The 56,213-nt window shown below is 59.1% G+C and carries 57 protein-coding genes and 1 tRNA gene (2 of these 58 cut by a window edge); 28 read left to right on the top strand and 30 right to left on the bottom strand.

The genetic code is table 11. The features are described from left to right. Positions 1 to 1,904, bottom strand: the 5' portion of a protein-coding gene (locus JNJ66_04335) for an ATP-dependent helicase (GenBank protein ID MBL8159660.1). It extends 1,465 nt beyond the left edge of the window; the window shows 1,904 of its 3,369 coding nt (coding positions 1–1,904); its start codon is at positions 1,902 to 1,904; the stop codon falls past the left edge of the window. A 139-nt stretch (positions 1,905 to 2,043) separates the two neighbouring features. Between JNJ66_04335 and JNJ66_04330 the strand changes: the two genes are divergently transcribed. From JNJ66_04330 to JNJ66_04310, 5 genes are all read left to right on the top strand, one after another. Then, positions 2,044 to 2,646 (top strand): hypothetical protein, encoded by a 603-nt coding sequence (locus JNJ66_04330; GenBank protein MBL8159659.1) that lies wholly within the window; start codon positions 2,044 to 2,046, stop codon positions 2,644 to 2,646. A gap of 95 nt (positions 2,647 to 2,741) precedes the next feature. Further along, on the top strand, positions 2,742 to 3,404 hold the full coding sequence (locus tag JNJ66_04325; protein ID MBL8159658.1) for a hypothetical protein: 663 nt from the start codon (positions 2,742 to 2,744) through the stop codon (positions 3,402 to 3,404). A gap of 112 nt (positions 3,405 to 3,516) precedes the next feature. Beyond that, positions 3,517 to 4,278 carry a TetR/AcrR family transcriptional regulator gene (locus tag JNJ66_04320; GenBank protein ID MBL8159657.1) on the top strand — a complete coding sequence of 254 codons (762 nt, stop codon included), beginning with the start codon at positions 3,517 to 3,519 and terminating at the stop codon, positions 4,276 to 4,278. 174 nt (positions 4,279 to 4,452) lie between these two features. Further along, positions 4,453 to 5,049 carry a hypothetical protein gene (locus JNJ66_04315; GenBank protein MBL8159656.1) on the top strand — a complete coding sequence of 199 codons (597 nt, stop codon included), beginning with the start codon at positions 4,453 to 4,455 and terminating at the stop codon, positions 5,047 to 5,049. Positions 5,050 to 5,159: 110 nt separating this feature from the next. Continuing rightward, a complete protein-coding gene (locus JNJ66_04310; GenBank protein MBL8159655.1) occupies positions 5,160 to 5,678 on the top strand; it encodes a type II secretion system protein in 519 nt (172 codons plus the stop codon). Positions 5,679 to 5,728: 50 nt separating this feature from the next. Here the strand turns inward: JNJ66_04310 and JNJ66_04305 are convergent, their stop codons facing one another. The 4 genes from JNJ66_04305 to sucC are packed head-to-tail and all read right to left on the bottom strand — an operon-like array spanning position 5,729 to position 9,493. After that, positions 5,729 to 7,045 carry a class I SAM-dependent RNA methyltransferase gene (locus tag JNJ66_04305; GenBank protein ID MBL8159654.1) on the bottom strand — a complete coding sequence of 439 codons (1,317 nt, stop codon included), beginning with the start codon at positions 7,043 to 7,045 and terminating at the stop codon, positions 5,729 to 5,731. A 47-nt stretch (positions 7,046 to 7,092) separates the two neighbouring features. Continuing rightward, entirely contained in the window at positions 7,093 to 7,551 is a 459-nt protein-coding gene (locus JNJ66_04300) for an NUDIX hydrolase (protein ID MBL8159653.1), read from the bottom strand. A 3-nt stretch (positions 7,552 to 7,554) separates the two neighbouring features. Beyond that, complete coding sequence (gene sucD / locus JNJ66_04295; GenBank protein MBL8159652.1) at positions 7,555 to 8,418, bottom strand: succinate--CoA ligase subunit alpha; 864 nt, start codon at positions 8,416 to 8,418, stop codon at positions 7,555 to 7,557. After that, on the bottom strand, positions 8,411 to 9,493 hold the full coding sequence (gene sucC / locus JNJ66_04290; GenBank protein MBL8159651.1) for a succinate--CoA ligase subunit beta: 1,083 nt from the start codon (positions 9,491 to 9,493) through the stop codon (positions 8,411 to 8,413). The genes sucD and sucC overlap by 8 nt, the downstream gene beginning before the upstream one ends. Positions 9,494 to 9,535: 42 nt before the next feature. On the opposite strand from sucC, the gene JNJ66_04285 reads away from it, so the two are divergent. The 4 genes from JNJ66_04285 (at position 9,536) to JNJ66_04270 (ending at position 11,811) form a co-directional block, all read left to right on the top strand. Continuing rightward, complete coding sequence (locus tag JNJ66_04285; protein ID MBL8159650.1) at positions 9,536 to 10,096, top strand: hypothetical protein; 561 nt, start codon at positions 9,536 to 9,538, stop codon at positions 10,094 to 10,096. Positions 10,097 to 10,189: 93 nt separating this feature from the next. Continuing rightward, positions 10,190 to 10,264, top strand: a tRNA-Gln gene (locus JNJ66_04280). 287 nt (positions 10,265 to 10,551) lie between these two features. Beyond that, entirely contained in the window at positions 10,552 to 11,475 is a 924-nt protein-coding gene (locus tag JNJ66_04275; GenBank protein MBL8159649.1) for an aminotransferase class IV, read from the top strand. A gap of 3 nt (positions 11,476 to 11,478) precedes the next feature. Further along, positions 11,479 to 11,811, top strand: coding sequence for a TfoX/Sxy family protein (locus JNJ66_04270; GenBank protein ID MBL8159648.1), 333 nt, complete (start codon positions 11,479 to 11,481; stop codon positions 11,809 to 11,811). A gap of 19 nt (positions 11,812 to 11,830) precedes the next feature. On the opposite strand, the gene JNJ66_04265 is transcribed toward JNJ66_04270, so the two are convergent. Further along, positions 11,831 to 12,253, bottom strand: coding sequence for a DUF1801 domain-containing protein (locus JNJ66_04265; protein MBL8159647.1), 423 nt, complete (start codon positions 12,251 to 12,253; stop codon positions 11,831 to 11,833). 24 nt (positions 12,254 to 12,277) lie between these two features. Further along, positions 12,278 to 12,688, bottom strand: a complete 411-nt coding sequence (locus JNJ66_04260; protein ID MBL8159646.1) for a hypothetical protein — start codon at positions 12,686 to 12,688, stop codon at positions 12,278 to 12,280. A gap of 321 nt (positions 12,689 to 13,009) precedes the next feature. Between JNJ66_04260 and JNJ66_04255 the strand changes: the two genes are divergently transcribed. Further along, positions 13,010 to 14,158 carry a hypothetical protein gene (locus tag JNJ66_04255; GenBank protein ID MBL8159645.1) on the top strand — a complete coding sequence of 383 codons (1,149 nt, stop codon included), beginning with the start codon at positions 13,010 to 13,012 and terminating at the stop codon, positions 14,156 to 14,158. Between the two features lie 3 nt (positions 14,159 to 14,161). Here JNJ66_04255 and JNJ66_04250 read toward each other — a convergent pair whose 3' ends face one another. Beyond that, a complete protein-coding gene (locus JNJ66_04250) occupies positions 14,162 to 14,599 on the bottom strand; it encodes a VOC family protein (protein ID MBL8159644.1) in 438 nt (145 codons plus the stop codon). A gap of 191 nt (positions 14,600 to 14,790) precedes the next feature. Here JNJ66_04250 and JNJ66_04245 point away from each other — a divergent pair, with 191 nt between their 5' ends. The 5 genes from JNJ66_04245 (at position 14,791) to JNJ66_04225 (ending at position 20,637) form a co-directional block, all read left to right on the top strand. Next, a complete protein-coding gene (locus tag JNJ66_04245) occupies positions 14,791 to 15,231 on the top strand; it encodes an SRPBCC domain-containing protein (protein MBL8159643.1) in 441 nt (146 codons plus the stop codon). 116 nt (positions 15,232 to 15,347) lie between these two features. Then, entirely contained in the window at positions 15,348 to 17,681 is a 2,334-nt protein-coding gene (locus JNJ66_04240) for an ATP-dependent RNA helicase (GenBank protein MBL8159642.1), read from the top strand. 18 nt (positions 17,682 to 17,699) lie between these two features. Beyond that, positions 17,700 to 18,944, top strand: coding sequence for an amino acid permease (locus tag JNJ66_04235; GenBank protein MBL8159641.1), 1,245 nt, complete (start codon positions 17,700 to 17,702; stop codon positions 18,942 to 18,944). Positions 18,945 to 18,948: 4 nt separating this feature from the next. Beyond that, a complete protein-coding gene (locus JNJ66_04230) occupies positions 18,949 to 19,371 on the top strand; it encodes an NUDIX hydrolase (protein ID MBL8159640.1) in 423 nt (140 codons plus the stop codon). A gap of 42 nt (positions 19,372 to 19,413) precedes the next feature. Continuing rightward, complete coding sequence (locus tag JNJ66_04225) at positions 19,414 to 20,637, top strand: MarP family serine protease (protein MBL8159639.1); 1,224 nt, start codon at positions 19,414 to 19,416, stop codon at positions 20,635 to 20,637. On the opposite strand, the gene JNJ66_04220 is transcribed toward JNJ66_04225, so the two are convergent. Continuing rightward, on the bottom strand, positions 20,632 to 21,216 hold the full coding sequence (locus JNJ66_04220) for a DNA-3-methyladenine glycosylase (GenBank protein MBL8159638.1): 585 nt from the start codon (positions 21,214 to 21,216) through the stop codon (positions 20,632 to 20,634). The genes JNJ66_04225 and JNJ66_04220 overlap by 6 nt on opposite strands. 68 nt (positions 21,217 to 21,284) lie before the next feature. Here JNJ66_04220 and chaB point away from each other — a divergent pair, with 68 nt between their 5' ends. The 5 genes from chaB to JNJ66_04195 all read left to right on the top strand — a co-directional run bounded on the left by chaB (position 21,285) and on the right by JNJ66_04195 (position 24,538). Beyond that, entirely contained in the window at positions 21,285 to 21,524 is a 240-nt protein-coding gene (chaB, locus tag JNJ66_04215; protein ID MBL8159637.1) for a putative cation transport regulator ChaB, read from the top strand. Between the two features lie 27 nt (positions 21,525 to 21,551). After that, entirely contained in the window at positions 21,552 to 22,451 is a 900-nt protein-coding gene (locus tag JNJ66_04210; protein ID MBL8159636.1) for an SDR family oxidoreductase, read from the top strand. Positions 22,452 to 22,610: 159 nt separating this feature from the next. Then, positions 22,611 to 22,934: a helix-turn-helix transcriptional regulator gene (locus tag JNJ66_04205; GenBank protein MBL8159635.1), complete on the top strand. Its 324-nt coding sequence runs from the start codon at positions 22,611 to 22,613 to the stop codon at positions 22,932 to 22,934. 51 nt (positions 22,935 to 22,985) lie between these two features. Beyond that, positions 22,986 to 23,573 (top strand): NAD(P)H-dependent oxidoreductase, encoded by a 588-nt coding sequence (locus JNJ66_04200; GenBank protein ID MBL8159634.1) that lies wholly within the window; start codon positions 22,986 to 22,988, stop codon positions 23,571 to 23,573. Positions 23,574 to 23,692: 119 nt separating this feature from the next. Beyond that, positions 23,693 to 24,538: a matrixin family metalloprotease gene (locus JNJ66_04195; GenBank protein MBL8159633.1), complete on the top strand. Its 846-nt coding sequence runs from the start codon at positions 23,693 to 23,695 to the stop codon at positions 24,536 to 24,538. Positions 24,539 to 24,618: 80 nt separating this feature from the next. On the opposite strand, the gene JNJ66_04190 is transcribed toward JNJ66_04195, so the two are convergent. Both JNJ66_04190 and JNJ66_04185 read right to left on the bottom strand, forming a co-directional pair. Further along, entirely contained in the window at positions 24,619 to 25,008 is a 390-nt protein-coding gene (locus tag JNJ66_04190) for a hypothetical protein (protein ID MBL8159632.1), read from the bottom strand. 151 nt (positions 25,009 to 25,159) lie between these two features. Then, positions 25,160 to 25,417 (bottom strand): hypothetical protein, encoded by a 258-nt coding sequence (locus JNJ66_04185; GenBank protein MBL8159631.1) that lies wholly within the window; start codon positions 25,415 to 25,417, stop codon positions 25,160 to 25,162. 402 nt (positions 25,418 to 25,819) lie between these two features. Here JNJ66_04185 and JNJ66_04180 point away from each other — a divergent pair, with 402 nt between their 5' ends. The 3 genes from JNJ66_04180 (at position 25,820) to JNJ66_04170 (ending at position 28,924) form a co-directional block, all read left to right on the top strand. Continuing rightward, a complete protein-coding gene (locus tag JNJ66_04180) occupies positions 25,820 to 27,409 on the top strand; it encodes a hypothetical protein (GenBank protein ID MBL8159630.1) in 1,590 nt (529 codons plus the stop codon). Between the two features lie 167 nt (positions 27,410 to 27,576). Then, complete coding sequence (locus JNJ66_04175) at positions 27,577 to 28,218, top strand: prepilin-type N-terminal cleavage/methylation domain-containing protein (protein ID MBL8159629.1); 642 nt, start codon at positions 27,577 to 27,579, stop codon at positions 28,216 to 28,218. Positions 28,219 to 28,270: 52 nt separating this feature from the next. Beyond that, entirely contained in the window at positions 28,271 to 28,924 is a 654-nt protein-coding gene (locus JNJ66_04170; GenBank protein MBL8159628.1) for a prepilin-type N-terminal cleavage/methylation domain-containing protein, read from the top strand. A gap of 64 nt (positions 28,925 to 28,988) precedes the next feature. On the opposite strand, the gene JNJ66_04165 is transcribed toward JNJ66_04170, so the two are convergent. From JNJ66_04165 to JNJ66_04155, 3 genes are all read right to left on the bottom strand, one after another. Then, entirely contained in the window at positions 28,989 to 31,511 is a 2,523-nt protein-coding gene (locus JNJ66_04165) for a hypothetical protein (GenBank protein ID MBL8159627.1), read from the bottom strand. Between the two features lie 252 nt (positions 31,512 to 31,763). Next, entirely contained in the window at positions 31,764 to 32,222 is a 459-nt protein-coding gene (locus JNJ66_04160; GenBank protein ID MBL8159626.1) for a hypothetical protein, read from the bottom strand. A 272-nt stretch (positions 32,223 to 32,494) separates the two neighbouring features. Further along, positions 32,495 to 34,138, bottom strand: a complete 1,644-nt coding sequence (locus tag JNJ66_04155) for an FAD-binding oxidoreductase (GenBank protein MBL8159625.1) — start codon at positions 34,136 to 34,138, stop codon at positions 32,495 to 32,497. A gap of 96 nt (positions 34,139 to 34,234) precedes the next feature. Between JNJ66_04155 and JNJ66_04150 the strand changes: the two genes are divergently transcribed. Beyond that, on the top strand, positions 34,235 to 35,362 hold the full coding sequence (locus JNJ66_04150; protein ID MBL8159624.1) for an AI-2E family transporter: 1,128 nt from the start codon (positions 34,235 to 34,237) through the stop codon (positions 35,360 to 35,362). Between the two features lie 154 nt (positions 35,363 to 35,516). Here JNJ66_04150 and JNJ66_04145 read toward each other — a convergent pair whose 3' ends face one another. From JNJ66_04145 to JNJ66_04135, 3 genes are all read right to left on the bottom strand, one after another. Then, positions 35,517 to 36,371, bottom strand: coding sequence for a DMT family transporter (locus JNJ66_04145; protein ID MBL8159623.1), 855 nt, complete (start codon positions 36,369 to 36,371; stop codon positions 35,517 to 35,519). Positions 36,372 to 36,598: 227 nt separating this feature from the next. Next, a complete protein-coding gene (locus JNJ66_04140) occupies positions 36,599 to 37,234 on the bottom strand; it encodes a hypothetical protein (protein ID MBL8159622.1) in 636 nt (211 codons plus the stop codon). Between the two features lie 27 nt (positions 37,235 to 37,261). Next, positions 37,262 to 39,895: a DUF1929 domain-containing protein gene (locus JNJ66_04135; GenBank protein MBL8159621.1), complete on the bottom strand. Its 2,634-nt coding sequence runs from the start codon at positions 39,893 to 39,895 to the stop codon at positions 37,262 to 37,264. 198 nt (positions 39,896 to 40,093) lie between these two features. Here JNJ66_04135 and JNJ66_04130 point away from each other — a divergent pair, with 198 nt between their 5' ends. Beyond that, on the top strand, positions 40,094 to 40,537 hold the full coding sequence (locus JNJ66_04130) for a hypothetical protein (GenBank protein ID MBL8159620.1): 444 nt from the start codon (positions 40,094 to 40,096) through the stop codon (positions 40,535 to 40,537). 98 nt (positions 40,538 to 40,635) lie between these two features. Here JNJ66_04130 and JNJ66_04125 read toward each other — a convergent pair whose 3' ends face one another. Continuing rightward, the gene (locus tag JNJ66_04125) at positions 40,636 to 41,160 is read right to left on the bottom strand and encodes a hypothetical protein (GenBank protein ID MBL8159619.1); all 525 of its coding nucleotides are present in this window, start codon (positions 41,158 to 41,160) and stop codon (positions 40,636 to 40,638) included. A 268-nt stretch (positions 41,161 to 41,428) separates the two neighbouring features. Here JNJ66_04125 and JNJ66_04120 point away from each other — a divergent pair, with 268 nt between their 5' ends. Next, positions 41,429 to 42,010, top strand: a complete 582-nt coding sequence (locus JNJ66_04120; GenBank protein MBL8159618.1) for a hypothetical protein — start codon at positions 41,429 to 41,431, stop codon at positions 42,008 to 42,010. A gap of 59 nt (positions 42,011 to 42,069) precedes the next feature. On the opposite strand, the gene JNJ66_04115 is transcribed toward JNJ66_04120, so the two are convergent. Continuing rightward, positions 42,070 to 43,533: a cysteine--tRNA ligase gene (locus JNJ66_04115; GenBank protein MBL8159617.1), complete on the bottom strand. Its 1,464-nt coding sequence runs from the start codon at positions 43,531 to 43,533 to the stop codon at positions 42,070 to 42,072. A gap of 76 nt (positions 43,534 to 43,609) precedes the next feature. Continuing rightward, complete coding sequence (locus JNJ66_04110) at positions 43,610 to 44,650, bottom strand: DHH family phosphoesterase (protein MBL8159616.1); 1,041 nt, start codon at positions 44,648 to 44,650, stop codon at positions 43,610 to 43,612. A 422-nt stretch (positions 44,651 to 45,072) separates the two neighbouring features. Here JNJ66_04110 and JNJ66_04105 point away from each other — a divergent pair, with 422 nt between their 5' ends. Next, positions 45,073 to 46,038, top strand: a complete 966-nt coding sequence (locus tag JNJ66_04105) for a hypothetical protein (GenBank protein ID MBL8159615.1) — start codon at positions 45,073 to 45,075, stop codon at positions 46,036 to 46,038. Positions 46,039 to 46,129: 91 nt separating this feature from the next. Continuing rightward, positions 46,130 to 46,744, top strand: a complete 615-nt coding sequence (locus JNJ66_04100; protein MBL8159614.1) for a hypothetical protein — start codon at positions 46,130 to 46,132, stop codon at positions 46,742 to 46,744. On the opposite strand, the gene JNJ66_04095 is transcribed toward JNJ66_04100, so the two are convergent. The 10 genes from JNJ66_04095 to JNJ66_04050 all read right to left on the bottom strand — a co-directional run. Next, on the bottom strand, positions 46,741 to 47,820 hold the full coding sequence (locus tag JNJ66_04095; GenBank protein ID MBL8159613.1) for a glycosyltransferase: 1,080 nt from the start codon (positions 47,818 to 47,820) through the stop codon (positions 46,741 to 46,743). The genes JNJ66_04100 and JNJ66_04095 overlap by 4 nt on opposite strands. Positions 47,821 to 47,829: 9 nt before the next feature. Continuing rightward, positions 47,830 to 48,750, bottom strand: coding sequence for a polysaccharide deacetylase family protein (locus JNJ66_04090; GenBank protein MBL8159612.1), 921 nt, complete (start codon positions 48,748 to 48,750; stop codon positions 47,830 to 47,832). A 39-nt stretch (positions 48,751 to 48,789) separates the two neighbouring features. Continuing rightward, positions 48,790 to 48,969: an LPXTG cell wall anchor domain-containing protein gene (locus JNJ66_04085; protein ID MBL8159611.1), complete on the bottom strand. Its 180-nt coding sequence runs from the start codon at positions 48,967 to 48,969 to the stop codon at positions 48,790 to 48,792. 192 nt (positions 48,970 to 49,161) lie between these two features. Then, positions 49,162 to 49,779, bottom strand: coding sequence for a recombination protein RecR (recR, locus tag JNJ66_04080; GenBank protein ID MBL8159610.1), 618 nt, complete (start codon positions 49,777 to 49,779; stop codon positions 49,162 to 49,164). Between the two features lie 25 nt (positions 49,780 to 49,804). Beyond that, positions 49,805 to 50,092, bottom strand: a complete 288-nt coding sequence (locus tag JNJ66_04075; protein ID MBL8159609.1) for a YbaB/EbfC family nucleoid-associated protein — start codon at positions 50,090 to 50,092, stop codon at positions 49,805 to 49,807. A 66-nt stretch (positions 50,093 to 50,158) separates the two neighbouring features. After that, entirely contained in the window at positions 50,159 to 51,625 is a 1,467-nt protein-coding gene (locus JNJ66_04070) for a glycosyltransferase family 39 protein (protein ID MBL8159608.1), read from the bottom strand. 61 nt (positions 51,626 to 51,686) lie between these two features. Next, a complete protein-coding gene (dnaB, locus tag JNJ66_04065; protein ID MBL8159607.1) occupies positions 51,687 to 53,087 on the bottom strand; it encodes a replicative DNA helicase in 1,401 nt (466 codons plus the stop codon). A 10-nt stretch (positions 53,088 to 53,097) separates the two neighbouring features. After that, complete coding sequence (dnaX, locus tag JNJ66_04060) at positions 53,098 to 54,657, bottom strand: DNA polymerase III subunit gamma/tau (GenBank protein MBL8159606.1); 1,560 nt, start codon at positions 54,655 to 54,657, stop codon at positions 53,098 to 53,100. Between the two features lie 135 nt (positions 54,658 to 54,792). Further along, a complete protein-coding gene (locus JNJ66_04055; protein ID MBL8159605.1) occupies positions 54,793 to 55,302 on the bottom strand; it encodes a hypothetical protein in 510 nt (169 codons plus the stop codon). A gap of 71 nt (positions 55,303 to 55,373) precedes the next feature. Continuing rightward, positions 55,374 to 56,213: the 3' portion of a M20/M25/M40 family metallo-hydrolase gene (locus JNJ66_04050; GenBank protein MBL8159604.1), read on the bottom strand. 294 nt of this gene lie beyond the right edge of the window; 840 of the gene's 1,134 nt are visible here — the last part of the coding sequence; the start codon falls outside the window, past its right edge; it ends in the stop codon at positions 55,374 to 55,376.

Genomic DNA, 56,213 nt, shown 5'->3' with positions numbered 1-56,213 from the left:
AGGTCAGGGCTGAGCAGATAATCGCGTAGCGGTGACGAGGCGGTCGGGAGACGCTCGTCATTGGTGATGAGTTCGGCGGTGCCGCTGAGGTAATCGAGCATCATTTCCAGCGATAGTTCGTCTGCCTGGGCGGCCAGTGTCAGTAGTAGCAACGCGGGCTGCTGGAAGCGTGCTTGCTCCAATAGCTCCTGGCTCCAGCTGAGGCTGCCGCGGCTATCGCTGACCTTCCAGCTGATCTCCCAGATGTCGCGGACGGGTATCTGCCAAAAGTCATAGCTCAATACTTCGGGCCAAAGACTGTTGGCTATCTGGGTATTGTTGTCACGCAGTGCCAGTACCAGCCGGCTCATACCGACAAGTTGCCGGATGACCGGTGCCTGCAAAATGTTCTCGCGCTTCTCGTACGAGACCGGGATGGTGCGTTCATTCAGGTGTGCCACCAGCGGCTCCAGGTATTTGTGCTTTGGTGCCAGCACGGCGATTTCGGCCGGCCTGGTCCCCTGGCGGATAAGCTGCTCAATCTGTTCGGCAATCCAATCGTACTGGGCGATGTCACTGACGAACTCATCGCGGGAGATAAGCGCCTGGCCGCCAAACTTGGGGTTGCTGGCCACCAGCTCTTTCTCCAGGCCCGGGAAATGGTGGTGCAGCCGGGCGTCGATCTGGGTGGCGACCGCATGCGCCGTCTGCAGGACTTCGCCGTGCGAACGGTAGTTCTCTTTGAGGTTGATGACTTGCACGCCACGATAGGCATTGAAGAAATCGAGCATATTGGAGTAATTGGCGCCCTGAAAGGCATAGATGGCCTGGTCGTCATCACCTACCGCCATGACGTTGGGGCGTCCTTCGTGGACGGGGTTGTCGGTCAGCAGTTCCACCAGGCGGAACTGGGCGGCGTTCGTATCCTGGAACTCATCCAGCAAGAGGTACTGGTAGCGCTCCTGCAGGGTGAGGCGCAGGTCATCGTTGGTTTCGAGAGCATGGATGGCGCGGAGGATCATGTCATCGAAATCGTAATAGCCGGACTTTTCGAGCGCGTCCTGATACTGTTCCATGACGTCGGCCAGCGCATGTAGCCGCCGGTTGGTCAACTCGCCGGTGATGACGAACTGGTTTTCGTTGTTCTTGGCCAGCCAGTCATTCTTCCATTTGGTCAGCGGTGTGGTCTTGCCGATGGCCTCGGCTTCGCGCATGGCCTCGTCCAATGCCTGGCAGGCCAGTGTGGCCAGCGGTGCGAAATGCCGGTTGACCGGCTCGTCCGGCACAAGGGTGTTCAGCCGGGAGGCTAGCTCTGAAAATAGCGGCATGGCCTTGTCCAGTTTGCCGGGCATCCGTGAGAAATCGGCGAACAGCTCGCCGGTCATGGTGCTGCCCATGACGATGAAGGCATGGTTCTCGGCGGCAATGGCGCGCAGGTCGTCGCCTGAGAGCAGCGCCCGTTTGATCTCGCTGATGGTGGATATAAGGTCGGAGAGATGGTATTCGGTCTGCTTGAGCGGATTGAGGTAGCTCATGCCGGCAACTATCGTCTCGACGATCTGATGCTTCCCCAGTTCGTCGACAGGCCGCTCCAGACGGCTCTCGGTGAAATACTCGCTAAAACGCTTGATGAGCCCGCCGCCGAACTCATGGTAGGTGCCGATCTGGACGTCATATGCCGCTTGGCCGATGAAACGCGTCAGACGCTCGCGCATATTGGAAGCGCCGCTCTCGGTAAAGGTCAGGCACAGGATATTTTCTGGCAACGTATCGGTCTTGAGCAGGATGTTCGCCACGCGCATGCCCAGCAGCTGGGTCTTGCCCGTGCCCGGCCCGGCCAGGACCAGCAATGGTCCGTCGATGGCGCGCACCGCTGCCTGCTGTGCCTGGTTGAGCTGTTTGAATGATTGGTCGAAGCTGTTCATCGTTTCCTAGTGTAGCATCGGCTTATGAAATCGGGATGAAACGGAGAGGCAGACTATTTACAAATTTTCACTATCAGACCATACTACTCTCGTCCATGCCAGTCCACCCTAGGACAGCATCTGCAAAAGGAAATGTGCAATGACGCGCAAACCGCATGACACCGTCCGCCTGTACGACAGTGCAAGTGGCTACTCGCTGCGACAGCATGCCTTGATGGAGGCCGCCCGTGTGCTATACGAGCGCTCCGGACAGCTGACCGTCGAAACCGTTTCCGACCTGGCCGACTATAGTCAGGCCAGTGTCAGGACAGATTTTGCCAGTCTGGATGTCCTGCTGGCGGCCGCCTACCTGCGCGATGTCAACGATCTTGAGCGGGCGTTCAGGATGGTGGAGATCTACGCACCCGATGAAGCGCCGCGGGCCTTCTGGTTCGGTCTCAGCCATCCCTCCCGGCGGCGAATGGTCAAGGCGGTCATCAGCTTGGGTGAGCGGGTGGCGCCACCGGGCAACCATCCACTGCTGCTGCGGCTGTGGGTGGTCATGCAGGACGCCATCCAGCGGGGTTGCTTCGGGTCCGTCAACCTGCTGCGGATCAACGCGGCGGACATCGCCCGGACCCACACGATCCAGGCCCTGCACCACCTGGACGCCTGCGGCCCGCTGACTGGTGAGCGTCGTGAACAAGCGGTTGGGCATGTGCTTGAGCTGTTCCGCCTGGCACTGGCGCCACCTGAAGCGTGAGGGCAATGACGCCACCCGGCTGCCCCAGCGCGACGTATCGCTGGCAGCCGGGTGGCGTGTTTCATGCCTGTATAATTGCAAAAAAGTACTGATGAGTGTATAGTATGCACGTCCAGCCCATCGACACCCTGCAACTTCGACACGAAGGACCGCATATGGATTCCTACGCAGCCGCCTACGGGCTGCCCGACGACTTCACCATCCGTCAGATCGCAATCATCCAGGCCGTCCGCCGCATTTATGAACGCGGCGAGATGCCGACGGACGAGGCCGTGGCTGACGAGGCCGATTGCGGCCGCAGGTCGATCCGTGCCAGCTTCCCGGACCTCAGGATGGCCGTGACGCTGGCCTACCAGCTCGATGTCCTGGACATCGAGCGGGCCATCGGGCTCATGCTGGAAGTGGAGCCTGAGCGGGCTCTGCGCGTGCTGGTGCGGACGCTCGGCCGCAACGACCGGCTGGGACTGGTGCGGGCCGTGTTGGCCGCTGGCTACTCGCCCTTGCCCGATGGCGCACCGCCACTGCAACTGCAATTGCAGCGGCTGCTGGAGCGCTGCATCAAGGAGAGCAACCTCGGCAACCCCGAGTGCCTGGAGGTTGACCCGGTCGAGCTCGCCGAGCGCCACCTGAGAATCATCCTGGTGGGCTTTCGCGGGGCACGAGGAGATCGCCTCATCAAGTCCCGCAACGAGGAGGTCCGCAAGTTTCTCGCCAACATCAAGCGCGAGATCACGCAGCCCGCGGCCGCCAGCACCTAGCCGCGCATCCGCCCGGCATCACGCCGTCACGCTTGGCAACTGGAATACGTTGCCGGTCGTGGCGGCGTATTTCAGTTTGGAAACACCTTATATTGACTTTTTTAACGAAATGGTGTATAATAATATAGATAGACACGGCACCCAGCCGCGTCATCGTACTGTCCGGCTACACCCGAGCAAAGGAAACGTCATGACCGGCGAAAAGCCCGCCACGCCCCACGCCCGCAGTGCCCGCACCCGTCGCGACCGATCGCGGGCCGCCATCATCCAGGCGGCCCGCGAGATATTCGCTGTCGAGGGCTTCGAGCTCCGTGTCAGCGAGGTCGCCCGGCGTGCCGGTGTCGCGGACCAGACCGTTTACGGCCACTTCACCTCCAAGGACCTGCTCATCGTCGAGGCCTTCGAGAAGGAGCTCGACCTGTTCGAGGAGGAGGTGGAAGAGACGCTCCAGGGTGACGGGGCGATGGCAGCCCTGCAGGCCTTCCTGCGGCTGCTCTGCAACTCCGTGTACCGCCCGCTCGTCCAAATCGCTTTCCAGCAGGAGCACAACGTCGTGCCCTTCGAGGCCGGCTCGCTCCTGCGTCAGCTGGAGCTGCTGCTCGACACGATCCTGCAGGCCGCAGTGAGAGAGCGGCTCGTCCAGGACCAGCAGGTCGAGACGGGTGAGGTGGCCGAGGTCTTCGCCTACGCGGCCCTGCGCCGCATCGGCCGTGACCGGCCGCGGACCACCGACGAGGCCGATCCCATCGTCAGCCTCATGCTCCACCTGATCACCAGCGCGATGGGCATCGATTCCGCCGTGCTCGACATCAGTGAACGGGAGGACGACCTCGACCTCGACCTCGACGTCGAGGTCGACGCGCACAACGACTAGCCGACAGCACCACCACACCACCCCACCGACCCCGCGATAGGAAATACACCATCGCCAGTCGGCGGCGGTGGTGTATTTCTTTTGTTTACTTTTCATACTTTGGGGAGTAAGGTTATGGGCAGGTCTGACAAAGAGTGCCGCGCCCGTGGCGCCGCCTGTCCCTGGAGGATAAGCGTGTCTACACCAGCGTTGCTGCAAGGCTCCGAATTCGTGGAGATTTTCCATGCCACCAGGCGGCTCTTTGCCGATGGTGGCACCGTCCGGCTGTCGGATGTCGCCAACGAGGTCGGCCTGTCGTACGGCCGGGTGCGTGGGTTGTTCGGAACGGTCGAGGGACTCCTGGCCTCTGCCTACTACGATCAGGTGGTCGGGCTCTGTGAGGAGCTTGGCTGGTGCCTGTGTGACGTCGGCCCTCAGTCCGCACTGACGCTGCTGGTAAAGCGGCTGTGCAGCGAGCGGCACCGCCCGCTGGTGAGGGCCATGGTCCGCTGCGGCGACCTGCAGCTGAAAGGCCAGTCGGAAAGCATGGCGTCCAGACTGTACGCTCTGATCGAAGGGTGCATACTGCAGGGCAGGAACGACGGATCCATAGCGCCTGGCATCGATCCCGACTTGCTGATCCGCTACTTCATGGCGGGCGCCCTCCAGGCGATACTCAGCTGGAGCCCCTCCGACTCCGAGGGGCTGGAGGATTTCCTTCTGGATCAGATGCCCGCGGTCTTCGGGCTGCGGCCGCCGGAGCCGCATGCCGCACCCATGACTGGAGCCTGACCTGTTGCCGCCGGCGACCCGCGCATCTGCGTGCGGGTCGCCGGCGGCGTCTCTAATTGTGCTATACTGCAAAGTAAGCAATAGCATAAAATGAATACTTCAAGCACAGTATGAAACGTCTTCTTCGCACACAGCAAACCCGGGGCTTCACCATCGCCGAAATGGTTATTGTCATCACTATCATCGGCGTATTGCTGACGGTCGGGTTTACCGTCTTCCCGACTGCCCAGCGCGATGCCCGTGATCATCAGCGCGAAACCAACATGAAGTTGCTGGCCGCGCAACTCGACCTGTACTTTACAGAGAACGGCCACTACCCCATCGACCAAAGCATGAAGACCAGCGCCGGCTATACCTGGGTCAAGAACAACCTGCCCGGCTTCCCTATCACCGGGCTGATTGCGCCCAACGCGCCCCCAGGCACCACTAATTCAATCGCTACCTCTGGCCCCGCCACCCGCACGAACTACCGATACTATGCCTACCAGGCGGATGGCAGCGGCTGTTTTTACACCGCCGAGCCGCCGGCTCCAGGCGACCCGGAGCCAGAGGATTGCGTCAGTTTCCAGATAGATTACTACTCCGAAGCCAAGGGCCAGGTGCTCAACGTCAAGAGCCGCCGCAGGTAGCCGTCATCAGAAAACGCAGCAAAGAGCCGCCCTGTGTCCGGACGGTTCTTTTATGCCAGGGTGCTTAGTACGATAAGGCTTTCGATGTGCGGCGTCCGTGGGAAAAAGTTGAAGCCGTGGCTGGTTTCGATGCGATAGCCAGCCTGCAGCAGGGCTACGTCCCGCGCTTGGGTGCTGGGGTTGCAGCTGAGATAGATGATACTTGGCGGGCGCTGATCCAGCAGGCGCGCCGTCACGTCGGCGTGCAGCCCGGCGCGCGGCGGGTCGACGATGACAGTCTGGCCGGCGGTGATATGGTCCAGTGCATCTTCCGAAGCGGCATGGACGATGGTGGCTGCCGTCTTGCTGCTCGCCTGGACATTGCGCTCCATTTCCAACACGCAGGCCCGGTTCAGTTCGACCATCGTCGGGGCGCTGCCGCCGATGGTCAGGCCGATGCTGCCGACGCCGCTGTACATATCGAGCACCGGCGTGTCCGGCAAGATCCACTGCCGCATGGCCAGCAGGGCCTGTTCGTAAACCGGTAGATTGACCTGAAAGAAGCCCTCGGTGGCGTAACGGAAGGTCGTGCCAAGCAGGCTATCTTCGAGATACTCGCTTCCCCAGTGCCCGAGCACTTTGGTGATGACCGAGGCGGGGCTTTTGGGATTGGAAAAGATGACGCTGAAACCGTGGAGGCCCAGGTCCTTTGCGTCCGTTTCGGTGATGGCTGCAAAATCGTCATCCTTGACATAGAGTTGCGCGGTCACGGCATCCTGTTGGTTGCAGCGGATAAGCAGTGTCTTGAGTGCACGGGCCGTGACGCCTTTTGCGCGCAGCAGATCGCGGATCTGGCGGGCAGCCTGGTTGATACTCTCACGGGCCAGGCTGGTGCCTTCTACGGGCAGCTTACCCTTGCTGCCTCGTCTGAAGAACGCCAGGTCGAGCTGCTCGCGGCCAGCATCATCGGTCTGGCCATACCAGGAAAACTCCACCTTGTTGCGATACCCGTACCAGCTGTCGCCATTGGTGAACCGTTCGTCTTCCAGAGTGATACCCTGTTGTGCGAAAGCGTCGCGGATAAGCTGTTGCTTCCAGTGCAGCTCGGCGGACTCGTCAAGTATCTGCCAGGGCGAGGTCGAAAGGTAGCCTTCGCCGTCACGCGGGGCGATGCGCTCCGGGCTGGGCTGCACGACTGTTGCGGCCGCGCCCTCGGCCCAGTCGCGCTTAGAGCGGGCGAGGCGCACCATGACTGTCTCGCCGGGCAAGGCACCCCATACGAATACCTTCTTGCCATCAGGCAACCGGCCAAGGGCTTGTCCGCCGTTGACCAGCTTTTCCAAAATGACCGGGCCGACCGGCTCGGCGGGCAGTTTTGCTCGTTTCATTCCCATGAGTATAGCGGAGTGGCGGCGTGGTGCAAGCGGAATGGCTTCTAGTGATGCGGCAGGGACGGAGTTTGCAAGGCCTGCCCTATCAATGTGGAGCGCGGCGAAGGTAGGGTGCCGGTATCATGCCAGTCGCAGGTAAGTAATTCTGGCGAACGGGAGCTGGCTACCAGCCGGTGCTCCAGCCGTACCGTGAACAGGTCGACGACGAACGGCCGGCTGCCTTCATCGCAGCTGAAACGCCCAATATGCTGCAGTGCATCAACCGGCGCGACGATACCGGTTTCTTCGCGCAGTTCGCGGATGGCGGCTGCCGCCGGGGTCTCGTTGCGCTTGCAGGCACCGCCCGGCAGGCTCCAGAGTTGCTGTCCGAACCAGTTTTGGACAAGCAGGATGTGCGACTCGTGGTCAAGGACGGCCACGCGGACGCGCCGGCGCCTGTCGAACCGCTGGATTGGGATGGTGCGGGCAGCCAGACGGCCCAGGAAACGATGGAGCCGGCGCATGGGTCAGCTCTCTGCCAATCGCGCGATAAGGGCCGGCAGGCTGTCGGCGGTAATAGCGCCCGCATCGGCCAGGGCGGCAGTCTTGGCAGCGGCCGACTCGTCCTGACTGCCCATGATGGCCCCGGCATGACCCAGGCGGGTTTCTGGCGGGGCGCTATGGCCGACCACATAGGCATAGACCGGCTTGCTGACATGACGGGCGATGTAGTCGGCGGCGCGCAGTTCATCCTGGCCGCCGATCTCACCGATCAGCACGATACGGCGCACGGCCGCATCCGCCTCAAAAGCCGCCAGGCAGTCAACGAAGGAGACGCCGCGCATCCGGTCGCCACCAATGCCGACGATGCTGTACTGGCCGATACCGGCCGCACCAAGGCTGGCAGCCGCCTCGTACGTCAGGGTGCCGGAGCGGCTGACGATGGCCGTGTCGCCCGGCCTGCCGACGCTGGCAGGAATGATGCCCAGTTTGATGATGTCAGGAATAAGGATGCCGGGACAGTTGGGGCCCAGGATGGTCACGCCCTGGCGGCGGGCCGCCCGCATGACGGCCAGCATGTCGTGAACAGGAATATGTTCCGTGATGACCACGATGAAGGTAATGCCGGCCTCGATGGCCTCAAGCAGGGCTTCCTTGGCAAACGGCGCCGGTACGAAAACGACACTGATCTGCGGCTGGTGGGCAGCGACTGCCGCCTTAACGGAGTTGTACACCGGAACGCCAGCGGCTTCCTGTCCGCCCTTGCCCGGCGTGACACCGCAGACTACATTGGTGCCGGCAGCCAGCATGCCTTTGGTGTGGAACAGGCCATGCGAGCCGGTAATGCCCTGCACGAGGACCGGCGGCCTGCTGAGAAGCCGCTCAAACATGGAGTGCTCCCTCGATACATTCCTGGAGTGATGTATAGAGCGGTATGCCGGCCTCGGCCAGCAGTGCGCGTCCCGCCTCCTCGTTGGTGCCAGTCAGGCGGATGAAGAGCGGCGGCAGGCCCGCGACTTCCCGGCGGGCGCTCAGGATGGCGCGGGCCACATCGTCGCAGCGCGTGATGCCGCCGAAGATATTGACGATGATGGCCGAGACCTGCGGCAGGCTGCTTATCTGCTGAAATGCGGCCAGCATCTTGTCGCTGCTGGTGCCGCCGCCGATATCAAGGAAATTGGCCGGCCGGGCGCCGGCAGCGGTGATGGCATCAACGGTGGCCATGGCCAGGCCGGCGCCATTGGCCATCGATCCCCAGACCGGGCCGCCCCCTCCATCCACGGGCAGGCTGACAAACTGGCTGCTTTGCGGCGGGCGGGGCCAGTGCTGGCTGTGGCGGTAGCCGGCATCGTCGTCGAGTTCAATCTTGGCGTCGGCGCAGACCAGTTGGTTCTGCTTGGTCAATACAAGCGGATTGATCTCGAGCAGCAGCATATCCTCGCTGACGAACGCATCGTACAACTGGCCAAGCAGGCGCTGCAACTGGTCAGCCGCGCCGGCTGGCAAGTCGAAGTACGCCAGCAGCTCATCGGATAACGCGCTGTCTGGTGCCGCTTCCAGCACGAAACGACGCAGCGGCTCCTCGGCCGTGGCCGCCTGTTCGATATCGACGCCACCCTGCTTGTGTGCCAGGAGCACGATGGTCGCCTCGGCCGTGTCGACCATCAGCGACAGATAATATTCTTTTTTGATATCCAGCAAGGCTTCGGCAAGGAGACCTTCGGTGCCGTAGCCGGATATTTCACGCGTGAAAAGTTCCTGGCCGAGCTGTGCCGCCTCTGCCAAGGTGGTGGCGACCCTGATGCCTCCGGCCTTGCCGCGGCCGCCCACGGGGACCTGCATCTTCAGGACTACCGGCAACGGCAGTTCCAGTGGTGCCACTGGCGATTCCAACAGTTGGCTCACCGGCAAGCTGACCCCTTGCATGGCCAGTAGATTCTTTGCCTGGTACTCCAACAATTTCATACACTTGCCATTGTACCCCACTCTTCAGGTAGAATAAAAAGTATGAAGAAGCTTACTGCAAAGACAGAAATCAGCAAAAAGATATTAGTACCGGTCATCGTGCTGCTGGCGATGGCGTTGGTGGTCATCATTTTCAGTGTCATCGTCAACGAGACCTACGGAGAGCAAGGCGGGCTGGCTGATGCCGGCGATGCCAGTCTGCCATCTTCGCGCACCATCTGCTCCGACGACGAGACGATGCGACTGTGCGCCGTCATCCCCCAAACAGTGTCGCTCTATAAGGATGCTGCTGATCCCACGGTCATCCGCAGCGCAGCCAACATTAAGACGACCGTCACTAACCTGACCGACAGGCCTCAGACTTTCCAGTTCAGCTCTACCTGTACCGGCCCGCAGCCGCGTATGAATGACATCGCCGCCAGCACTATGTGCGGCATGGCGCTGACCGACGATTCCTATGCGCCCAACGAATCGAAAGTTGCCGACATCGCCCTCGATAGGCAGTTCCTGGGAGCCGATGTCCTGAAGCCGAGCGGCAATGTCCTTAGCTTTGAATGGAAAGGGCTGACGGTGTCGCGCCCCGTGAAGGTCACTTCCCGCTAGGCCGCTTCCGGCCTTGGTTCTCGTGCCCCTGTGGCCGCCGTTTGGCCTCCCCCGTTCAAAATGGTATAATCCCTTTGCTGCAGACCCAGCTGATGGGACGTGGCCAAGTGGTAAGGCAACGGGTTTTGGTCCCGTCATACGTAGGTTCGATCCCTACCGTCCCAGCCAAGAAAAATACCAGAACTCATGTTCTGGTATTTTTCTTAGTCTGGGAGCGGTAGGGATCGAACCGGAGGTCGGAACGTCCAGTGGACGTTCCGTTAGCCTTGCTTGGCCGCTGATTTTGCTTGCAAAATCATATGCCGACCCGAGCAGACGAAGGCTGCCCGGCGAGAGGCATAAACGGGTGAGTCGTAGCGCCAGCGAAGACGAACGTAGAGCGAGCAAAATGATACGATCCCTACCCCCCGCCAAGCCAATGCACTACTTCAATGTGATATATAATTAGCATTACCATGCCCCACATCTACCCCCAAACCTACTTCGCCAACACCATCCGCCCCCTCGCCGACGCCCACCTCAACATCACCACCTCCGCCATCCTTTACGGCCTCAGCGTCTACACCGTCTTCCCTGTCCATACCAATGCCGATGGCAAGCTGGTCGCCTTCCGCCTCAAGGAGCACTTTGAGCGCCTGGTCAACTCGGCGCGCATCATCGGCATTGACACCTTCGAGGCCGAATGGGACGAGCCACGGTTTCTGACCGCCGTCAAGGAACTTATCGCCGCCAACGATGTAAAGGACAAAGCCTTCGTCCGCGTCACCATCCACGTCGATGAGATGGTGCCGGGTACCCGCTCGCGCGGTCTGCACACCGTCCTGAGTATGTTCATCTATGAGGCGCTACCCATCGTGCCGCAGGATGGCGCCCGCCTCAAGACCAGTGTCTGGCGCCGCATCCCCGATTACGCCATCCCTTCCCGCGCCAAGGTCAACGGCGCCTACGTCAACTCGGTCCTGGCCAAGCAGGACGCTCTCGACAGCGGCTACGATGACTGCATCTTCCTGGACGCCGCCGGTCATGTCTGCGAACTCAGTGCCGCCAATATCTTCATGGTCAGAAACGGCGTCCTGGTCACGCCGGGTACCACCAGTGACCTGCTGGAAGGTATCAACCGTCGCACCATCCTCGAAATCGCCGAGGCTGAAGGCCTGACCATCCAGGAGCGTGACATCGACCTGACGGAACTGTACATCGCCGATGAGGTCTTTGCCTGCGGCACCTCGGCGTACCTGGCGCCCATCGTGGAAATTGACGCCCGCCGCGTTGGCGACAAGACCGTCGGGCCGGTGACCAGGCGGCTTTCCAAGCGCTACTTTGATGTGCTGCACGGCCGCGATAAAGCTCTCAACCACTACCTGACGGCATTGAATTAAGCCATGGCATACGACGAAGTCCTCGCCGCCCGCATCAGGACCCTGCTCGCCGCCGAACCTGACATTACTGAGAAAAGGATGTTCGGCAGCCAGGCATTCCTGTATCAGGGTCACCTCGTCATCTGCGCCAGCGGTCAGGGCGGTATCATGGTGCGCGTCGACCCGGAGGATACAGTCAAGCTGCTGGCTTCGACCCCGGCCGAAATCATGGTCATGCAAAACCGCCCCCTGAAGGGCTGGCTCCGCGTCAATGCGGACGATGCGCAGGGTGCTGCGTTGGCCGTTTGGGTCCGGCGTGGCCTGGTCTACGCCAAGACGCTTCCGCCAAAGACATAGTCTGAGCACAACCCGATGGTTAAGTAAGTTCCCGTACCGCCTTCTCGTGCGACGCCTTCACTATCTTCTCAAGCACCGCCACATCCACATCCGCGAGCTTATTGATATAAAGACAGCCTTTGCTCGTCGTATGCTTGCCCAACTTTTCAAGCAACGCTTCCTGCCCGTCAAATCCGAACGTGATATACAAAGTAAGATTCTGCTTGCGCGGTGAAAACGCTGACAACGGCCAATCACCTTCCTGCCGGCTCCGCTCGGATTTGTAGTGGTATTGGCCAAAGCCGACGATGGCGCTGCCCCACATCCTGGCTGGCTCGCCGATGATGCGGGTATACATTTCCAGTAGGGTGTGGCCGCCCTGCCGCCGGGTTTCGTTTTCTACTGAATTGATGAAAGCTTCGACGCTGGCGTCATTGACAAGGGTCTTGATGGTACTGCTCATGCCCCTATAGTAACAAAGTGTCGTCTACGACCTGGCCGCCATGTGCCTCATCATCTTGCCGTGCCGTTTGGCGCCCCAGGCTGCCGCCATGCCCAGCTTGAGCGCAACCAAACCGGCCACCACCAATACGCCAAGGATCGCTTTGTTCTTATCGACTACATCAACCATCCTGGCCTTGCCGTCAACCACTTCTATATAGCCGACCGGCGTCGCCATCACCTTCAGGCCCAGGCCCATGCCGGTATCTTTCTCGCTGCCAGCGTCGCCGCCTTTCGGCCGGCCGGCACCGCCGCCCCCTCCGCCCGCCACCTTGACGCTGGCGACGGGGATGATGGTGACGCCATCCGACTCAATCGGGTCGCCAAAGACCGTCTTGACGTTGGCCGTGTCGCGGACCCGTTGCGACACCATGTCGATTATCTGTTGTGCGTCCATATGCTACCCCCTCTCAGTTATCTGATAGTTTTATCGTAGGTCATATGGGGCGGCTGCCGATGTGAGGAATCTTGCACATGTCATCATTTCCGTAAAAAGAAAGGCCGGCACCCCGAACATATCGGGGTGTCGGCGGTCGGCCTCATGTTTCGGGCTGGCACCAGCCTTCACCGGTCCGGCAGGCCACAATGCTGACTGTGATACATAAACATATTATATACATAATGTCAATAAAATTTCTTACACTCTGTGAAATAGGTAACAGCGCAGTCCTTCATTAAATGGTTCAATGATTGTGCAACGTAAAGACCAAGGAGGGATATGCAAAAGATCACAGCATCCGCAATTGAGTCACTGGCAAAACAGCAGGAAACCCCGGTGGTGACGATATACCTGCCGACACACCCCAATTCGTCGCCGGCCGGCATCCAAGAGGACCAGACCCGGTTCAAAAACCTTCTGCGCGAATTTGAGCGCCACTGCAGAGAAGACGGCCAGGCAGGCTTTGGCGAGCAGCTGTGCCAGCGCTTGGCTGGACTGCTTGACACCACCGATATCTGGCAACAGGCCGGCGAAACCATGGCCATCTTTGCCACGCCGGAAAAGATAGAGGTGTACCACCTGCCGATTATCTGCGATGAAAAAGTGGCTGTCGGCGACAGCTTTGACGTCGCGCCGCTCCTTATTTTGAAGGAAATCAACCAGCCCTATTACCTGCTGGCGCTTGCCATGCATGATCCCAAGCTGTTCCGCGGCGACCTGTACGGCCTGGAGCCGGTCGACATCGGCCTGCCTGCCAGTCCCGAAGCCGCGCTCAACATCGATGAGATGTTCAGCAACAGCAATACCATCCGTGGCGTCGCGACTGCTGGCGGCGGCAATGACATGCTAAGCTCGCACGGCCAGGGTGATTCAAACCACGCCGGCCAGGAAGAACGCCTTAAGTACTTCCGCATCATCGACGGCAAACTGATGGATGGCACAAAGATTGACCAAACGCTGCCGATGCTGATCGCTGCTACCGAAAGCGAAGCCAGCGACTTCCGCGCCAACAGCAAGATGAACCAGCTGATGCGGGCCTACCTGCCCGGCAACCACACCAGCGACACCCTGCCCGACCTGCATGCGCTGTCCTGGCGCCTGGTCAAGGAAGAAATCATCGATGCCCGCATGCACGACATGACCGAGCGGCTGCAGGAACTGCGCGGGCTGCGCAAGTCATCCTCAGATATGGCTGACATCAAAGAGGCTGCGGGCACCGGCCGCGTCGACTGCCTGTTGGTCGGCGTCCTTGACGAAACGGCCGATTCCGTCGATGATACATCGCGCCGTGCCCTCATCATCAGAAAGCTTGATGAGAAATATGGCGCCCTGCTGCGCTCCGTCATCGAGCACGGTGGTACGGTCCTGGGCCTCAAGCGGCAGCTGATGCCTGAAGGTGTCCGGGTGGCCGCCATCTACCGCTTTTAGCGGCTACTCGCGGCTCTCGGTGTTGAACATCCACCAGACCCCGAACTTGTCCTTGACTGAAGCGTAGTACCCGCCCCAGAACATCTCCTGCGGTTTGGTCTCAATCTCGCCGCCTTCGGCCAGCGCGGCAAAGAGCCGGTCGACTTCGCCGCGCGTATCCGGCTCGAGGTTGATGTATATATTGTTGCCATGTACGACATTGAAACCCAGGGATTCGGGCGCGTCCGTACCCATCAGCATGTGCCCGCCCAGGATCGGCAACTGGACATTCATGACGAGATTCCTATCCTCTTCACTGAGTTCCGGCTGCCCGTCCGCCGGCGGCACATCGCCCATGCGGCTGATGCCGCCGAGGAATTCTGTACCGAAGACATTCTTATAAAAATTAAACGCTTCTTCGGTGTTGCGCGAAAAATTGAGATACGTGCTCACTCGTGCCATACTGCCCCTCCTATACCCTTTTAACCTTAAAGGTGTGATTTGCGTCACACCATGACACCCACGTCTGGTGTTACTTTTATAGTACTCCTCTGCCGACCCGACTGGTACCCACAGGGCTCACAGACTTATAGAGGAGCTATTTAAATGCAGCAGCACCGCAGCAACATATAAATGAAAACGGAGATTCGCACATGGTGACGAATGTGGACGAAGTGATTATTAACGCCGACATCCAAACAGTCTGGCAGGCTTTGACGACCACCGAGGGGTCGGACGCCTTTTTGAAGGTGTGTACGGTAGAGACGGATTGGCGGCCCGGTTCTGCCATCGTGTATACCGCCACGGTTGAAGATCCGGGTGTCCAGGAGGCGAATAATGAGATGCGCTGGGAAGGCACTATCGCCGCCTTGGAGCCGCACCGCGAATTCAGCTGCACCTATGACCCGCAGAAGACCGGCATGTACAAAGAATCCTACTTTCTCGACCGGCTGGAGGATGGCCGCACGAAGGTCCGGACTGAACGGGAGTGCATCAGCCAGGAAGTGGCCGATGCCTACGCCGAGGCGGGACCGTATACCACGGAGCAGCTCAAACTCTACGCAGAACGGATTGCAGTACGGACCGGAGCCTGATCGGCACTATTGACTTTTTATACTACTTATGCTTCACCGCCCCATCCGCAATGAGAAAGCCTCGCTGCGGGCGGGGCTTTCTCATTTCTGGGCGGTTTTAGACTACAATAGGGGGCATGAGTGCCGACAGTTTCGAACATCTGCAAGAACTGCCCGTCTACGACCGCCGGGAGGATATCCTGGCATCCGTCGATGCTAACCAGGTGACCATCGTCACCGCCGAGACCGGTGCCGGCAAGAGCACCCAGGTGCCGCAGTTCCTGGCGGAACACGGCTACAACAAGATCATCGTTACCCAGCCGCGCATCCTGGCGGCCCGCAATCTGAGTGCCCGGGTGCGTGAGGAATACTCATGGCGCATGGGGCGTGATTGCACGGATCTGGTGGGCTATCGCACCGCCCATGAGCGCGACGACCACCCCGATAACGTCATTATGTACTGCACCGACGGTCTGCAGCTGGTGCGCGAGCTGACCGGCAGCGGGACGAATAACCGGCCGGATCAGCACCAGGTGCTGGTGCTGGACGAGATCCATGAGTGGAACGAGAACATGGAAGTGCTGGTGGCCTGGGCCAAAAAACGCTGCCAGGAGGATCCGCAGTTCAAGGTGGTGCTGATGAGCGCTACTATCGAGACCCAGACTCTTATAGAGTATTTTGATGCTCCGCCGCCCATCAGTGTGGCGGGACGCAGCTTCGCAGTGCATAAGCGTCAGGCTAATGACCTGTTGGCGGAAGTATTCGCCCAGCTGGATGGATCTGTCGGCAATATGCTGGTATTTTTGCCGGGCAAGGCCGAGATAGAGAACGTGGCCGACGCCCTGAAGAGCAAGGCGGCCGCCCGGCGCGTGCCGGTCATTCCGCTGCACAGCCAGCTGGAACCGGCGCAGCAGCAGTTAGCCTTCAAGCATTATCCCAGTGGCAAGATAGTGCTGACGACCAATGTGGCGCAGACCAGCGTTACCATCGATGACATCGATATCGTCATCGATTCCGGCCTGGAGCGCCGCAGCGAGGTGCGCAGCGGCGTGGAGGGCCTGTTCATCGCCCAGATTTCCCAGGCAGACTGTCTGCAGCGTGCCGGACGGGCCGGCCGCACTAAGGAGGGTCAGTATATCCTGGCCCAGCTTGGCGATATGCCTTGTTCCCCGCTGGCGGAGCGGCCGGCATACGGCGTACCCGAAATCATGCGCAAGCACATCGACCGGCTGGTACTACGGCTGGCCAATATCGGCATCGATATCGAGAGCCTCGAATTTTATCATTCGCCCAGCCGCAGCACCATCAAACTGGCCAAGCGGACGCTGGTCAGCCTGGGCGCCCTGACAACGAGTGGCGAAGTTACGGATATCGGACGGGAGATGGAGCAGTTCCCGGTCTCGTCCGGCTATGCCCGGATGTTGGTGGAGGGCGGCCGTTACTCACAGCAGGTGCAGGCGACGCTGGCGGTCATCATTGCTATCCAGGAGGTAGGCGGCATCGTGCGGGGCGGCACCCGCTATACCGGTTGGCGGCGCTTGACGCGCCAGACGCAGTCGGACCTGTTGGCACAGTACGATGTGTACCGGGCGCTGGATACCATCGCTCAGACCGAGCACGAGCAGCTCGGTATCATCACCAAGAACGTCACCAAGGCCGAGGAAGTGCACGAGCGGCTGCACGGTGACCTTGGACTGGGGGCGGTGCAGCCCGGTCCGGTCGGCGACGAGACCGCCACCCAGCTGCTGAAATGCATCGTGGCCGGCCAGCTGCACCAGCTGTGGGCGGTCGAGCCGGGTGGCGAGGCTATCCATATCGGCACCAAGAAACGCCGCGAACTTTCAAACGGCACGGTAGTGCATCACGCCAACCTGATTGCCGGCACGCCCTTTGACCTGCAAGTGACGACGGTCAAAGGGCTGGAGACATTGCATCTGGTCAACGATGTTACTGCGGTCGATCCGGAGTGGCTGCAGGAGCTGGCGCCGGATGTCTTCAAGGTGCAGCCGGGCAAGGTATATTTTGATAGCCGGTATGGCACGCTGGCGGCCCGGCGCAGCGTCAAGTTCAACGGGCGGACCTTCGCAGCTTCCAGTACGCCGCTGCTGGAGCGGTCGCCGCGCAACGAGGAGCTATTCGTAGAACACTATGGTATCTGGCTGCATGAGCAGCTGGAAAAAGACCGCCAGACGCTGCAGATCGTCAACCAGCGCCGTATCCCGACAGTGCCGGTGCGTCAGGTGCAGCAGCGGGTGCGGCAGATCGCCGCCGGTGCCATCTCCCTGCTTGATCTCAACAAGAAGCAGCGCATCGAACTGAGCAAGCTGGCCAAGGTGCAGACCTACCTGCAGGGCGATGACCTGGCACGGCTGACGACCGTGGCGTATGGGCACCACCCCAGGGAACATGGCCGCCGCAAGGGATGGCAGTCGCGGCATAAACGGAAGTTTGAGCGGCGGCGCGGGTACTAATCGCGGTATACTGACTATATGAGTAAGACAGCCGCCCCCAAACTCCGCCGCGTCATATCTACCCCGATGCTGGCGCTCTACGGTGCTGGCAACATCGTCGGGGCTGGCGTTTATGTACTGATTGGCAAGATTGCCGAGCCGGCCGGCTACCTGGCGCCACTGGCGTTTTTAGTGGCGGCGCTGGTGGCCTTCTGCGCGGCGCTCAGCTACGCCGAGCTGGCGTCGCGCTTCCCTGTCAGTGCCGGTATCTCAGTGTATCTTCATGAAGCGTTCCGGCGGCCGCGGCTCTCGACGCTGATCGGTATATTGCTGGTAGTTGCCGGCACGATTTCGACGGCGGCCTTACTGAAGGGCTTTGCAGGATATTTCACCTCGCTGGTGGCGGTGCCGCTTGAGCTGGTCATCGTCGCAGGGGCGCTGGTGCTGCTGGCGATCACGCTGCGCGGCATCAAAGAATCGGTGGGCGTGGCGGCCGCACTGACTGCCATTGAGGTGGGCGGGCTGCTGTTCCTGGCGGGCAGCATCCTGTTGGCACAACCCCAGGCGCTTGGCGTGTTCGGCGGCCAGTTCACGGCTTCGCTCGGCAGTATCGACACGGCGGCGCTGGCTGGCATCGTTGCGGCGTCATTCATTGCCTTCTATGCCTTTTTGGGGTTTGAGGATATGGTCAATGTGGCCGAAGAGGTCAAAGAGCCGGCAAAGGCTTTTCCAAAAGCCATCCTCGGTGCGCTTGGCCTGGTAACGGTGTTGTATCTTGCGGTCACGGTGGCGGCCTTGGGTGTGCTGACGCCGCAGCGGCTTGGCGAAAGCAGCGCACCGCTTGCGGCCGCTTACGAAATGGCCACTGGCGGGGGCGCCGGCATCATCATCGTCATCGGGTTGCTGGCAACGCTCAATGGCATCATCGTCAACCTCGTCATGGGGTCGCGTTTCTTGTACGGCATGGCCAACAAGGGCTGGCTGCCGCCCTGGTTCGCGGCCGTCTCCAGCCGTCACGTGCCGACGCGCGGCCTGGTGCTGGTGGCGGCAGTGGCCTGCGTGGCGGCGCTTTGGTTGCCGATTGACCGCCTGGCGCAGTTGACAAGTCTGTTATTATTGTTTGTGTTCATTGCGGTCAACCTATCGTTGATCGTCATCCGGCGGCGCGACCCGCGCCATGCGCGCCAGCTACGGCTCTCCCCGGCCTTTGTGCCGTGGTTCGGTGCCGTGGCCAGCGTGGCCTTGCTGGCTGGACAGGTCATCGTGACCATTACCTCACTGTAAACGTATGTCTCATTTTACCTCCGCCAAAGCCATCCTGCTTGATGCTGCGGGCAATATCCTGGTATTGCGCCGTAGTTCGACGCATCCCCTCTACGCCTACCATCTGGACCTGCCGGGCGGCCTGGTGGACGAGGGCGAGGACCCGTCCGATGCCGTCGCCCGCGAAGTCTTTGAGGAGACCGGCCTGATCATCGATGCCAGCACGCTCCGCCTTGGCCACGAAGACATCCGTCCGGTCACCAATTGCCATTACCAGACCTATATCGGCCGCCTGCCGGAAAAAGAGCCGGACGTCGCCATCAGTTGGGAGCATGACCAGCACCGCTGGCTGACTCCTCGTGAATTCGTCAATGACGAGCTGCCGGACGGGGTTGATCCACATTATCGGATGGCGGTCGAATTTCTTGCCGCCTACGACCGTGTATAAAGTACTGGCCTAAGTCGGTATCGCCGCTGTAAAATAGACATAATGAATCTTCTTGATTTCGTTATCATCGTGGCCGTCTTCCTGCAGGCGCTGGCCTGGGCCAAAAACGGCTTGATTATGGGCATCTTTTCGCTGGGTGGGTTCTGGCTTGGCATGGTCATCGGCTCATACTTCGGCCCCGACTTTGCCAAACTGCTGACCAAAGATTCCCAGCAGCAGTTCATCTATACGCTGGTCAGCATCTTTGCCCTGGCATTGATCTTGCAGACTGTCGGCCAGTATATCGGTAAGCGCAGCCGGGGTTTTACGACCACCCTGCACTTGGAAAAGACCGACAAGATACTCGGTGCGGCGTTCAGCGGGGCCATGACGCTGGTCATCTTATGGCTGGTGTCTGCCATGGCGGTCAGCCTTCCGCTGACTGAAGTGCGGAAGTATGTCCGTGAATCGGTGATCCTGCAGACCATGAACAAGGTGATGCCACCGGCGCCCGATATCGTCTCCGAGCTGGGCAACCTGCTTGGCCCCAATGGCTTCCCGGAGGTCTTCAGCGGCCTGGCACCGCGTCCGGCCGAACCTGTCAAAGCGCCAAGCAACCAGGAGGTGGTCGACGCCTTCGAGGCCTCCCGCCGCTCCATCGTCATGGTAGAGGGCATGGGCTGCGGCGGCGCTATCATCGGCTCTGGCTTTTTGGCTGCCAAGGACCTGATCATTACCAATGCCCACGTCGTGGCGGGTATCGCCAACCCCTCCGTGGAAGGCGAGGCGGGCCGCGTCAACGTCACGACGCCGGTATACTTCAATCCTGAGCTTGATATCGCCATCCTGCAGGCCAAAGGCTACGATGCCAAGCCGCTCCAGCTGGCCGGCCAGCTTTACCCGCGCGGCGCTACCGGCGCCGTCATCGGCCATCCTGGCGGCGGCCCGCTCGAAGCCGACCCTGCCGGCATTTTGCGCCAGATGACTGCCCGCGGCCGCGATATTTACGGCACCGATGTCGCCGAGCGCCCGGTGTACGAAATCCAGGGCAAAGTCGTCGAAGGTAACTCCGGCGGCCCGCTGGTGGCGCGCGACGGCTCGGTCATGGGCGTCATCTTTGCCCGCTCTACCTTTGAAAGCGGCATCGGTTACGCGGTGACCTCCAAGGAAGTGCTGCCGCTGCTCGAAAAGGTCCGCGCCAATCCTACTCCGGTCAGTACGCAGCAGTGCGCCACGCAGAAGCAGGGGTACGTACCCGCCACGCCCGGTGTGCCGCGCCGCTCATAATGGCCGTGAAACATACGGGTTGCCCCGTTCGTAGAAGCGCCACGGCGTCTCTGTGCCCTGGCTTAATCCGACCCTGACGGTTTGTACTATCGACGCTGGCGGTAAGGGCGGTTGCAATATCAGGCGCATCAGCGGCTGGCGCAGGTCATGGCCGTCCATCGTCCGGTCAATGCCGAGCGCCAGGCAAAGCTTGCCGGGCCCGTTGCTGAGTGCGGCGCCTTTGACGCCCGGGCGTCGTGCAGCCAACAGCGCCACTTTCTCCAGCGGCTCGACCGCCCGGATGAGCACGCCGGCACCAAAGCCGGCCTTTCCTGCCACGATGTTGCAACAGTAATACATACCGTAAATGAGATACACGTAAAGATGGCCCGCCGGACCGAACATGGTCTTGCTGCGCTCGGAGTAGCCTTTAAAGGTGTGGCTGGCTACATCGGTCTGGTCGTAGGCCTCCGCCTCGACGATGCGTACCCGGACGGTACCTTCTGGCAGCTCGCGCTCCAGTACGCAGCCGATCAACCGCGGGGCCACCTGCCATGCGGCACCCTCAAGGACGCTGAAATCCTGCCTGTCATCGTTCATGGTATTAGAAATATCATAGAAGCCATGCCGCCGTCACGCTACAGTTGCAGTACAGGGAGGAGGTACCTATGCCCTACTCACAATTATCAAAACTACCCGATAGCGTCCAAAGCGTACTGCCGCAGCATGCCCAATCCATCTATAAAGAAGCCTTCAACAGCGCATACGACGAATACAAGGATCCGGATGACCGCCGCGGCGATAGCGATCGGGAGGAGACGGCGCACCGCGTCGCCTGGAGCGCCGTCAAGAAAAAGTATCACAAAGGTGATGATGGCAAGTGGCATCCCCATGCCACCGACGACTGACCAGTACTAACGACATAAGGAGCGACGATGGCAAAAGACCAGTTTGCAATGCAGGATCCCACTAAACAATACCCTCAGCTGGACATTCCCGAACAGACCCAGCCTGAGCCCGGCCTCGACAAAGACCTGAAGCCATTGGCTGACCACGGGATCGAAACGTACCGTGGTTGCAACCGCCTCAAGGGCCGTCGCGCCCTGATTACCGGCGGTGATTCCGGCATAGGCCGGGCGGTGGCCATCGCCTACGCCCGTGAAGGCGCCGATGTCGCCATTGTCTACCTGCCAGCCGAGCAGGAGGATGCCGATGTCGTCATTCGTGAAATTGAGGCGACGGGCCAGAAGGCGGTCGCCCTGGCCGGCGATATCAGCGATGAGGATTTTGCCCGCAGCGTCGTGGCGAAGGCTGCCGGGGAACTGGGCGGGCCTATCGATATCCTGGTCAACAATGCCGCCAAGCAGGTGTTTGTCGAAGATCCGGCGCAGCTGAGCTCTGAGCAGTTTGAGCAGACCTTCCGCGTCAACGTCTTTGCGATGTTCTGGATCTCCCAGGCTGCCTTGCAGGATATGCCAGCCGGCGGCGTCATAATCAACACCACGTCAATACAGGCCTACCAGCCGTCTCCGGGCCTGCTGGATTATGCATCGACCAAGGCGGCCATCGTCGCCTTCACCAAGGGCTTGGCCAAGACGGTGGCAGAGCGTGGTATCCGGGTCAATGCAGTCGCCCCCGGACCGATTTGGACGCCGCTGCAACCAAGCTATGGCCAATCCCAGGAGAAGCTGACACAGTTCGGGCAGAACACGCCGTTGGGCCGTGCCGGTCAGCCGGCGGAGCTGGCGCCGACGTACGTCTTTCTTGCCTCGCAGGAGTCGAGCTACATCACCGCGGAAGTCATCGGCGTCACTGGCGGCAACCACACGCCGTAAGCATACTTTCCGCCCATGCGGTATACTTTAAGCTGGATATCCTGCGTGGGACGGGATCGTGACAGCGGTGCACTCCGCATCGCTGCCGTTAGCAATGTATAAAGGAAAGTGACGTCGTTGGTTGACAGCAACCGATGCACTATATAAAATATAGTTACTATGCATAGTATACAAGAGAATTGTGGCGATAGTTTCGCACAGGCCTCGTGCCTGGTCGGCGACAAATGGAGTCTGCAGATCATCCATACGCTTTCGGGTGGCAGCGCCAGCCGTTTCAACGGCCTGCAGGACAAGGTCAGTGGCATCTGCCCCCGGACCCTGTCCGCCCGGCTGGATAAGCTGCAGGACTGCGGCATCATCGATAAGCAGGTCTTCGCCGAAGTGCCGACCCGCGTCGAATACAGCCTGACACCCAAAGGCGAGGCATTATTGCCGGTCATTGAGGCGCTGGAACGTTGGAGCGCCGAGTACGCCGCCGCCTGACGACTTTGCTACGATTCTCCTTGCCACTCACCCTAAAAGGAGACACCACACATGGTAAACATTGCTATTATTCTTGGTTCATCACGCCCTAGCCGCTTCAGCGTCCAGCCGGGCCAATGGATCTACGACCGCGCCCGCGCCCAGTTCGGCGACAAAGCGGACTTCACCCTCGTCGACCTCAAAGAGGTTGACCTGCCCTTCTTTGACGAACCGGTCTCGCCCGCCATGGCACCGTCCGTCAACGAGCATTCGCTTGCCTGGCAGCAGCAGGTCGCCGGCTATGACGGCTTCATCTTCATCGTGGCCGAGTACAACCATTCGTACTCCGCCGTCCTTAAGAATGCCATCGACTTCTCATGGCACGAGTGGGGGTACAAGCCGGCCTCATTTGTCAGCTACGGTTCGGCCGCCGGCGGTGCCCGTGCCGTCGAACACCTGCGCCAGGTGGCTGCGGAAGTCCGCATGTATGACCTGCGCGACCAGCTGCTGTTGCCGCACTATTACGGCAATCTTGACGACAAGGGGCAGTACAAGTTCAGCGAAAGCGACGAGAAATTGGCGGACGCCATCGTGGATGCCAACATCTTCTGGGCCAAGACCATGAAGCCCGCCCGCGAAGCCTTGGCCGCCACGCAGTAAGCACATCAGTGCCTGCTCCTGATACCGCCGGTTCTGCCGGCGGTATTTCGATATGCGGCTTGGTTGACGTGGCAGTTTCCGGCCGCCATAATGAGCGGTATATAAAAGGCAAAACAAGCATGCGCTCCATTCCATCGGTCCGTCGCCGTATCCTCACCCGCCCGCTCAACATTTTTATCGCTGTCGTTATCGTCGGCGCGGTCGCTCTGACCCAGCAGCATATCCGCACCTCTTTTGGTGCGGCCGCGTCGGCCTTCGTCGAAGCGGAAAACGCCGTACTGTCCGGACTGGCGGAAAAACTGGGTGCTGCCGATGTACCTGATGCGTCACAGTCGGGAGCCCTGCGTTTTGGTGCCCTGCCCCCGTCCGGCGGCGGTGATGACGGCGGTGGCGATGATGGCGGCACGCCTGGCGCTCATCCTAATGCCGACCTTTCGGGCGCCACCTCCTGTGCCACGCCGGCCGGACTCGAGCTGCAGGACCAGGACCTCACGGACGAGGATACCCCTTGGCGGCGGACCGGTCCCGAGACCACCTTTTACTTCGAGACTACCGGCGCCATTCCTGAGCACGTCGAATACATCAAGAAGGCCGCTGTCTATTGGAGCCGCAGCGTCTGCATCGACGCGCGGGCCGTGGCAACCTGCCCGGCCAATGCCTACTGCGTGACGGTCAGCTCCGAAAACGCAGGCGGTGGCGACACCGACGGTGAGCACACCGGTACGGAAGAGGGCGAATACCGGGTCGGCAGCCATATCCAGCTCTTTACGGACGTACTGAATCAGGAAGGCGTCAACAGCCGGCTGGTGACCACCGTCCATGAATACGGCCATGCCATCGGTCTTCGCCATCGTGCTACCGAAGGGCTGCTGATGTATCAGGACACTGGCGAGGAAGTCAGCCCCGAACCGGACAAGATCGACTTTGAGAACATTTTGGTGCTCTACGGCAATCAGCAGTACTAGCATTCAAAATAAAAACGCCGCGTCACCCCGCTCCTCCCTTCCGGAAGTGCGGGGTGACGCGGTTTTCGCGCCGCGCCGGGTCAGACCCGTCCGGCCCAGACCTCGCCGAAGTGCAGGGCGGCCAGCTGCTCGGGCTCCAGAATCCGCCGCAGCGGCCCGATCACCAGGCGGCAGGCCTGGACGACCATCGGATCGTTCGGCCCGCTCTGCAGCAGCACGAAGGCCGCCATGCAGTGCACCAGCGGCAGGATCATCTCGCGCCGGTTGGGTTCACTGAAGATCTGGCTGCGCGGGTGCAGCCCCTCGCCCAGACGCCAGAACCAGAAGTCCGATGCCATCAGGACGGTGCGCCGGGCCGCTTCCACTACCGGGGTGTGGTAGAACTCATCCCGCATCACCGTGACCTGGTCGTCGGTCACGGTCAGGAAGGCGGCGATGACGCCTTCGACGATCTCGTGCTGTCGCGACATGCACTTACTCCTCTCCGCCGTCAACGGCGGAAGACAATAGGGCCTCGAAATTATAAAATATTAGTAATAATAAAGCAATATTCCCCATGCCAATAAGAAACCGCCGGTGCATCACTGCCTCCGGCGGCCTCTCCCTGCATGATTAGTGTACCTAGCGGGCGATGCTCAGCAGCGTCCAACGCGCGTGAGCTTCGTCACAACGCAGACGGTACTGAGTATTGCCATCGCTCATGGTGAAGATGCGAACCACCTCCTTCCCCCGGCGCACCAGGCACTGCAGGCCTGACTCGACAAAATTCACAGTGTCGCCATCGTACTCGATGCGCTTGGGATAGCTACGACGGCTATCGCCACGGGCGAAGTACAGGGCGGTCACAGTGACGTCTTCATTAATGATTGATTTTGTCATATCTTATTCTCCTTAAATCATTTAGCTTGTACCTTTGGTACTTGCAACGGATTTTTTTGGAGGGCTTACCATGGAAAGAGCATCGCGACCGTTATCGCGAACACTTGTTTACCTGGAAGCCAGATATGGAAGAAAACAGTGACGCTTTGCTCGCCGCGCCTCCAGATAGGAAGCGTGAACCGGTCCGCCAGTGTGTATGCCTCTTTTGATGTACGTCTGTAAGTGAAAAGTGGCGTGGCATAAGGCATTGCTGCCGTAGCCGCTCCCCAGTACTCACATGACTGCCTTTATTATAACGCTAATGGTGCCAAATGTAAGTGTTGACAAACCCGGCAGTTGACCGTATTTCTATCTGTTAGGCGAATCCAGCCGGGTGCGGTAGAATGTATGAAGATTACCCCTATGACAGCCACTCCTAGTCCATCGCACCCTATTGATGCCGCCGGCGATTCTTTGACGCGCCCGGCCGCCCAGCTGCTGCAGGCCCTGCAGCAGGCCGCCGTGCCGGTCCCCGAGACTGACGATCTTGTCCGTATCCCGGACACCGCCGACAACGCCTACTGGGCGTACGAACAGCTGCGCAACGCCGTCGAATACCAGGAGCAACACCTGCTGATGCGCAGTTCCATCGGCCGCTTCCTTAACCGCCACTTCGAAGAGGATGTCGCCACCAGCAACACCGGCTACGAGCTGGTACGCGAGCTGACCAAGACCAGGTATCTCGCCAACAGCAGCGTCCAGGAAAGCCTGGTGGACGGCCTGAACCGCCGGCTCGTCGCCTACCAGCAGCTTAACGCCCGGGTCGGCCAGCACGGCCGGCAAGGCCGCTACGTCTCGCGCATCATCGATATCGCCTCTGCGGATCTGCAGAACATGCTCTTGCCCAACCCCCAGCAGACCGCCCTGATCAATTTCACCTTTCATTCCCTGTATGGCAACCTGGAGACATCCCAGCCGCTGAGCGAGGCCCGCGCCGCCGCCCTGTACGCCGCCGTACACCGGGCGCTGCTGAAGTCTGACGAGGCGACCATCAGCTTCTACATGTTCAATAACCAGTTCGTGCAGTGGCACCGCGATGACCGCAGCATCGAGGCCGCCGCCGCCCGCCTGCCCGATTTTTTCAAGTTCCTGAACTCCGTGCTCTACGGCGACGATTCCTACCAGATGAACAAGCTGGCCCGCCAGAACATCGCGCCCTACATCATCCTGCACTCCACCCTGCAGGAGCTTAAGGATCCGGTGCCGCTGCTGACCCAGCCGGCCAAGCTGCTACATAAGGCGGAGGAGGTGGCTGCCGTCCAATACAAGCGCGTCAAGAAACGGCTGCGCAGCTCGGTCATCCGGGCCATCATCTTCTTGCTTATCACCAAGATGATCGTCGGCCTGGCGCTGGAGGTGCCGTACGACCTCTACGTCTACGGCGAGCTGCACCCGGTGCCGCTGCTTATCAACCTGCTCTTCCCGCCACTTTATATGCTGTTCCTTGGTTTGACTATTAAGACGCCTGACTACCGCAACACCGACCGCATCGTCCGCGACTTGCGCGCTACATTGTATGGCGGCAAGCTGCATTACCGGCTGCCGCGTGGCAAGCACGAAAAGACATCGACCGGCTTCAATGTGCTATATGGCCTGGTGACGCTGGCGCTACTGGCCGGTATCACCTGGATTCTGTACCGTATCGGCTACAACGCCGCCAGCGCCGTCATCTTCTTTATCTTCCTTTCCACCGTCAGCTTCTTTGGCTACCGCATCTCACAGTCGGTGCGTGAGTTGCGCGTCATTGAACAAGGCACCACTTTGGATGCTTTGGCCAGCGTCATCTTCACGCCGTTCATCCGGTTAGGCCAGTGGCTGAGCAGCCGCTACAGCAAGGTCAATATCTTCATCATTGTGCTTGATTTCATCATTGAGGCTCCGCTCAAGACCCTGCTGCGCCTGTACGAGCAGTGGCTGGCGTTTTTGCGGGAGAAACAGGACGACGTCCTTTAGCCGCTCCCGGCTGTGATGCAAATCATAGACAAAAATTATAATTTGTGCTATAATATATATAATGTACTTGTTGATACCGTGCCGGTAGTGCTGCATGAAGCAGGAAGAAACTCAAGCGTTTGGCGCTTTGTCATAAGCGGTATAAAATAGGCCATAAGGCATACTGTATGAACATAAAAATACCCAGTATCGGTGGGCGGCGTGATGGGTTTACCATCGTTGAGCTGCTGATAGTGATTATAATCATCGGCATCCTAGCGGTCATTGCCGTCAATTCCTTCTCTACTTCGCAAAAGGCCGCCCGCAACCGCCAGAGTACGTCCATGGCGCAAGCCTACTATAGGGCTATGGTAAGTTATGCCACGGTCAACGGCTCCTATCCGCCCTCCGGCGTCAATTACTTCTGTCTGGGCAGCGGCACTAATGATGTCAACGGCGATGGCCGCTATGACTGCAAATGGACGGGCGGCACCGCGCATATCTCCACCGACACGACATTCAATAATGCCATCAGGGCCTATGTTGATATCACGGCTCCTAATGTGCCGCTGGTTGTCCGGAACACGTCCAACGAGGACCAGATGGGCGTCCAGTACTGGGCGCCGACCGGCGGGACATTGGACGGGCAGTACCATCCCTGGTATATGAACTACTTCATCGAGCCGCCCGGCAACTGCAGCTTCGGCAAGGTGGTGACCGATGTCAACTGGCCTCAGTTCTCCGCTACGACGCCGGCCGGCGGCTATACGTACGAGGAAAACGGCATCCGCTACTGCATGATCGCCCTCCCCAACCCCACGCGGCTCTAGCATTGGCACGGATCACCTTTCACTGGTATGATATGTCTAAGGTAGCATAAGCATGAACATACACACTTCCGCCCGCCGGAGCCGGCGTTACGGTTTCACTATCGTCGAACTGCTGATTGTCATTATTGTCATCGCCATTCTGGCGCTGATCGCCATCAGTTCGTTACGCGGCGCACAGGAAAGGGCCAGCGATGCCCAGACGCTGTCATTCACTGAATCGTACCGCAAGGCGTTGACGGCCTATGCCACGGAGCGCGGCATTTATCCGCCTAATATCCCTTCCTGCCTTGGGTCGGGCTATCCTGACCTGGATGGCGATGGTACGCCCGGCCAGTGTATCGCTTGGAACGTCGCACCGAAGGCGCCGCTGCTGAGTGAAAAGCCGTTCGTCATCAATGAACTGGCGCAGTACTTCGGCTCGAACCCGGGTGCCCCGAGCCCCCGGCCCTACTATTTTGGCAACTATGCCGTGGCTGGTGTGGCCATTGATAATATGGGCGCCGCCGGCACGGTGACGCTTAACGGCGTCAACTACGACTGGTTCCTCTGGTACACCCTTAGCAAGCAGGCCACCACCTGTCCCATCGGCCCTGTCGTCAAGTACAGCGAACGCCCCAACCTCACCACCTACGACCACACCCCCAGTGAGGTGCTGGATAATGGCATCCGGTGCTGGGTGCCGTTGACGCCGCCGGATCGGCTGTGAGGACACCGGCCAAATAACAAAAGGGGCGCATATGCCCCTTTTGTGTGTCGTGCCGCTGCGTTGCCTATTGGCAGATAATAGTCAGCTGACAATTCTGGTTCGCGTCCATCACTCCATCCAGGTTGATGTCGTAGAGCGGTTTGGCCTGGCTGAAGTCATCCAGTCCCTTCTCTACTGCGGCCCAGTCGTCGTGATCGTTGCTGTAGGTGCCGCCGGAGTAGCTGACGGCCGAGAGCGGCTCGCTGCTGCCCGTGACGGTGTAGTTCATGATGCCGTAATAGCCGTCATGCTCTTCCAAGTCGACCGGGGTCTGGTCGTCCACCTTGCTGTAGACGCAGCTGCTGTCCTGAGCCTCATAGCGCTGGGCTGATGAGAGGCACAGGCCATGTCCCAGCTCGTGCATCACCGCCTTGCCAAGGTGCAGGTCAAAGTCGTTGCCTGCCAGGTCCTTGAGCGTCTTGTAGCCGATAAGCACATCGTCGTCGCCGGGTAGCGCGGCGCCGGTAACATCGATGCCTGGCAGGGCTTTACTGAAGATCATGTAACGCCAGATGTTGTGGCGCTTGGCGCTGTCAAAGTTGGACGGCGTATCGAAGGTGGTACTGCCCAGCTTGTAGTCGTGGACGGAGAGGCTGCTGCTGTCAAGGTCGATGACATCGCTCACATACTTGAGGGCGTTGCCGCCGCCAAAGTCCGCCACATCGTCGCCAGGATTGACCTGGTCGTTGTTGCCATTGCTCTGGCCGATGTCGAAGTGAGCTTCGATACCCTGTGCCCGGAAGGCCAGGATGACCGGCATCAGCTGGTTGGCAGTCGGCTGGGTGGAGTACTGGTTATTATCCACGACCCAGTCGATCTGTACATACAGGTCCTTTTGCTTGGGGTCCGGCGGTGCGCAGCGGACGATGTTGTTTTGGCCGTCCGTCTTGCAGAAAGCCGCGACCCGGTCAGCAAACCATTCGGATTCTTTGTAGTCGTTGATGCCGTCACTGTCAAAGTCGGCCTGGTAGTCGCTGGTCTCCTGCTGGTCCTCGTGGAACTTGCTCAGCCCGTCGGTGTCGATGTCGACGACCGTGTAGTTGTAGCTGGAAAGCGGCTCAGAGCGAGGATAGCGGTTGCCGATGACGTTGGTCAAGTCGACGACGCTGACGTACGAATCGCTGGCGCTGCTGCAGTGGTTGGCGTACCACTGGAGCTTGCAGGAGACAAAGTAGGCTTTACCGTTCTGGATATCCAACTTGGTGCTGGCGCCGAACTTGTCCTGGCCGTTTGGATCCATGGTGAAGTCGTCCGAAGAGGCATAGACGATAGAGCTGTTGCCGCTGGTGTCGATCTTGCGGACCACCACGTAGCGGTCGGAGTTGCTGTACTGCGTCACGTCGGCGGTGGAGACGACCACGGCCACGCCGTTGTTATCGACCACGGGCTGGCTGGTCTGGCGGACAGTGGCAAAGCCGGCGCCACTCAGGTTGTTGAGGTCCTTGTTGTAGACGACAGTACCGCTGGTGGAGTATTTGACCAGCATGTCGTCGTAGGCACCCCAGGCGCCGGGCTGTGCGCCCAGTACGATCACGCCGTTATCCGGTGCGATGGTGACAGCGTCCGGCACGAAACCGCAGGTGTTGACCGGCACGGTCGACTTGGTGGTCGTGGAAGTGTCTGGCGTCGCCTTGGCCAGTTCGACCGAGCCGGTGCAGTTGGCGTTGGGGTTGTAGGTGTCAGACTGCGGCCCTGGCGTCAGGATGGCGTACACGTACCCTGCAGCATTACCGCTGGCGTGGATGACGAACTGGCTGGTGCTGTGCGCCAGGTTGACGGCCTTGCTGACCTGCTCGACAAGCTCGTCATCGGTGATGGCGGCTGTGCTCTGCTTGTCGATGGAGGCGGTGCGCACCGTGGTGCCATCCAGGAAAGTAACCTGGTTTTCGCCAGGGAAGATGTGCTCATACTGCCGCGGCTGGCCGACGTTGGCCGGATTGCCGGTCTGCAGCGCGAGACTGGATATGGCCTGGCCGTTCAGTGCGCTGACGGCGTACAGCCGGTTGTCTGGCGATGAGCAGCCAGACTGCGCGTAGGCATAGACATAGACGATGCCATCATAACCGATGGTCGGGAATGACAGCTCAGCCAGCTTGCCCTCGGCCGTACTGGCGGACGGACAGGCTTCCGCCTGGAACGGCTGGCTCCAAAGCTGCGTGTTGCCGCGGTAGGCCGCCAGGCGGCGCTGGTAGTTGCCATAGGCTTCTTTGACTTCGTATACATAGACCGTGTCGTCCAGGCCCACACCCATGCCGACGTTGTCGCAGGACGGTGCCCACCAATCGGCGTTGTTGTCGCGCTGGGCGCTGTCGATATGGGCGTGCGCGCCGGAGTATGTCTTGCTGTACGTCCATGGTGACGACGAGCCGCTACAGATGGAGGCATTGTAGCTGCCGTCCTTATGCGCGTAGATGTACTCCGGACGGTAGCTGCCCATGTCGGTATGGACAGCGGCGGCGCCGGCCACCTCCCCGCTTAGTAATGTTTGTAACGAGATTGATGCCAGCAGCATCAATGCGAATAGTCCCCTCTTGAGACCCTTACTCATTGTTGACCCCTTCTTTAGTTTTTGACTGCGGTGGTGCAATGATAATAGTTAACTACTCGTACGACATGAAAATCATCCTCATTTAATGCGATGGGGACGAAGACTTGTCCGACAGATGGTGGACGCCAAGTTAAGAGTGGAGCTTGCGGCTGTGTGTTTACTGAATAAATCTTCTGCACTTAGCTTACGGGAATTTCGAGTGAAGCGGAAGAGTTTACTTTTAGTGCCTGATGTAGTAAATGGCTCATCAATTTATTTGAGCTGCAGATAGTGCACAAGCGTATCGACGGTTGCTTCATCAATCTCGGGCACGAGCAGGCAGGTGAACTGGTAGGATTGGCGGCCGTCGCCGTCGAAGAAGTAGTCGATATACGTATTGATGTTGGCACCCGTCGCTGTCTTTTGGATGCGCTTAAACCGCATGGCCGCCTTGCCATTGAAAGTGAACTCGTCCTTCTCGACAACTTGGTCCGAAGCCTCAAAATCAGCGATTCGGGATGAGTAAGGCTCGTCCGGGTTGTCAACCAAAATGCACGCTGGATTTCCCTTGCCGCTTTCAACGGTAAGCGTTATCACATTGACATCATCAGAAATCCCGCCGGTCTCCTGATCGGCTTTCCAGCCGATAGGATACGCGAGACTTATGGTGCCGCTGCTGTGGGCCTGCTTCCGCAGACCGCTTGGGGCTTCTTCGCTGGCGATGGCCTGCAAGTCATCAACCTTTAGGGTCGGATTGAACTGTATTGGTTGCGGAGACGGTGCGGTGGTCGTGCTATCTTGGGCGGGGCTGCCAGTGGTACTCTTGGGGCTCGACGGTGTGTTCGAAGCGCTTTGTGTCGACGCGCTTTTTTGCCCCTTTGTATCTGGAGAAAATAAAAACACGTATATAAGCGCTCCGCCTACGAGTAGGAGTGCCAGAGCTATGAGGAGCAATGTGGCAATTTTTGTGTTTTTCATAGTGTATTGAGACGACAGTGTGAAACCTAAAACTTCTCCCGAATATGCGCCATACTATACTCCCAACTCGCATCCGTCTTCTTGTGCGGATTGAAGATATTCTGCTGGTCAAAGATATGCTTCACCTCACGGAACAGCCCGGTGACGGCAGCGCCGTACATCTGCTCCAGCCACGGGCCGCGGATCAGGCCGTCGTTGTGCTCGCCGGAGAGTGAACCTTTGTATTTGAGGACCAGTTCGTTGACTTCGCGCATGGCGGGTTCGAGCTTGGCGCGTTCGCTTGGCTCCTCGATCTTCATCAGCGGGATGACGTGGAAGTTGCCATCACCCATGTGGCCGGCGATGGTGGCCAGCAGCTTGTACTTCTTGATGATGACACGCAGCTTGGGCAGGAATTCCGGCAGGTACTTTGGCGCGACGATGAAGTCGTCGATGAACGGCGCGGTGTGCTTGTCCTTGACCTTCTTGCGCAGCAGGTTGAAGCTTTCGCGGCGCATAATCCAGAACTTCTTGCTTTTTTCCTCGGTCTCGTCCTCTTCCATGGCCATGCCGTAGGGCCTCAGGGTCTGCTTCATGGCGTGGATCTTCTTGGCCACATCCTCTTTAGTGTCGCCGTTGAACTCGATCATCAGGATCAGCTTGGGAATGCCGCGCATCAGCATCAGGGCATTGGGCAGCAGGCTCAGGCCCAGCTTAGCCAGCCCGACCCAACCCAACGTGCGCTGGAAGAACGGGAAGAACTTGAAGCTCAGCCAGAGCGTATTGTCGTCGAAACACTCAAAGGTAGCCGGCTTGTGCGTCAGGACGGTGTTGATGACCTCGCCCAGCTTGTCGGTGTTCTTCATGAAGCAGACCAGCAGGCCGGAGTGGGCGCGGCGCGGCACCAGGCGGAACTTGATATCGGTGACGATGCCGAGCGTGCCCTGGGCGCCGACGATCAGCTTGCAGAGGTCGAAGATGCCGGTCTCGCGGTCCCAGACATCCCAGAGGTTGTAGCCCATGGAGTTCTTGGTGACTGCTGGCTTAGCTTCTTTGATCTCGTGGTAATTGGCCTCGATCAGCTCAAAGAGGCGTTTGTAGAGCTGGCCTTCAAAGTCGGTCTGGGCCATCTTTTTGATGAGCTCGGTCTTACTGAGCGGACGGACGGTGTATTCTTTGCCGTCGGCAAAGACGACCTTGAGTTCTTCGATGAAGTCCTCGGTCTTGCCGTACTCCAGGGATTTTTCGCCGCCGGAGTTGTTGTTGACCATACCGCCGACGGTACAGAGCTCGCGGCTGGCCGGGTAAGTCGGCATCAGGACGTTGAGCTTGAGTGTTTCGGCGTCGAAGTCACGGTAAAAGACACCGGGCTGCACATGGCCGGAGGTGGTGGTGATGCCGTGGATCTGGTTGAAGTGCCGGTTCATGTCCATAACGATTGATTCGCCGATGGCCCCGCCCGACATGTCAGTGCCGCCGGAGCGCGGTGTGATGGAAAGCGTTGGGTCCTTGTACTTGTTGCTGGCTACGAAGCTGACCAGCGCCTCCACATCGCCGCTGTCCTTTGGTGCGACGACTACTCTTGGTTTGATTTCGAAGAGACTGGCGTCGTGGCTGAACGCCTCGCGCGTTTCGTCGCTGGTGTCTATCTCGCCTCTAAAGATAGACCCCAGTTGTGTCTGTATATCCATAATACTCTTATGATACGCGTTGTCAGGTGATATACACAAGCACATTAATACTGTCACGGTTTAGCATTTGCCTGCTTTGGGCTATACTCTATAAGCATGAACCTTACGCTGCGTATCGAAACCAAGACCATCGTCCGGGTCTTGCTGACAGTGACCCTGTTCGGCCTGGGCATCTACTTTTTGACCAAGATCGCCAGCGCCCTTACTATCTTTGCCGTGGCGGCCTTTCTGGCCCTGGCCTTGAATCCGCCGGTAACCCGGCTGGCCAATATTTTACCGGGCCATAGCCGCATCCTGGCGACGGCTATCGCCTACGTGGTGGTACTGACGATACTTGGGTCGCTGTTGTATGTGGCTGCCCCGCCCGTCTATCAGCAGACTAACGATTTTGTACGTAACATCCCCAACCACATCACGGAGCTGACGGCCAATAACAGCGCCCTGGCCCGGGTCATCGACCAGTACGACCTGCAGGATGAAGTGGCCCAGTTCGTCAATAAGGCGCGCGAAGAATCCGGATCTATCGCCCAAGGCGTCGGCACGTCGCTGGTCAGCGGCGTCAGCAACTTCATGAGCGGTACGGTCACCATGCTGATGATCCTTGTATTGACCTTCCTGATGCTGATTGAAGGGCCGTCCTGGATCCGCCGTCTTTGGGAGCTGTACAACGACAAGCGCCGCCTGGCCCGCGACCAGCGCCTGGTGCGCCAGATGTACAAAGTGGTATCGAACTATGTGACCGGCCAGTTCCTGGTGGCGACTATCAACGCCGCCGGCGTGCTGGTGGTACTGTTCATTCTGTCGCAGATATTCGATGCCGTCTCGCTTAATATTATCCTGCCGATCACGGGTATCATCTTTGTGGCTGCTTTGATTCCGATGTTCGGGGCTACCATCGGTGCTATCATCGCTACGTTCGCGTTGATTCTCAGTAGTATTCCTGCCGCTTTAATCTTTCTGGGCTACTACATCATCTACCAGCAGATTGAGAACAACGTCATTCAGCCAGTCGTGCAGGCGCGCACGATTCAGTTGACGGCGCTGATGGTCTTTACTGCTGCCATTCTTGGTATCCTTGCCCTCGGCATCATCGGTGCGGTCATGGCCATTCCCATTGCCGGTTGCCTGCGCGTGCTGGCTGTTGACTTTCTTACTCATCGTGACGATTACTTCCACAAAGATCACCGCCATGATGGCAAGAAAGCCGCCCTCGTCGTCAAGTAACTTGCAGTACGGCCATCTCACATTCACCATACGGGGTCACTTTTTTAACGGACTTCCACTGGAAGTCCGTTAAAGCGTTAGGCTGAAATCTGTCTAGAAACAGATTTCACATACCCCGTATAGTGGATGTGAGATGGCCGCCGACGTGCAGTGACTAGGTGACGATGAGTAAGACGCCGGTCAAGCATATGATGGCGGCTGCTATTTTTCGGGCGATGCGGTTGCGCTCAACGGGTAAGAACGCCAGAGCCAGTAATGTCGTGACGATGATGCCAGTCTGGCGTAATGGTGTGACCACCGTGAACGTACCTTCCTTGTAAGCGTAAAGCATGGCAAGGCTGCCGAGACCGTAAAAGATCGCCATGACGGTGAGTCTAGTGAGCATGACGCGTTTGAGCAGCGGTGCGAAGTTATGACGTGAGCTGGGGCGGATGAAGAAGGTGAAGATGGCGGTCACCAGGAAGCTTATGGCGGCCCAGGAGAGCGTATCGGTGTGTCGGCCGACATGCGACCATGCGGTAATGGCTACGCCGAACAGCAAGCCCGAGAGCAGTCCGTAGAGCGTGCCGCTATCGAGTCTCAGTGAGCGCAGGTTCTTGACGAGCAAGAGGACGGCCGCGAATATCAGTGCAGTCCCGATTACCTGTAGCAATGTCAGGCTTTCATTGAACAGTATGATGCCAAGCGCCATGATCCAGACAGCCTGCGTAGCGAACAGGACCGCAAAAGCCGACGCCTCCACCCGCTGCAGCGTCTTGGCATAGGCGATATGCCCGAAGGCGTACAAGACCACGGACAGCAGCGCCGGCGCCCAGACCGCCTCGATACCCGGCAGCTTGAATCCGACGACAAGCGCCACCGCCATCAACAGCACCCCGACCAATCCCTGGAAAATCACTGCATATGCAAACGGATCCGTCTTTTTGTCGCGCAGCAGTACCCGCTGCAACAACACCGACGTCGACAGGCCAAGTACACTGGCCGCCGTCAATAATTGCCACGTTTCCATGCCTCAAGCATAACCCAAGGACGGCAGTAAAGATAGTGGACGAGCGGATTGCCTGCCGCAGCAAACAAGCTTGTTTAGTGCACAGGGTTGCGGGGTATTTCTCAGGTATGCTCTGGGGTATGTGAAATCTGTTTCTAGACAGATTTCAGCCTAACGCTAAAACGGACTTCCAGTGGAAGTCCGTTTTAAAAGTGACCCCAGAGTATACCTGGGAAATACCAAGAGAGCTAATCTCCCTTGCCGCAGGCGATCTTGTCCTTGTTGCGATCAAGGTTAAAGCGATCAGTCCCCGTAGCCGCAATACCATCCTTGAACTTAGTCCGGACATATTCGCAGGTAATCTTGTCACGACTCCCAGGATACTGCAGACACTGCTCCCCCGCCTTACCATAGTCAATCAGACACCCACCAGACGACACCCCACTCTCCTGCGCCTCATTGGCACTACTGCCAGGCACCGGCGTGTGTCCCGTGTGCCCACTGTGGTCAGTGTTGACGCCGGCGGCAGGCGTGCTGCCATCGTCGGGTGTCTGAATGTTGCTCTCAGTGCCGATCGGCTTTGAGGCGGCTGATTGCAGGCTGTTCTGCGGCTGGCTGGCCGGATCGCGGCCGCTGAGCGGAGCGCCGTCGCCGCTTTCAACCTGGCTTTGCAGTTGTTTCTGGTATTCCTCCTGGGCGGCGCTCGGAGCGCCGGTGCCGGTGGCAAAGGTAATGGCCGCAGCAGCGCCGACCAGCAGGATGGCGGCGGCAATCAATGCCAACGCCTTGCCCCGGGCGGAGCGCAGGATGCCACTCCGCTGTTTGCTGATGGCGAGCGACGGGCGCGATGCCGTGCCGGATTTCTTGTGGAGCGTGCGGGCCATGGTGCCTCCCTTTTATGGCTTAGCTAGTTATTTGACCAGTACCCAGGCGGCAGTCGATGGGACGCCGTCGGAGTCGGTGACGGTCAGCATGTACGGCCCAGGGGGCAGCATGTTGCGGTTAGCGGTGACGTTGACGGTAGCCACGCCGCCGGCGACGCTGACAGGCAGGTCGACCAGGCGCATGTTGGCGTCCATCTGGTGTGTCACGGACATCGGGCGGGTCAGCTGTGCCCACTTGACGGTCTTGCCGGAAGCAACGTTGACGTTGAACTTGAACTGCTGGCCGTAGGTGGTCTCAGCCGGGACGCCGGAGATGGTCGGGCGGGCGGTCTTAAAGAGGTAGCTTGGCTGGTAGACCGAGATCCGCATCTCGAAGGTGCCATCGCCAGGGTTGGAGCCCATGGCTACGACGCGGCCGTCAGGCAGCAGCACTGCGGTCGAGTGGTAGTTGCGGCCGATCGGGTCGGCAGCGACTGAGCGCATAGTGTTGGTGGCCGGGTCGTAAATGGCGGCAGAGAGGACGTTGGTGGCGTCGTCGCGGTTCAGGCGGCTGCCGTTGCTGAAGAGAACGGTGCGGTCTGGGAGTGTGGTGCCGTTGACGTACATCTTGCCTTCGCCGGGCAGGTTCGGGCCGGGTACGTAGGCCGGGTTGGCAGCCTTGAGGTCGATAATGTCGGTCAGGTTGATACCCGGGTTCTGGGTGTCGATGTTACCGCCACCCGTGATCAGCACCTTCTGGTCCTGGGCTGGTGGCAGCAGGATGGAGGATGACTGGTCGCGCATGTCTTTGCCGCGCAGGCCCGGCACGTCGGCGATGGCACCGGTGTTCGGGTTGTAGATGGAGGCGCCGGTGCCTGGCAGGCCGTTACCGAAGACGTGGCCACCGCTGTAGAACAGCCGGCCGTCGCCCATCAGGTACATGTGCGGGTAGAGGCCCCAGAATGACCAGCTTTGGGCGACCTGGTCGCCTGGCAGCCAGCGGCCGGTCTCGACATCGAACTTCTCGGTGTTGACGGCGCCGCTGGTGTCTTCCTTCAGACCGCCGGCCATCCAGATGTCACCGTCACCGAGCTGGGTCAGCGTCGGGTACCAGTGGCCTTCGTTGGCGTCGTTGGTGGCGGTAAAGGTGTTGGTGTCGGGGTTGAAGATCCAAGAGTCCTTCAGACCGCCGTAGTCACCGCCGCCAGGCGTGCTGGGGTATGACTTGGTGCCGCCCTGGATGAGGACGCGGCCGTCGCCAAGCGTGACGTGGCCGGCGCAGAACATGTCCTTCGGTACATCAAGGGTAATGAAGGTGCCGGAAATCGGGTCCCAGATGGAAGCCTTGAAGGAGCCGGCGTTGAATGCGTCAAGGTCGTTGCCAGAACCGGCAATCAGCAGCACCTTGCCGTTCTTGAGGACGGTGGCGTGCGAAGAGCGGACCGGGATGTTGTAGTTCATGACGCTCCACTGGCCGTTGGCGGCGTTGCCGGTGGCCGGCGGAGTGGTCGGAGTCGTCGGCGTGGTCGTTGCGGCGACCTTGGTGGTTGAGTAGTCGTCAGTGATAAGGGTGCCGTTACCGTAGATGGTGATACCCCAGGCGATGGCGTCGACGCCCGCCGGAATGGCCGGCGTAGTAGCGGTCATCTGGGTCCAGGCAGTAGCAGCTGGAACGGTCTTCAGGTCGGTCCAGTAGCCCCAGCCGGCGGCAGTGTGGGCAAAGACGGTGACGCTGTTGCTGGCGGTGGTCGATTTATACCAGGCAGACAGGTTGTACTTGTCGCCAGGAGTCACCGCGGGAGAGGCGGCTTCGGTTGGCAGCAATTTGTAGTCGCCTTCGGTGCGGCCGCTCAGGGTGATTGAGTGGGCGCGGGTGCCGCCGTGGGCGCCGCCGACGACTGCGGTCTGCAGGTTGGCGTTACCCCAACCGGCAACAAACCAGTCGGCTGGCGGGTTGCCGCCCAGCTCAAGGCCAGGGTTCTTGGTCAGCTCACCGGTGGTAGGCGTCGGGTTGGTGGGCGTAGGATTGGTAGGAGTCGGGTTGGTAGGTGTGGTGCCGCCGATGGCTTCAAAACCGTAGTCATCAGTCACCAGGGTGCCATTGCCGGAAAGCGAAAGGCCGAAGGCAATCTGGTCGGTGCCTGCCGGTACGACCGGCGTGTTGACACTCACCTGCTTCCAGGTGGTGCTGGCGGTCGGGGCGGCCAGGTCGGTCCAGTAGGCCCAGCCAGCGGCCGAGTGACGGAAGACGGTCAGTGAGTTCCGGGCGGAGGTCGATTTGTACCAGACAGAAAGCTTGTAGGCGGTGCCAGGTGTGGCAGCCGGACCACAGGCGTCGCTCTCGGTCATCATCAGCTTACGGTCACCGTTGACGTAGTTGCTGATGGTGACGGATTGGGCTTTGGTGCCGCTGTGTGCATCGGCGGTGATGGCCCAGTTGACGGTGTGCTGGCCCCAGCCTGCCTGCGTGAAGCAGTTGGGGGTGGTGCCGGTAGTCTGTTCCAGGCCTGGGTTGACCAGGGCGGCAGGAGCGGCCATGGCGACCGGTGCGGGCAAGGTAAAGATACCTGTGCCTGCAGCGGCAATCAGAACGGCGACGCTGACTAGGGCGGCAGATTTGGCGCGCTCAATAAGGCGCTTGCTAGAGGTGACGGAACTGCGGATGTTTTGGAAAGCTTTCATACGATAGAACGACCTACTGGTTAATAGTGATAATGTATACCCTAATTATATACCTTATGCTCTATAATGTCAAGTCAAATATGATGTATTTTCCCCTTTGCTGCCCTTGTGAGTGGTACTGATAGATTGAATTTAACGAAAAATTATGTATAAAGATTGGTGGATTCGCTTCCCCGACAAAATAAGGAGTTGATATCCGTGGCCGAGGCTGAAGCCGCCAGGACGCCCCCTGCCCGGGAGTACCGGATGGTCCAGGCGCGCGCGAGCTATGCCGTGGTGCTGGTGGGTCTGCTGATGATTCTGGCTGGAGCCCTGGGACTTCTGCTGGGGCAGGGCCAGGGACGGCAGCAAGGTGTCAAGGACCAGGTCCAGGTGCTGCGTGCGGTGCACTACGCCCTGATGCAGCAGCGCTGGGTGTATGCCCAGCAGCCAGACCAGGACTCGCAGGTGGCCCAGGATGCCCTTGAGACCTGCATGACCCTGGTCATCGCTTACAACGGATCTACGCAGCATTTGCGGCTCGACATGCCGCGGCTGTCCGTTGCGGTCGATCAGGCGGGTCTGCCGCAGCACCTCTACACTGAGGAGTGTGTCCAGGGCCGGTACGACGATCCGCCACCTCCGCCGCCACTGGGCGGCTGACGGCACTGTCCGGTGCGGCGGGCTTCACGGCCTGCCGCACCGGATACTTTTAATTATGATCATGAAAAACGGCGGCCACGGGCGGGCCGCCGTCCCCACTACACCAACCAATGGCCCAGATGGCCCGTGTCCCAGTCCTTGGTCGTGGTGTATATCACTGCCGCTTGGCGCAACGCGCTGTGCGTGGCAAGGAGTTGTGCTTCGCTGATGGTGCCGGATGAGCTCCGCCCGTTGTTGAGGTTGAGCCTGGCACCTTCACCCGAATCGCCGGGCGGGTACTCCCACTGCAGCCAGGCTGCACCGCAGCGATCGCTGAAGTAGTGCCCCTGGCCGAGCCGCTCATCAGTGAACTCGATCTGCCAGCGGACATCCCACTGGCAGTTTTCCTGGTTCGGTCCGGTATCCATGGCTGTGAGCGTAGTGGTCCAGGTGAATCCGGAGTGGCGCTCGACCTTTGTCACGCTGGCGCAGTCGTCCATGTCCAGCTCTCCGTCAAACGCCTCTCGGACGAGTGCTGCCCTGTGGCTGCTCATGCCGAAGCTTTGTTCCAGGATTGCGAACAGCCCCAGGAGGGCGCAGCTCTGCATGAGGTGCAGGTCGCTGGACGTGGTGTCGGTGGTCATCGGGTGCTCCCTGCTGTTGGTGTGCGGGTATGTAGCAGTAAAGCATATGGAGCGAGTACTGCATAGTAGCATGGCAGAGAGTTGAATTTATATAAGTAATATTATATAGTAATCGCTGTTAGCTTCGTCCGAGAGAAAATGGTGAACCATGGAATATCCGTACTCGTCCATCCGCTTCGACCTGAAGGTCAAGGCGAATGGACGGCGAGCCAACCGACTGCGTCTGGCGCTGAAGGACAAGCTGCCCTCGCCGGACGCGGAGGACACCATGTCCGGCTACACCTTCCAGTACGAAGGCCGCACCTTCCAGTACGAAGGCCACACCTTCTGGGTGGTTGGCGACGGGCTGATTGAGTACAAGCCGAGCAGCGCCTACATCCGCGGCATGTTGCCGCCGGTCTACCTGCAGCTGCACATCGTGGAAGTCCGGTTGAGTGAACATCGTAACGACAACTTCCCGGCGGCCGGCTTCTATATCGACCGGGAGATCGGCCTCGAAGCAGTGGTGTTCCACTACCGCCGCTACGACAACCCGATGCAGGGTGATGAGGTCAGGGAGCTGCTGGAGGCCAGCCTGCGGGGGCACTCGCTCAACCGTCACGAGTCCGTCTCGCTGACTCTGCCGGTGCTGGTGCTGCGTGAGTGGGATCTGCGTCTGGTGGCAACTGGGCCCGGCGCCCTGGAGGACGCGCACCGCGCTTACCGTCGGCTGCGGTCAGGCCAGTGGCAGCCGACCGAGCCGTTCATCGACGTCGTTCCCGACGACGACAAGGCGTCTCAGCTTCTCCACCGGATTGGTCTGGAGGAAGACGACGACCTGCTGCCGGTCGTCACGACCCACGAAGTCTGACGGCCTGGGGCCTGAAGGAGTGAGCTCATGCTCGCGCCTTCAGGCCCTTCTTCATGCCGCTATTTTGAGCCGGTCCAGCTCCATAGTTGGCGCTTGTTGCCGTCCTGCTGGATGTCGCGGACGATGATGCCATGGTCGTCGCGCAGGCTGGCACGCAGCTGGTCGCTGGTGTCCCAGTCTTTGTTCTGTAATGCGGTCTGACGCTCATCAAGTAATGTCTGGCCGGCCTTAGTGATGTCTGGAGTATTTTGTTCAAGCTGTAGACCGAATGCTTTGTCGAGTTGTGCAATGAACGCAGCAAGGCGGTGCTTGGGCAGCTGTGCGGGCGTAGCGGCTTTCAGCTTGCCGGCGATTTCATCGGTATGGCGCAGGGCTTCCGGCGTGTCCAGATCGTTTTGCAATGCTTTGGTAATCGCAGCCCAGGCTTCGTCAATCAAGGCGCTCAGTTTGGCATCATCTCCGCCTTCCGCCTGCCAGCGCAGCACGGCAAACTCCCGCCAATTGCTCAGCCGCGCGGCGGCCGCTGCCAGATTCTGCCAACTGAAGTTGCTCTCGGTGCGGTAGTGGCTTTGCAGGACGAACATCTTGAAATCGAGTGGTGAGTATCCTTCTTTGGCAATGTCCTGCAGGGTGAAGCCGTTGCCCAGGCTTTTGCTGATCTTGGTGCCCTCGGCCAGTAAGTGGGCATTATGCAGCCAGTAGCGCACGAACTGCCTGCCACTGGCCGCTTCGCTCTGTGCTATCTCGTTGGTGTGGTGGACGGGAATATGGTCGATGCCGCCGGTATGGATATCAATGGTCTCGCCAAGGATATCCATGGCCATGGCCGAGCATTCCAGGTGCCAACCCGGGAAGCCGGTGCCCCAGGGACTGTCCCATTCCATGTCGCGCTTGGCGTCCTTAGGGCTGAATTTCCAGACGGCGAAATCGCTGGCGTTGCGTTTTTCGGGATTGGCTGTGACGCGTGCTCCCTCCTGCAGGGCCTTGAGATCCAGCTGGGCGAATTCGGCGTAGCGCGGGAATTCGGCGGTATCGAAATAGACGCCGTCACTGATGATGTAGGTAAAGCCCTTTTCCTCCAAGGTTTTGACGAGGGCGATCTGCTGCGGGATGTAGTCGGTGGCCTTGGTGATGTGTTGCGGCGGCAGTAGCGCCAGTGCCTGCATGCCGGCTAAAAAGTCGTCTGTATACATCTTTGCGACTTCCCAGGCGGTCTTACCTTCCCGGCGGGCACCCTTCTCCAGTTTGTCTTCACCTTGATCGGCGTCGCCTTCATTCTCGCCGGTCAGGTGGCCGACGTCGGTGATGTTCATGACGCGTTCCACTTTATAGCCGCTCAACTCAAGGGTGCGCACCAACATGTCCCAACGGACATACGCCACCCAGTTGCCGACGTGGAGATAGTTATAGACGGTCGGGCCGCAGGTATAAAGCGTTACCCTGCCCGGCTCGAGCGGCGTGAACTCCTGCCGCTGCCTGGCGGGTGAGTTATGAAATGTGACTGATTGCGTGTGTGTATTCATTGTGTCCCCTGTCTATCTGCTACGAGTGTAGCGCTCGAAAGTTAAATGGTGATGAACGAAGTACAAGTTCGTAAAATCAACAACCATCCTGAGCACTTTTAGCAGGGGTACTGGCATTTTTGGAAGCGGTGTTTGAAAGGTTTTGCAATGCCTTGTCGGTGGCATTCACCAATTCTTTAATCACGGTTTCATAATTGTCATATACTCTGAATCCAGCCGAGAATGGATGGCCGCCGCCCCCGAAGTAGCCGGCCACCATCTCGGCGATCTTGGCCTCGGGGTTTGCCCGCAGCTTGCCGGTGATTCGTCCGTCTGGGTACGTCTTGATTGCCACGGCAATTTTGACGTTGTCCACCAGCCGCATTTCGTCCAGCACGAGCACGCTTGGATTGAAGCGGTCGGAATACTCCTCGATCTCTTCCCAGGGAATGTGGATGACGGCCAGCGCTCCGTCCAGGAAATAGTCGATGCGCTGCAGCAGGCGGCCCTTGTAGGCCAGAATCTCAGGGCTTTTGCGCATGAACTCACGCCGCCGTGTTTCCACCTGGCTGGTGTGGGTGCCGTACTCCATTAATTTGGCAACGGAACGGACACTTTCCGGACTAGTGCCCTCAGTGGTCAGACCCAGGCTATCGGCCAGAATGGAGCCAAGCAGATTGTCTGCGGCGTCAGGTGTGATATCCCAGCCGGACTGTTCGGCAAAGTCAAGCAGCAGCTCGCCGGTGGCGACGCGGCTTGGGTCGAGGACATCGATGGTCGGAAACGGCAGGTCGCCTTTGGTAACGTGATGGTCGAAGACGATGACCGGCATGTGGGATAGTTTGGTGCGTACTTCAGGAGATAACGCCTTCTGGAGCAGTGTCGCACTGGCAGTATCAACAATGATCGCCAGGTCGGCCTTGCGCGGAAAATCGGCAGTAACACGATCCCAGCCCTTGAAATAGCGGAGGTACGAGGGAATGTTGACCTTGCAGTACATACTCACCTGCTTGCCGCGGTTGCCGAGCAGTTCTTCTAACGCCAAAGCAGAGCCCAGGGAGTCTCCATCCGGGTTTTCGGCCTGGATGACGACGATATGGCTGGCACGATCCAGCGCTTCGGCCGCAGTGATATACATTCATAACAGTGTACCATAGGGGTATAAATATTGACTAAAGTATGAATAAATGTTACAGTTTTATAGCCCTCTACCCTGAGCGCTACTGACCGAAAGGTGGCATCTGTGGCCGAGCGTCACAGCCATCCCAAGACCTGCGGCTGCCCTACGTGCGAGAGATACTTCTCCATGTTCGGCACCAACAGGGTGAAGTTCGTTCATGGCGAGCCGGTGCCCATTCAAGGGTCTGGCTCAAGTGACGTACGCCTTGGCGGCGACACCTCCGGATTTGCCCGGCAGGAACGTCCCGGACGCCGGGCGAAACGTCACAACAACAAGAGCCACGGCACGGATCGGCGTGGGCGCGGCCAGAGCTAGCTGGCCAAGGGGTGCTCGGCGTACTTTCCGAGCACCCCATTATAACTTTTGCTATTATCAAGAACATGCAAACCACTACGCTTATAAAGCTTTTCACGGAGACTCACGTAGCTCATCTGTATGAGCATTTCGTGGCATATCATTTACATATGTCTTTGAAGACAAAAAGACTGATTGAGTATATAGATTATGAATATTCTGCCGCGACCTATGGTGGATATGTATTGCTTGACATAACAGCCTCACCTGCAAACATGCCACTTATAGTGAATACCGTACAGACGCTGGGCTTGGATTTTAGAGATGATGAAATCAGTTCAGCACTTAGCATCTTGGCTTTGGAAGAAGACTCTAAATTGTCAGGCGAAATTTTACGGATTAAGGAAAAGCTAAATGAAGTTCATGGCAGTGACTGGATACATCTTGATGACATCGGTATACTCCCCGTTGGAACACAGGGACTTCATGAGACAAGACGCCAAAAGTTCTCAACGCTAAATGTCGTATCTGAACCTGTGGCTGCAGCACCAATAAATGTTAACTTCGTATTGCAGCCACTTGATGCGTATGATGTTCAGCGCGATTTTCCTTTATTTCAATTGATGACTAATATTCTGCACGACAATATAGGTCATGAACTAATTTGGTTACATCAGATGTACTTCACTGAAGGTCTTGTATATAAAAAAGCGCAATCGGTTGTTAATCAATCAGTTTATCTTAGCCATCATACCGATGATGGGTCTCGAGAACGGATACTCGCAACTTGCAGTAAGGCTGTAGCTTACTTATTGAATTTAGGCTTTTCACAAAGGTTCGCTCAGTACTTGCGCGATGTTTCATATGATGAACATGGCAATGCCCCTAAGGAGGAAGACATGGTGCGCTCCTTCCATATACTAGTCGGAGGGAGGGGATGGCGTTCGATGGCCGATGCTAATTTAATACAGCCCATGATAAAAAATATGGTTATTGAAGTGCAGGATGACAATGCGACATCCCGGCTCTCACTCCAAGAGCTGTGCAAGTAGTTGTTACATCACTACCGCAAGCGCATTGACGCCACCATTGCACGGTGCAATAATCCTGTGTAGTTATGTAAAAACGGGAGGGTCAGCAACAATGGCGAACACTATCGGCGACGGCACGGCGGCAGGCGCGGTGGAATATCTGGACAGTATCGTATCGAAAGGCAGGGCGACCAATGGCGCCATCCAGCCGCTCAAGATCGCTTTTACCAAAGTGGTGTCGGCCGTAGACGGCCCCCAGTGGGGCGATACCAAGATACAGGATATCGACCCTGGCGACTACATGGCCCGCTTCGGCAATCTGACCCGCGGCACCTACACCGACCAAAGCCTGACGGCCTATCGCTCCCGCGTCTCCCGCGTCGTGGAGTGGTACAAGCTGTTCATGGAGCGCCCGGGCTGGATGCCGGAAATCCAGACGCGTTCGCCGCGTGTTTCCGCCAGCAAGCCGACCACGCCTGAAGCCATTCCTGTCCGCGACGGCGAAGTACACTCCTCTCAGCCCGCTCCGCAGGCGGCTATGGTGCCGTCAATCCCGATGGCGACGCCGGTAATGCCGCAAGGCGCCCTGATCGCTTTCCCCTTCCCCCTGGGTGGCGGAACGCTTGCAACTTTGAACTTGCCGTCCAGTATTACACGGAGCGATGCAGAGCGCCTTTCGGCCTTTGTGCAGACATTAGTAGTTGAGACACAGGATAAGCAGGACTAGTTGGCGATCCGTTGCCGCGTCGGCGTCGTCCAGGCACCGGAAGTGCCACGGAACTTGCGCAGGATCATAATCTCGACGTAGCTCTTGATAAAGACGCCGACAGAGATCCAGCGCAGCATGTAGATATACGGGAAGGCGCTCATGATGTCGAGCCGCCGCGCCAGCGAGGCTGTGTAGAACACCAGCCCAAGCGTCATGATGACATCAGCCAGAAAAGCGGTAGCCATCGTTAGCAGCAGCCCGTGCTTCAGGCCGGCCAGCGGGATGATCAAGCCGTAGCTGAACACCATCGACAGACAATTCAGCAGCTGGTACTGCAAGTAGATGTCCAGCTTGCTGGCGCGGGTACCGATGCGGTGGCGCTTGAAGCCCTGCAGTACGCCGCGGTTCCAGCGGGTAATCTGCCGGATGAAGTCGCGGACGGTGCCAGGGTCCTGCGTGTAGACCACGGCCCCTTCGATAAACTGGATCTTGCCCAGCTTCTGGCGGTGGACCTGCAAGGTGACATCAAAATCCTCGGCCAGGGCGCCGTTGTCAAAGCGGACTTTGTCGAAGATGTCTGCCCGGAAGCACGAGGTAGGCCCGGGAATAATCGGAATGGTACCGATCATATGCTGAAAGCGCCGTACCACCTCCATGCCGAACGTGTACTCGTAGACGCGGTAGGCGGAGATAATCGAGCCGCGCATACTCTTAACGTAGCCGGTCGCTGCGGCGGCTGTCGGGTCAAGCCGGGCACGGAAGTTGGCGAAGTAGTCGCCGGCAAACTGGCAGTCAGCGTCGACGACGTGGATCCACTCGTAACGGCTGGACAGCTTGAAGCGTTTGGCGCCACGGGTCAGAGCCAGGCCTTTGCCACTGTGCGCGACGGTAAGGACATTGCCGCGGCCCAGCAGATCGCGGGCAATTTCGGCAGTGCGGTCGGTCGACGCGTCGTCGACGACGTAGATGTGTTCCAGCGGCATGCCGGCCATGACGGCGGAGTGGATGGTGTTTTCAATCACCAGCTCCTCATTGTGAGCCGACATGATCAGGGCGAGCCACTGGCGGGCGGGTTTCTTGCCGAGGGTGGTCATAGTCTTCTCCTATTGCCTTTCGTAGCTATCCAGGACTTCATCCATGGTGACAGTGCGGATGCCACTGTCTTTTACGGCCTTCATTTGTGCATCCAGCTGCGCCGTAGTGACCGCGTACTGGCTGGGCGAGTTCTCGTCGACCTCGTGGTATACCAACACTGCCCAGGCGTTGAGACGCTTAGCTTCTTCGAGGTATTTCACTATCTGCTCGGTGGTCGTCGTGCGTTCGACGCTGAAAGCCTTGATCTGGTAGATGTTGAAGTTGTTGCGGTGATTATAGTCGTACTGGCCACGCCGGTTGATATCAACCTCGGTGTTGCGGTGTGAACGGTAGTGCTGCTTAATCACCTCAAGGTTGTGCGGCGTGTGTGAGTTGAGGGGCGTGGCAAAGTCGGTGACTTCGCGGCCGGTCAGCCGGGTCAGATCGGCTTTGGATTCGGCTACTTCACGCAGCAGCTTCGGGTCATCGACGGTGCGCAGATCGGCGTGTGAGACGGTGTGCGACTGGATATCATGGCCAGCCTTCTGTAGCGACAGTACCTGTTCTTTGCTGAGGTACTGCTGGTCGTCGAACTCACCTGAGAGGATGTACTGGGTGCTGCGGATGCCATACTTTTCCAGTATCGGTGCGCCGTTGCTGTAGATACTTTCCCAGCCATCATCAAAGGTGACGCTTACCAGGGGTTCGTCCCACAGCCTGGGCTCGGCCTGGGCACTGGCGATGACCGCCAGGTTGTTGACTGGCCGCTGGTCGGACGGCTGGAACGAATGCAGCCAGACGCCGTACGACATGAGCGGAGCCAATGTAAAAAGGAGGGCCGCCATAGACTTTACCATCGAGTTCAGCTGCTTCATGATAGGATGCTGCTGCTTGCTGTGCTCCGGATTGTAGGCAATCAGACGCTCAGTCGATATGGTGGTCGATTTCATGGTGGTCCTCCTTCTTACTTAGGGGGGTGCTAGAAAGTCCTAGCGAGTCTGGTTCTGGCGCTGCTTGCGGGCGTACAGGATACCCCAGGTCAGCATGCCGGCCAGGACGGACAGGGCCAGTGGCTGCAAGATGCTTGCGCCAGTGCTTGGCAGAACGGTGACTGCAGCGGTAGCGGCGCCTGCGCCCATGCCACCGACGATTGGTGCGTTATCGTACATGTCGTACATCTCCACTTACTTATGCTTATACTTTCAGTATACACCAAAATTTGCTTTTTGTCAAGTATATATCATAAATATGCTTATGATTAGGCACACTAAAACACCCCCGCGCGGTGCAACAGGGGTGAATTTAGCTGGTTGTAATGAAATGAGGATGAGGACGAGGTGTAAAATGCAGTAAAAACAGCCTTACTGCAGCCGCTTCCGGCCCTCCAAAGCATGTTTCAGCGTAATATGATCGGCATATTCCAGGTCAACGCCTACCGGCAGGCCGCGGGCCAGACGGCTGACCTCTACCTTTAGTCCCGCCTCCTCTATCTGGCGCTGTACGTACAGTGCTGTCGTCTCGCCTTCGACACTGGCATTGGTGGCCAGAATAACCTCGCGCACGCCATCATCGTAAATCCTGGCCAGCAGCTCGTTCACATGCAGCTGTTCCGGCTCGATACCGTCAATCGGGCTGATGGCGCCGCCCAGTACGTGGTAGGTGCCTTTGAACTGGCGGGTCTTTTCGATAGCGATGACGTCCAGCGGGTCTTCGACGACCGCCACCATCTGCTTGTCGCGGCTCTCGTCGCTGTAGAGCGAAGAAACGGTCTCGTCGGCATCAATCAGCGCGAATGTCTTGGGGCACAGCTTGACGCCGCCATGCAGCGATTGCAAAGCCCGTGCCAGCTGTGAACTGACGCGCGGATCGGCCTTGAACAGGCCATAGGCATACCGTTCGGCAGTACGCGGCCCGACGCCCGAGAGGTGGGCGAACTCATCAATGACGGCTTGCAGGGCTTTTGGCAGCAGGGTGCTCATTAGTACAGGGTGTCCCGCCCAGGGGCTACATGCCCAGGTTGCCTAGACCGCCCATCAAGGGCTTCATTTTCTCGGCAGCCAGCTGCTGGGCACGGTTCATACCTTCGCGGACGGCCAGCTCGACCCACTTTTCCAGCTCTTCGATATCATCCAGGTCGACGCGGTCCGGGTCGATGGTGACCTTTTTGAGCTTCAGTTCGCCCGTTACCTGGACGACGACGGCACCTTCGCCGGCTTCAACTTCGACGACTTCCTTGGCCAGCTCTTTCTGGGCCTTCTTCAGTTTCATTACCATCTTGGCTTGGTCGAACATGGGTAGTAATCCTCCACGGGAAATTATAGGGTTGGTATCAACTGCTACTATTGTAACAGAAGCGATTTACTTGCGATATATGCGGAAACGCAGGGCGTCACCCGGGCGGTCGTCGGCCAGGAAACGCGGCGTGACGTCTGGCAGCTCGCTGCTGACGGCTTTCTGCTGGTTGGCGGCGACGATCAGGATGGGCGTGTCGTCCTTGCCGGCCAGCTCGCTGGGAGCGATGACGCTCAGGTTGGGATAATTCTTCTGAAGCAGCGCATAAAACGGTTTCTGGTCGCTGCCGACGACGATGGTGCCGCTTTGTAATACCGGCTGGCTGTCGAGCTTGTGCTTGATAAGCGTAATGTCGCCGTCGTACGCCAAGCGGACCTGTTCGGCGCGGGCCAGGCCGTGGAAATAACGGGTGTAGTGGAACTGCACCATGACCATCAACAGCAGCGCCAGCGGGAACAGGGCCATGATCCGGGCGTAGGGGTTGCGTGGGAACAGCGAATACCAGTTGCTGATGAAGGCGTGCAGGCCGAAGATGACCAGCAGCTTGATCGGCACGAACAACAGGGCGAACGGCGCATCCGGCACGAAGATGAACAACACAAGTGACACCCCTAGCAGCAGCACGGTGATGGCGTAGCGGATATTGCCGAAATGGCGGAAGGACTTATAGAGCCCATAGAGCGCCAGAAGCAGGCCGGGCAGGCTGAGGGCGGGAATCAGCAGGCGCTCATCGTTGGGCACCAGGCTGAAAAGGCTCTGCAGCAGGAAGTGAAGATGTTCCTGTGTCTGGGCGGCGGAGGCTAGCTGGGTGGCACCGATGAGTTCGAAGGCCTGTTGGGGATGCTTGTATATACCGTATACCAGCGGCGCGATGACAGCGGCGAAGGTCAGGCCGCCCAGCGTCAGCGTCCCCTGCCCGACCTCCTCGAGCAAGCCGCGCGACTGCCGGGAGAGTGCCATGCCGATGCCCATGACGATCAGGATGATGGCAAAGAACGGCGTGTACAGCGACAGCCCCGCCACCAGGCAGAACAGCCAGAACCAGAATTGCTGCCCCTTGCGCTGGCGGTTGACCAGGGCGGCGGTGGCCAGCAAGGCGGCTGTCCATAGGCTATAGACGATATCGGGGTTGCCAGCCCGGCTTTCCATCAGGAACTGGCTGGCGGTGACGGTCAGGATGGTGCCGACGACGGCGGTGTTCTGGCCGAACCACTGGCGCAGCAGTACGAAGACGGCAGCGGCCATCAGCATTGCCAGGATGATCGACGGAAGACGTATGCCGAGTGCCGACGGTCCGAAGACGCCGAGGCTGGCCTTCTGCAGCAGGTAGTATGGTACGTTGACGAACGAGGCGCTGTCAATGGACAGGCTACCCGCGGCGATGGCGCTGCCGATCTCTTCACGGTTGAAGCCGGGTGGGACCGAGCCGAGCTGCCAGCTGGTCATGGCGACGCCGAAACCTATCAACAGGATCATCCCGACGATATAACGGTAGCGATAGAGGACTAATTCTTTGAGCGTGCCGATGCGCATAAACTGTCACCCATTATAGCATCAGGCCGGTGCTTTTCGCCCAAGTCGGCCTAAAAAAGCGCTATTCGTCGTGGCCGGCGTGACTGGTGTCGAGTGACATGAAACGCAGCCGCTCCGGGTGGAAGTACAATTCGATGCGGCCGACCGGGCCGTTACGGTGTTTGGCGATAATCAGGTCGGTGATGTTCTGGCGGTCGGTCTCCGGATTGTAATACTGCTCGCGGTAGATGAACATGACGATATCGGCGTCCTGCTCGATGGAGCCCGATTCACGCAGGTCGGCCAGCTGTGGGATCTGCGGCGTGCGTGTCTCAACGGTACGGCTGAGCTGGCTCAGGGCGATCAGCGGTACGTCAAGTTCGCGGGCCACCAGCTTGAGGCCGCGCGAGATCTCACTCACCTCCTGGACACGGTTGCTCTGGTTGCCGGAACTGCTGCCGCTCATCAGCTGCAGATAGTCGATGATGATCAGGCCCAGGGGTTGGTCGTGGGCGATGCGGCGGGCTTTGGTGCGCATTTCTAGGACGGTCAGGCCCGGGGTGTCATCGATGTATATCGGTGCTTCGGCCAGTTCGCCCATGGCATGCGACAGCTTCTCAAAATCCTCATCAGTCAGGTTGCCGGTGCGGATGGCCCACGAGTCGACGTTGGCAGCGTCGGCCAGCATACGGTTAACCAGCTGTTCCTTGCTCATCTCAAGGCTGAAGAGGATAACCGGCTTCTTCTCTTTGGTGGCGACGTTGTAGGCCAGGTTGGTCACCAGCGTCGTCTTGCCCATGGCCGGCCGGGCCGCCAGGATGATGAGGTCGCTGCGCTGCAGGCCGGCGGTCTTGGCATCAAGGTCGCGCCAGCCGGTGCGGACGCCGCGCAACTGGCCTTTGTTGCGGTGCAGTTCATCGAGGCGCTCAAAACTCTCGTTGAGAATCTCGGCGATGCTGGTGACGTCCTGCTTGACGTTGGTCTCCGAAACAGCGAAGAGTTCGGCCTCGGCCTTGCCCAGCAGTTCCTGGATGTTGCTGTCTTCGTCAAAGCTGTACTCGGCGATCTCGCTGCTGGCCTTGATGAGCCGGCGGCGGGTAGCCTTCTGCGAGACGATTTCGGCGTAACTTTCGGCGTGGGCAGCCGTGGGTACGGAGGTGGTCAGATCGGCCAGGTAGCCCGGTCCGCCAATGTCATCAAGCTCCTCCTTGTTCTTGAGGGCTTCGGTCAAGGTCAGCAGGTCGACCGGCTTGTGCTGCTCGAAGAGGCGGATCATGGCGCCGAAAATGATTTCGTGCCGCTTGTCGTAAAAGTCGCGGGGCCGGACGATACTGCTGATCTCGGCCAGGATATCCTGGTCGATCAGTACGGCACCCAAAAGGCTCACCTCGGCATCAAGGCTTTGGGGTGGCAGTTTGCCGGCGCTGTTTTTTGGCTTCGGCTTGGTGCCGTAGCGGCTGTCGTTGTCTCGTGAATATGCCATGGTGGTCTCGTTATGCGCTGTATTGTACCATCTCGCCGCCGCCCATGACGTCCAGGACCGATTCGGCCTCCGGCGTCGGCGGCAGGGCCTGGGTCAGCGGCTCGGCCGGAGTGACGTTGCTGTCGACACTGACAGTCACCTCGAAGTGGGCGATGTTGGTGATGGCCGCCACGGCTTTGCCGAATGCGAGCTTGTGTCTGGCCTGTTCCAGCTGATTCTTGTGGATGGCATATTTGCAGGTCATGCCCAGCCCTCCGTTGACCTCAGCGATGGCGACGGTCTTAAGGATGCCGACCAGCGCCGGACTGTCGGCCTTGATTGTTTCCAGAATGTTGCCCCAGCGCTGCTGGATAAGTGAAAAATCAAAATTGACTGCCGGGCCGGTCATGGCGGCGGTGACGGCGGTGGCACTGTCCTCGGTCTCCTCCTCTTCCTCGACGGGCAAGGCTTTTTTGCGGCTGGACGAGGATGTACGGGCGACGGGTGGCGGTGGCGGCGCGGCGGGCGTGGCCGGAGTGGAGGCCGGCACTGATGAGGCTGGGGCTGGAGCCGGCGAAGCGGCGCGGGCCGGTGTTGCTGACCGTGGCGCGGGGGCTGCGGCCGGCGCACTGGCACTGGCGGCAACCGGCTGGCCTGCGGGCAATAGCGCCAGCAGCAGGCTGGCGGCCGGGTGGCTGCTACGGGCAACATGTACCAGACCGTCCAACATATGCCGGGCAGCCGGCTGGCTGGCTGCCAGCTGCATGCAGTGGCGGATGAGTTGCAGGGCAAGCGTCGCCGGGCTGATGCCGCGGGCTTCCAGCTGCTTGAGCTGGGCTGCGACGGCAGTGGCATCGCCTCCCAATGCGGCTTCGGCCAGTTCGCTGATAGCGGCACGCGGCGGCAGGCCGAGCAACCTTGCCACGGCCTGTTCATCAATCGTCTGGCCAGGGCTGGCCAGACCGCGCACCTGGTCGAGCAGGCTGACGCTGTCGCGGAAGCTGCCGTCGCCATGCTCGGCAATCAGTGACAGGGCATCGTCGTCCAGGCTGATCTGCTCTTTTTCGGCCAGCGTGCGCAGATGGCCGGTGATAATCTCCGGACTCGGCGCATGAAACGCGAACCGCTGCGTCCGGCTGGTAATGGTGGCGGGCAATTTATGAAGTTCCGTCGTGGCGAGGATAAAGACCACATGCGCCGGTGGCTCTTCGAGTGTCTTGAGCAAGGCGTTGAAGCTCTCGGTGGTTAGCATGTGTACCTCATCGATGATGTACACCTTGTACGGCGCGCTGGTGGGCGCGATGTGGACCTTCTCGCGCAGGTCACGGACGTCTTCGACGCGACGGTTGCTGGCGGCATCGATCTCGATGATGTCGAGGTGCGGTGTGTCGCTATACTCAAGGTTGTTGATGGCATGGGCCAGTATACGGGCAACACTTGTCTTGCCGACACCCCGCGGACCGGTGAACAAATATGCATGACTGACTGCACCACGTTGCACGGCTTGCACAAGCGTTGACGTGATGTGCTCCTGTCCGACCAGTTCATCGAACGAGCGCGACCGGTATTTGCGGTATAAAGCTTGACCCATAATCAACCTTCATTGTACGTCCCGGACAGCAAAAACGGTAGAGTTAGCGGGCGGTTTGGCCTCGTCAAATGTACATCAGGCGGCACTGCGCCACGACAAAAAAACGGCCGCAGGGCCGTTTTCATAGGAGTATTGCTAGAGACCGGCTTCGATGGCAGCCCACTCGGCATCTTCATTATCCTCGGGGATAATGACGCTGACCTGGTCGCCCACCTTGGCTTTGAAGTAGGTGACACTGGCCAGCAGGACGCGGTATTCGCGGCCGCCGACTTCGACGAAGTACGCGCCGTCGTGCTGCATGAGCGTACCGATGACCTGCTTGCGGGCGACCGGGCCGATCTGCTTATAGATGAAGCTGCCGTCGTCGGCAATGCTGAGCTTGAGGATGTCGCCTTCCACCAGCTTGGATTTGCTGGCGTAGTTGGCGGGTACCGGATAGCTTTTGCCGTCCGGACCGATCATCGACTGGCCGTCAAAGACGCCTTCGATCACCTTGCCGGCGACTTCTTCCCTGTTTGAGCTGACTGCCGATTGGTCGTCACCCACCAGGCTGATCAACAGCTCTTTGGCAGCGGCCAGGTTGGTCTCGGCTTCCTGTAAAAGCGCGCGCAATCGCTTTACTTGTTTTTCTGGTAATTCAGACATGGCTCGCAGATTCCTTTTGTCTGTTTTATATGGTAATACTGCCGTGATTGTATCATTGACTATATTATTCGTCAAGATACGCTAGTGTCTACAGGGGTCGCGACTACGCTAGCGGTGGATATCCGGCCTGTCTGGGCGACGTAATTGGTGAGCAGATGGTAAAAGAAGACCAGGTCGCGGCGGTAGATCCACTCGTTGTCGCTATGGGCGCCGTGACCGCTCGGACCGGTGACGATACAGGGGATATGATGCTCAGCGAACCAGCGGGCATCGGTGGCGCCAAGTGATTTTTGGTACCGCGGGGCAACACCGCTGTCCAGTAGCGCCTTGACATAGTCCATGACCATCGGGTGATTGCTGTCGAGGTGGACCGGCGCACCGTATGCCAGGTCGGTCACTTCCAGGCCGTAACTTCGGGTCATGTCAAGCAGGGTCGTCTCATACAGTTCAATCTCATCCTGCTCGAACGCCCGGAAATCAAGCGTCATGCTGGCGCTGGAAGGAATCTGGGAAACGAATTTGCCGGCGTTGAAGTTGGTGATGCTCAGGGTCGGGCCGTACATGGCGTCCGAAGGATAGAGGGCCTTCAGTTCTGCGCCGACTGTCATCAGGCTGTCGATAGGATTGACCGTCTCCCAGGGGCGCGAGCCGTGTGCACCGTTGCCACGGGCGGTCAGTTGCTTGATGCGCAGACCCTTGGCCATCTCCTCAATTGTCCAGTGGTCGCGGTAATCGGGAATCAGGGCCAGGCTGGTCCGCCACCCCTGCTCCAACAACAGGCGGACACCATCAAAGCCGCCGGTTTCCTCGTCGGTCGTGAACATGACGCCGATATCAAGTGCCGCAAGATGCTCGGCGTTGTCCTTGAGATACTCGAGGTATACCGCTGCCGCATATTTCATGTCCCAGAC

It is taken from the genome of Candidatus Saccharibacteria bacterium (assembly GCA_016789455.1).
Lineage (GTDB): Bacteria > Patescibacteriota > Saccharimonadia > Saccharimonadales > Saccharimonadaceae > CAIJKY01.
Note: the sequence above shows the minus strand (reverse complement) of the source record. Positions and strands in the feature narration are given on the sequence as shown.

Coding starts and splice junctions, on each gene's coding strand:
- JNJ66_04200 (MBL8159634.1), top strand. CDS start 22,986: ATGGTAAACATTGCTATTATTCTTGGTTCATCACGCCCTAGCCGCTTC.
- JNJ66_04135 (MBL8159621.1), bottom strand. CDS start 39,895: ATGAAAGCTTTCCAAAACATCCGCAGTTCCGTCACCTCTAGCAAGCGC.
- JNJ66_04085 (MBL8159611.1), bottom strand. CDS start 48,969: ATGTACGATAACGCACCAATCGTCGGTGGCATGGGCGCAGGCGCCGCT.
- JNJ66_04220 (MBL8159638.1), bottom strand. CDS start 21,216: ATGAACGATGACAGGCAGGATTTCAGCGTCCTTGAGGGTGCCGCATGG.
- JNJ66_04300 (MBL8159653.1), bottom strand. CDS start 7,551: ATGCGCCGGCTCCATCGTTTCCTGGGCCGTCTGGCTGCCCGCACCATC.
- sucC (MBL8159651.1), bottom strand. CDS start 9,493: ATGAAATTGTTGGAGTACCAGGCAAAGAATCTACTGGCCATGCAAGGG.
- JNJ66_04115 (MBL8159617.1), bottom strand. CDS start 43,533: ATGAATACACACACGCAATCAGTCACATTTCATAACTCACCCGCCAGG.
- JNJ66_04210 (MBL8159636.1), top strand. CDS start 21,552: ATGGCAAAAGACCAGTTTGCAATGCAGGATCCCACTAAACAATACCCT.
- JNJ66_04070 (MBL8159608.1), bottom strand. CDS start 51,625: ATGCGCATCGGCACGCTCAAAGAATTAGTCCTCTATCGCTACCGTTAT.
- JNJ66_04305 (MBL8159654.1), bottom strand. CDS start 7,045: ATGAAACGAGCAAAACTGCCCGCCGAGCCGGTCGGCCCGGTCATTTTG.
- JNJ66_04155 (MBL8159625.1), bottom strand. CDS start 34,138: ATGGATATACAGACACAACTGGGGTCTATCTTTAGAGGCGAGATAGAC.
- JNJ66_04270 (MBL8159648.1), top strand. CDS start 11,479: ATGGCATACGACGAAGTCCTCGCCGCCCGCATCAGGACCCTGCTCGCC.
- JNJ66_04235 (MBL8159641.1), top strand. CDS start 17,700: ATGAGTAAGACAGCCGCCCCCAAACTCCGCCGCGTCATATCTACCCCG.
- chaB (MBL8159637.1), top strand. CDS start 21,285: ATGCCCTACTCACAATTATCAAAACTACCCGATAGCGTCCAAAGCGTA.
- recR (MBL8159610.1), bottom strand. CDS start 49,779: ATGAGCACCCTGCTGCCAAAAGCCCTGCAAGCCGTCATTGATGAGTTC.
- JNJ66_04125 (MBL8159619.1), bottom strand. CDS start 41,160: ATGACCACCGACACCACGTCCAGCGACCTGCACCTCATGCAGAGCTGC.
- JNJ66_04250 (MBL8159644.1), bottom strand. CDS start 14,599: ATGGCACGAGTGAGCACGTATCTCAATTTTTCGCGCAACACCGAAGAA.
- JNJ66_04140 (MBL8159622.1), bottom strand. CDS start 37,234: ATGGCCCGCACGCTCCACAAGAAATCCGGCACGGCATCGCGCCCGTCG.
- JNJ66_04205 (MBL8159635.1), top strand. CDS start 22,611: ATGCATAGTATACAAGAGAATTGTGGCGATAGTTTCGCACAGGCCTCG.
- JNJ66_04285 (MBL8159650.1), top strand. CDS start 9,536: ATGAAGAAGCTTACTGCAAAGACAGAAATCAGCAAAAAGATATTAGTA.
- JNJ66_04090 (MBL8159612.1), bottom strand. CDS start 48,750: ATGAAATCGACCACCATATCGACTGAGCGTCTGATTGCCTACAATCCG.
- JNJ66_04225 (MBL8159639.1), top strand. CDS start 19,414: ATGAATCTTCTTGATTTCGTTATCATCGTGGCCGTCTTCCTGCAGGCG.
- JNJ66_04100 (MBL8159614.1), top strand. CDS start 46,130: ATGGCGAACACTATCGGCGACGGCACGGCGGCAGGCGCGGTGGAATAT.
- JNJ66_04275 (MBL8159649.1), top strand. CDS start 10,552: ATGCCCCACATCTACCCCCAAACCTACTTCGCCAACACCATCCGCCCC.
- JNJ66_04190 (MBL8159632.1), bottom strand. CDS start 25,008: ATGTCGCGACAGCACGAGATCGTCGAAGGCGTCATCGCCGCCTTCCTG.
- JNJ66_04095 (MBL8159613.1), bottom strand. CDS start 47,820: ATGACCACCCTCGGCAAGAAACCCGCCCGCCAGTGGCTCGCCCTGATC.
- JNJ66_04180 (MBL8159630.1), top strand. CDS start 25,820: ATGACAGCCACTCCTAGTCCATCGCACCCTATTGATGCCGCCGGCGAT.
- JNJ66_04175 (MBL8159629.1), top strand. CDS start 27,577: ATGAACATAAAAATACCCAGTATCGGTGGGCGGCGTGATGGGTTTACC.
- JNJ66_04120 (MBL8159618.1), top strand. CDS start 41,429: ATGTCCGGCTACACCTTCCAGTACGAAGGCCGCACCTTCCAGTACGAA.
- JNJ66_04110 (MBL8159616.1), bottom strand. CDS start 44,650: ATGTATATCACTGCGGCCGAAGCGCTGGATCGTGCCAGCCATATCGTC.
- JNJ66_04260 (MBL8159646.1), bottom strand. CDS start 12,688: ATGGACGCACAACAGATAATCGACATGGTGTCGCAACGGGTCCGCGAC.
- sucD (MBL8159652.1), bottom strand. CDS start 8,418: ATGTTTGAGCGGCTTCTCAGCAGGCCGCCGGTCCTCGTGCAGGGCATT.
- JNJ66_04165 (MBL8159627.1), bottom strand. CDS start 31,511: ATGAGTAAGGGTCTCAAGAGGGGACTATTCGCATTGATGCTGCTGGCA.
- JNJ66_04330 (MBL8159659.1), top strand. CDS start 2,044: ATGACGCGCAAACCGCATGACACCGTCCGCCTGTACGACAGTGCAAGT.
- dnaX (MBL8159606.1), bottom strand. CDS start 54,657: ATGGGTCAAGCTTTATACCGCAAATACCGGTCGCGCTCGTTCGATGAA.
- JNJ66_04240 (MBL8159642.1), top strand. CDS start 15,348: ATGAGTGCCGACAGTTTCGAACATCTGCAAGAACTGCCCGTCTACGAC.
- dnaB (MBL8159607.1), bottom strand. CDS start 53,087: ATGGCATATTCACGAGACAACGACAGCCGCTACGGCACCAAGCCGAAG.
- JNJ66_04185 (MBL8159631.1), bottom strand. CDS start 25,417: ATGACAAAATCAATCATTAATGAAGACGTCACTGTGACCGCCCTGTAC.
- JNJ66_04105 (MBL8159615.1), top strand. CDS start 45,073: ATGCAAACCACTACGCTTATAAAGCTTTTCACGGAGACTCACGTAGCT.
- JNJ66_04265 (MBL8159647.1), bottom strand. CDS start 12,253: ATGAGCAGTACCATCAAGACCCTTGTCAATGACGCCAGCGTCGAAGCT.
- JNJ66_04075 (MBL8159609.1), bottom strand. CDS start 50,092: ATGTTCGACCAAGCCAAGATGGTAATGAAACTGAAGAAGGCCCAGAAA.
- JNJ66_04310 (MBL8159655.1), top strand. CDS start 5,160: ATGAAACGTCTTCTTCGCACACAGCAAACCCGGGGCTTCACCATCGCC.
- JNJ66_04195 (MBL8159633.1), top strand. CDS start 23,693: ATGCGCTCCATTCCATCGGTCCGTCGCCGTATCCTCACCCGCCCGCTC.
- JNJ66_04230 (MBL8159640.1), top strand. CDS start 18,949: ATGTCTCATTTTACCTCCGCCAAAGCCATCCTGCTTGATGCTGCGGGC.
- JNJ66_04055 (MBL8159605.1), bottom strand. CDS start 55,302: ATGTCTGAATTACCAGAAAAACAAGTAAAGCGATTGCGCGCGCTTTTA.
- JNJ66_04170 (MBL8159628.1), top strand. CDS start 28,271: ATGAACATACACACTTCCGCCCGCCGGAGCCGGCGTTACGGTTTCACT.
- JNJ66_04145 (MBL8159623.1), bottom strand. CDS start 36,371: ATGGAAACGTGGCAATTATTGACGGCGGCCAGTGTACTTGGCCTGTCG.
- JNJ66_04255 (MBL8159645.1), top strand. CDS start 13,010: ATGCAAAAGATCACAGCATCCGCAATTGAGTCACTGGCAAAACAGCAG.
- JNJ66_04150 (MBL8159624.1), top strand. CDS start 34,235: ATGAACCTTACGCTGCGTATCGAAACCAAGACCATCGTCCGGGTCTTG.
- JNJ66_04245 (MBL8159643.1), top strand. CDS start 14,791: ATGGTGACGAATGTGGACGAAGTGATTATTAACGCCGACATCCAAACA.